Consider the following 57671-nt stretch of genomic DNA (forward strand, 5'->3'; position numbering starts at 1 on the left):
TTCGACACCCATCACTTCGCCCGGAGGTCCTCCCTCACGTCAACAACGTCCGTGGGCACTACAGCTAGTCCCGTTGCATCCTGACGGGTTCGCCTACGTGGTCCGAGCGCCCGCAGCAGTGCTCCCACTCCCGCGGCCGGAAGATGATGGGCTTCTGGCAGATGGCGCACATGCTCTTCAGCGGCCGCTTGCGGTCAATTACGACCCGTAGCAACCACGCGGAGAACTTTTTCCATTCCACTTCCTCGGCAGGCTCGCGCGGCTCCTCTGCTCGGTATTCGTGCTGCACCGCGCGCAGGACCATGGACAGACTCGGCTTGTACTCAGGCACGGCCCGCTCCACTCTCGCACTCCTGAGCCACAGCAGGCAGGCTAGGGGCTCAACGGCGGCCGCAAGTCCTCGGCGCGCAACCGATCAGTCAGCCCAATGCCGGCGCGGGATGCACTCAGGGAGGACGACCAGTCGTCAACGCCGGGGGCTGCTCGAAGTACCACGAGTGGTGACCCGCCGCCCCGTCCCCGCACGATGGGTCAGGCGTCGTCCTGTCCGTTGAACGTCACCTCGAGAAAGTCGTGAGGTGCTGTGATGATCCGCCTGAGGGAGTTCACGTAGTCGGCCTTCGCGGCGCACCTCAGCCGCACTACCTCGCCCGGCGCCACAGAGACCAGGAAAGGCGCGCTGCGCGTCCAGTCGATACGCACTTGGACCTCATGGTCGCCCGTAGCCACGGGAAAGGACCTCTCCTCGCCCGCACGAATGCTGCCTGCTCTGGCCCCATCGACGTACACGCGATAAGCGCGCATGACGCTGTTCGCCTCGTAGACGCGGAAGAGCCGGATCTCGGCAGCGGACTCCACGCGGCTCACGTCCTCGGGCTGGCTCGTCTTACGGCACGGCGCCTACCGCCCAAGAGCCTAGTGCTGGGTGAAGGACAGACATATCTGCCGGACGGAGGCATCCGGTGACGTTGTGCGGCTGCATCGACTGCTGCAGCCACGCCCCTTTCGGCGCCCCGCCTGTGGACGCACCCGTGACACAAGGTTCGTGTCCTGGCGCGCACAGGCCCGCGCGTCCCGTAGACGAACCGCCGGCGGGAACCCTGCAGGTCAGAGGCTGCGTCCAGGCGTCGTCCCGGTAGACCGGTCCGGTGACGATCCCCACAGCGGCAGGGCTCACGGCACAACCGGCGCTGGTGCACGGGGCGTGGTGTCCGCCGCGGAAGCGGCAGCTCCTCCCGCTCACCGACCCGTGAAGCGCGCACGCTGGGCCGGGAGCAGTTTCGCGGTGGCCGCGCGCAGCGCGGGACGCGGCATCCGGGCCGCGTGGGCGTCGAGGAACGCGGTGACCGCGTCGGGGTCGAGCCCGCCGGCGTGCTTGAGCAGCGTCCCGACGGCGAGGTGGACGAGCGGGTCGGGGTCGTCGGCGAGGGCGGCGGCCAGCGCGAGGACGTCGGCGAGGTCGGACCTGTCGCCGTACCGCACGAACCAGAGCGGGGCGGTGACGGCGGTGCGCCGCCGCAGCGGGTCGGCGGCGGCCGCGAGTTCGTGCAGCGGCGCGCGGGAGCGCCGGAGCAGGTGCCCGCCCACGACGCTGGGCGCCGCCCGGTCGACCATGTCCCAGGTGGTGATCCGGTCGTGGTGCCCCAGGTAGAGCCCGTACAGCCGCGCGCGCTCCGCCTCGGTCGCGCGACGAGCCCTGGCCCGGACGTCGAGGATGCAGAGCGCGCCCATGCGGACCTCGTACAGGTCGCTGGCGAACAGCCGCTCGACCTCCGCCAGCGGCATGGCCGCGTGCGACCGGGCGGTCTCGAACAGGTCGCGCATCCGGATGCCGCAGGTGTCGTCCCCGGGCCCGAGCCGCTTGCGGATCAGGGCGACCTCGGCGGGGGAGCAGCGCTCGCGCAGGGCGGCGACGAGCTCCTGCGCGGTCGGCGCCCCCGCGCCGGGCGCACGGTCCACGGTCCCCTCCTCGTCGGCCACGTCCTCAGGACCGCGCGGCCACCCGCGGGTCATCGGTCGTGCCGTCCTCACCTCCTAGGCTGGGCGCATGAGTGTCGCCGTCCGCGTGATCCCCTGCCTCGACGTCGACGCCGGCCGCGTCGTCAAGGGCGTCAACTTCCAGGACCTGCGCGACGCCGGCGACCCGGTGGAAATGGCCAAGGTGTACGACGCCGAGGGCGCCGACGAGCTGACGTTCCTCGACATCACCGCGTCCAGCGGCGACCGCGAGACGACGTACGAGGTGGTGTCCCGGACCGCGGAGCAGGTGTTCATCCCGCTGACCGTCGGCGGGGGCGTGCGCTCGGTCGCCGACGTGGACCGGCTGCTGCGCGCCGGGGCGGACAAGGTGGGCGTCAACACCGCCGCGGTCGCGCGCCCGGAGCTCGTCGCGGAGATCGCCGACCGCTTCGGCTCGCAGGTCCTCGTGCTGTCGGTCGACGCCCGCCGCTGCGCTCCCGGCACGACGACGGCCAGCGGGTACGAGGTCACGACGCACGGCGGCCGGCGCGGCACCGGCATCGACGCGGTGGAGTGGGCCGCGCGCGCCGAGGCGCTCGGCGCGGGCGAGGTCCTGCTGAACTCCATGGACGCGGACGGCACCAAGGCCGGGTACGACGTCGAGATGGTCCGGGCGGTCCGCGAGGCCGTGCGCGTCCCGGTGGTCGCCAGCGGGGGCGCGGGCGCGCTCGAGCACTTCGCGCCGGCGGTCGACGCCGGCGCCGACGCGGTCCTCGCGGCAAGCGTGTTCCACTTCGGGCAGCTGCGCATCGGCGACGTCAAGCAGGCCCTCGCCGCGCACGGCGCGCCGGTGCGCTGAGGCGGCCCGCGCCCCGGGACCGTCGACACGGGGGCCCGGGGGCGGCATGATCCGGGGCAGCCGGTCGCCCTGCCCGGCCCGGCACGCCCGTGCCGCCCCGCCCTCCGGCGGGGCGGCCCCCTTCAGCGTGGAAGGTCCGGCTGCCCATGACTGGCCCCCGCACGATGCCCCTCCGCCTCCTGGCGGTCGCCGCGACGGCGACCGCCCTCGTCGTCCCCGCCGGCGCCGCCGGCGCCGCCCCGCGCACGAACCCCGTCGTCCGCGCCGAGGTCGTCACCGAGGTCACCCCGCTCGGCTGGAAGGTGGTGGCGGTCGCCCTCGAGCACAGCCGCCGCCTCGACATCACCCGCGCCGCGACCGCGAGCGGCGCGTTCACCGTCACCGCGACGGTCGGCGGCGAGACCGCCGAGCGCACCGTCACGGACGTCTACTCCAGCGACGAGCCCGCCGTGGACCGGCAGGGAGCGCGCGGCAGCGCCGGGCGCTGGCTCGTCCTGGAGCTCGACGAGGACGACGCGAACGCCGGCGCCCTCGTCTACGACGTCACCCGCGGCCAGAACGACCCCGTGCCGCTCGAGGGCGCGTACGCGGTCCGCCAGACCGAGCGGGTGGAGGACCCGCGCACCGGCACGGTCCTGCCCGCCTCGCCGTTCGTGGTCCGCAACCAGGGCGTCGTCAGCCCCGAGGTCGAGGACTTCACCGCGCTGACGTACACCGACTCCGCCGGCACGACCCTGCCGTTCCGCCTCTACCAGCCCGAGGCGTACCGCGAGGACCCCGACGCGGACCGCGAGTACCCGCTCGTGGTGTTCCTGCACGGCGGCGGCGAGCGCGGCACGAACAACATCACCCAGATCACGGCCAACCGCGGCGCCGTCACCTTCACCGAGCCGGAGCGCCAGGCGGAGGACCCGGCGTTCGTGCTGGCGCCCCAGGTGCCGCCGGGCCGGGAGAACAGCTGGGTGAGCCCGCCGGTGCAGGCCGCGATGCTCGAGCTCGTCCAGCGCATCGCCCGTACGAGGCCCGTCGACCGCGACCGCCTCTACCTCACCGGCCTGTCCATGGGCGGGTACGGCAGCTTCGACGTGCTGCCCGAGCGCCCCGGCCTGTTCGCCGGCGCGCTCGTCATCGCCGGCGGGGGCAACGCCGAGCGGATGCGGCGCATCGTCGACGTGCCGCTGTGGATCACGCACTCCGTCGACGACCCCACGGTCGACTACACCGCCGGCTCGCTGGCCAACGTCCGGGCGCTGGAGCGGGCCGGCGCCGAGGTCGTGCGCGGCACCTGGCCGGGCGACCTCGACGAGCGGACCCGCGAGGCCGAGGCGCGGCGCCTGCTGCGCGTCGCCGACCGCCGGGGGAGCCACACCCTGTTCACGACCTTCGCCGCCGGCACGACGCCCGTGAGCCCGCACTGGTCGTGGGTGCCGACGTACGAGAACGACGTCATGGTCGACTGGCTGCTGGACCAGGACCGCTCCGAGCGCACCGCCCGGGCCGGTACGGCGCTCGTCGCGGCGCCCTGAGCGCGCGGCGGCCCGCCCCCGCTCCCGGCGAGGGGGACGGGCCGCCGCAGTGGCGCCGCGGAACAGGCTGGGCCCGCGCCGACTTGGCCACGGGCATGACGACGATCGGCTTCATCGGCAGCGGCAACATCGGCAGCACCCTCGCCCGCCTCGCGCTCGCGGCGGGCCACGAGGTGGTGCTCAGCAACAGCAGGGGCCCGGAGACCCTCACGGACCTCGTCGCGGACCTCGGCGACGCCGCGCGCGCCGGGACCGCCGAGGAGGCCGCGGCCGCCGGCGACCTCGTGGTGCTGACCGTGCCGCTGCGCGCCTACCGCGACGTCCCCGCCGCGCCGCTGGCGGGCAAGGTGGTCGTGGACACCTGCAACTACTACCCGGAGCGGGACGGCGCGTTCCCCGAGCTCGACGAGGAGTCGACGACCACCTCCGAGCTCGTGCAGGCGCACCTCGGGTCCGCGCGGGTCGTCAAGGCGTTCGGCAACATCTTCTTCCGCAACCTCGCCGAGCTCGGCCGTCCGAGCGGCAGCCCCGAGCGCAGCGCCCTGCCCGTCGCGGGCGACGACGCACCCGCCAAGGCCGACGCCGTCGCGTTCCTCGACGCCGTCGGCTACGACGCCGTCGACGTCGGCCCCCTCGCCGAGGGCTGGCGCTACCAGCGCGACACGCCCGCGTACGTGGCGCCGTACGCCGACACCGAGCGGGACATGGCCTCGCGGCAGGCGACGGCCCGGGACCTCGAGCCGCTGCTGGCGGCGGCGCAGCGCTACCGCGACATGGCCTGACGCGGGCGTCGGCGGCGCGCCCGGCTCAGCGCCGGGCGCGCCAGCGGTCGGCGAGCGCGTCACCGGCGACGCCGACGAGGAGCATCGCCACGGCGAAGAGCAGGCCGGCGACGAGGGCCGTCCCGGCGCCCTCGCCGTCGCCGAGCACCGGGGTGAGGGTCAGCAGGCCGTACGCGACCCCGGCGGCGACAGCGGAGCCGGCGTGCCGGCGCCACCGCCCGCCGGGCCTCACCGCGTCCCGCGCCAGGTCCGCTCGAACGGCAGGCGCCAGGCGTGGGGCGCGATGAGCTGGTGGATCGCGTTCGGGCCCCACGAGCCGACGCCGTACGGCTTGACGGGCGGCGGGTCGGTGAGCAGCGGGATCGAACGCTCCCACAGGCTCTCGATGCCCTCGGCCGTCGTGAAGAGCGTGTGGTCCCCGCGCATCGCGTCGAGGATGAGCCGCTCGTACGCCTCCAGCACGTCGCGCGCCCGGCTGGTGTCGTGCGTGGAGAACTGCATGGACAGCTTGTCCAGGCGCATCCCCGGCCCGGGGCGCTTGCCGTAGAACGACAGCGACACCTTGGTCTCGTCGGCGAGGTCGAAGGTCAGGTGGTCCGGGCCCTGCGTGCCGACGCCCGAGCCGGCCGGGAACATCGACTTCGGCGCCTCCTTGAAGGCGATCGAGATGATGCGCTGGCCCTCGGCCATCTTCTTCCCCGTGCGCAGGTAGAAGGGGACGCCGGCCCAGCGCCAGTTGTCGATGTGCGCCTTGAGCGCGATGAAGGTCTCGGTGTCGGACTCGCTGTCGACGCCCTTCTCCTCGCGGTAGCCGATGTACTGCCCGCGCACGACGTCCTCCGGGTCCACCGGCTGCAGCGACCGGAAGACCTTGTTCTTCTCCTCGCTGATCGCGCGCGGCTCCAGCGCCGTCGGCGGCTCCATGGCGACGAAGGCCATGATCTGGAACAGGTGGGTCACGACCATGTCCTTGTACGCGCCCGTGGCCTCGTAGAAGCCCGCGCGCGCGTCGAGCCCCAGGGTCTCGGGCACGTCGATCTGCACGTGGTCGATGAAGTTGCGGTTCCAGATCGGCTCGAAGAGGCCGTTGGCGAAGCGGACGGCGAGGATGTTCTGCGCCGACTCCTTGCCGAGGAAGTGGTCGATCCGGAAGATCTGCTGCTCGTCGAAGACCGCGTGGACCTCGTCGTTGAGCTGGATCGCGCTCTTCAGGTCGGTGCCGAACGGCTTCTCCATGACGACCCGCGAGCGCTCGACGAGCTTCGCGTCGCGCAGCATCGTGATGACCGCGAGCGCCGCCTTGGGCGGGACGCTGAGGTAGTGCAGGCGCAGCACGTCCTCGCCGAGCTCGTCCTCCGCCTCCGCGACCGCGGCCGCGAGCGCCTCGGGCCCCGCGCTCTGCGGCACGTAGCGCAGCCGGCGGGCGAACCGCTGCCACTGCTCCTCGTCCAGGGTGCGGCTGCTGAACTCGGTCACGGCCTGGTGGGCGAACTCGCGGAACTGCTCGCTCGTCATGTCCTCGAGGCTCGTGGCGACGACCTCGATGTCCGGCGTGAGCGACGACAGCGCCAGGTGGGTCAGCCCCGGCAGCAACTTGCGGCGGGACAGGTCGCCGGTGCCGCCGAAGAGGACGACCACGTGCGGGGCCAGCTGCTCGGGCTCGCGCACCGGGCGCACCTCGTACGGCGCGGGGTAGGCGATGCTCTGGGGTCGGGTAGCCACCATGGGCCGATCGTGCCACCGCCGCGACGGCCCGTGCGCGTCGGCCCGCCGTGCCGCGGTGGCGCGTCAGAGCCCGACGCGCGCCCCGGCGAGGCGCTGCACGTCCTCCTCGGCGCCGTCGACCCGCACCCGCGCGGCCCGCCCGCGCCCGGTGGCGTGCAGGAGCAGCTCCGACGGCGGGCCCTCGACGAGCACGCAGCGCCCGGCGCGCCGGGCCACCACCTCGCCGAGCGGGCGGCCGGAGCCGGGCAGCGCCGCCCGCAGGACCACGCCCACGGGGGCGCGCCGGTAGGCGAGCGGGGCCTGGCGCCGCAGGGAGCCCCAGAGCTCCTCCTCGACGCGGCGGTCGAGCCCGCGCGGCTCCCAGCCGTCGGCGCCGCGGCGCACGTCCTCGTGGTGGACGTACATCTCCACGGTGTCGACGACCCGGGCGAGGGCGGGCAGCGACAGCGGCGACCAGGCCGGCGGACCCTGGCGCACCTGCCCGACGAGCTCCGGCCAGGGCAGCGCCGCCCGGCCGGCGCGCACCCGGTCGGTCCAGGGCGCGAGGGCCGGCAGCACGGCTCCGGGCGCGGCGTCCGGGCGGCGGTCGCGCACGACGAGGTGCGCGGCGAGGTCGCGGGTCGTCCAGCCCTCGCAGAGGGTGGGTGCGTCGGGTCCGATGCGGTCGAGGAGGTCGGCGAGGGCCGCGCGCTCGTCGGCCGCGACGTCGGGGCGGGTGCGCGTCATGGGGCCGATCCTGGCGCGCGGCGCCCGCGAGCGCGAGCCGCCGGGAATGTCGGTGGCCGGTGGCACCTTGCCCGTGGTGGGCTGCGGCCCGGCGGTCGCCGGGACGGGCCGCGGACGCGTGCGACGGGAGCGGCGGGTGGCGGGGGCGACGAGGCGGCGCTGGACCGACGAGGGGCGCAGCGTGCTGCTGCGCGGCCTGGGCGTCCTGGGCAGCGGCATCCGGCGCGAGCCGCGGCTGTTCGGGGTGGCGCTCGCCGGGAGCGCGCTCTACGGCGTCATGACGGTCGGCACCTCGTGGGCGCTGGGCCGGGTGACCGACCGCGTCGTGCTGCCCGCCTTCGCCGAGGGCCGTACGACGACCGGCGCCCTCGCCGGGGCCTTCGCCCTGCTGGTCGCGGTGTCGCTCGCCAAGAGCGTCGGGATCGTCGGGCGCCGCGTCGGCGCCGCGCGGATGCAGTACGCGCTGCAGGCCGGCGACCGCCGCGCCGTCACCCGCCAGTACCTCCGCCTGCCCCTGTCCTGGCACCACCGCCACCCGACGGGCCAGCTGCTGAGCAACGCCAACGCCGACGTCGAGGCGACGTGGTACCCGGTGGCACCGATGCCCATGGCGGTCGGCGTGCTCGTCATGCTCGCGGTCGCCGCGGTGGCGATGCTCCTCGTCGACGTCGTCCTGGCGCTCGTCGGGTTCCTCGTGTTCCCGGCGATCTTCGCGCTCAACGTCGTGTACCAGCGCCGCCTCAGCCCGCGCGCGACGCGGGCCCAGCAGCTGCGCGCCGAGGTCAGCGAGGTGGCGCACGAGTCGTTCGACGGCGGCCTCGTCGTCAAGACGCTGGGGCGCGAGGAGGAGGAGACCGCGCGGTTCCGCCGCTCCGCGGAGGCGCTGCGCGACGCGCAGGTGCAGGTGGGCCGGGTCCGCGGGGTCTTCGACCCGCTGCTCGAGGCCCTGCCGAACCTCGGCGTCCTCGGGGTCCTCGTCGTCGGCTCGATGCGGATCGAGGCCGGGGCGATCGGCGCGGCCGAGCTGGTGCAGGTCGCCTACCTCTTCACGCTGCTCGCCTTCCCGGTGCGGGCGATCGGCTGGGTCCTCGGGGAGATCCCGCGCAGCGTCGTCGGCTACGACCGGGTGCGCCGGGTCCTCGAGGCGACCGGCGGGCTGCCGTACGGCGGCGTGGCCCCGGCGACCGGCGGGCCGGTGGACCTCTCGGTGCGCGGGGTGCGCTTCGCGTACGACACCGCCGACGGCCCGGTCGACGTGCTCCACGACATCGCCCTGGACGCGCGGCCCGGCCAGGTCGTCGCCGTCGTCGGCCCGACCGGCGCCGGGAAGTCCACGCTCACCAACCTGCTCGTCCGGCTCGTCGACCCCGCCGCGGGGGAGGTCCTGCTCGACGGCACCGACGCGCGCGAGCTCGTCCCGGGCGGGGTGGCCGCCCGCGCGGCCCTGGTGCCGCAGCAGTCCTTCCTCTTCGACGACGACGTGCGCGGCAACGTCACCCTCGGCGCCGACGTGCCCGACGAGCGGGTGTGGGCCGCCCTGCGCCTGGCGCAGGCCGACGGCTTCGTCGCCGCGCTCCCGCAGGGCCTGGACACCCGGGTGGGGGAGCGGGGCTCGTCGCTGTCCGGGGGGCAGCGCCAGCGGCTCGCGCTGGCCCGCGCCGTGGTGCGGCGCCCGCGCCTGCTCGTGCTCGACGACGCGACGAGCGCCGTCGACCCCTCGGTCGAGGCCGCCATCCTCGCCGGGCTGCGCGACCCGTCGGAGGCCATGGCGCCGGCGACGGTCGTCGTCGTGGCCTACCGCAAGGCGACCATCACGCTGGCCGACGAGGTGGTCTACGTCGAGCGCGGGCGCGTCGCCGCCCGCGGCACCCACCGCGCGCTGCTCGCCGGGTCCGAGGGCTACCGGCGCCTGGTGACGGCGTACGAGCAGCAGGCCGACGAGTCCACCGGCGAGCGCAGCGGGGTGGTCGCGTGAGCAGCACCGGCACGGCCGGCCCGGCCGGCGCGACGGCGCCGACCCGCCCGACCACCGGCACGAGCATCGGGTCGGGCGCCGAGCCCGGCGCCCTCGCCACGCTCCGGCGCGGCCTCGCGCTGTCCCCCGAGTTCCTCGCCGGGATCTGGGTGACCCTGTTCCTCGCGCTCGTCGCGACCGCCGGGCGCGTGGTCGTGCCGGTCGCGGTGCAGCAGGTCGTCGACCGCGGCCTGCAGGGCGGGGCGGGGCCCGACCTGGGCTTCGTGCGGACGGTCGCCCTGCTCGCCGCAGGTGCGGTGCTCCTCACGGCCGCGGCGGCGTACGCGATGAACGTGCGGCTCTTCCGCACGACCGAGACCGGACTGGCGGCCCTGCGGGTGCGCGCCTTCCGGCACGTGCACGACCTCTCCGTGCTGACGCAGAGCACCGAGCAGCGCGGCTCCCTGGTGTCGCGGGTGACGAGCGACGTCGACACCATCAGCACGTTCATGCAGTGGGGCGGGCTGCTGCTCGTCGTCAGCGTCGGGCAGCTCCTCGTCGCCACGGTGCTCATGGCGTTCTACTCGTGGCAGCTCACGCTGCTCGTCTGGCTCTCGTTCCTGCCGCTGTTCCTCCTGCTGCGGACCTTCCAGCGGCGGGTGTCCGCGGCGTACGGGCTCGTGCGCGCCCGGGTGGGCGCGCTGCTCGGCGCGGTGTCCGAGGCCGTGGTCGGCGCGAGCACCGTGCGCGCCTACGCGGTGGAGGCCCGCACGCAGCGGCGGGTCGACGAGGCCGTCGAGCGGCACCGCGTCGCCGCGGTCCGGGCCGTGTGGCCGGTCGTCCTGTCCTTCACCGCCGCCGAGGTCGTGGCCGGAGTGGCGACGGGAGCGGTGGTGGTCGTCGGCGTCCTGCTCGGCGTCGGCGGCGACCTCACCCTCGGCCAGCTGCTCGCGTTCCTCTTCCTCGTCACGCTCTTCATCAGCCCCGTCCAGGTCGGCACCGAGGTGCTCAACGAGGCGCAGAACGCGATCGCCGGCTGGCGGCGGGTGCTGGGGGTGCTCGACACCCGCCCCGACGTGGCCGACCCGGGCCCGGGCGGCGTCGAGCAGCGGCGCGGCCCGCTCGAGGTCCGCTTCGAGCACGTGTCCTACGCCTACCCGTCGGGGCCGACGGTCCTGCACGACGTCGACCTGACCATCGCCCCGCAGACCCGGGTCGCGATCGTCGGCGAGACCGGCTCGGGCAAGACCACCTTCGCCAAGCTGCTGACCCGGCTCATGGACCCCACCGAGGGCCGCGTCCTCGTCGACGGCGTCGACCTGCGCGACCTGCGCTCGTCCTCGCTGCGCGCCCGGGTCGTCATGGTCCCGCAGGACGGCTTCCTCTTCGACGCCCCGCTGCGCGACAACATCGCCTTCGGCCGCCCCGGTGCGCCCGACGAGCTCATCGAGCTCGCGCTCACCGAGCTCGGGCTCGCCGGCTGGCTCGAGGGCCTGGCGCACGGGCTCGACACGCCCGTGGGCCAGCGCGGGGAGTCGCTGTCGGCCGGCGAGCGCCAGCTCGTGGCGCTCGCCCGGGCGTACCTCGCCGACCCCGACCTGCTGGTGCTCGACGAGGCGACGTCCTCCGTGGACCCGGCCACCGAGGTCCGGCTCCAGCGCGCGCTGGAGGGGCTCACCCGCGGCCGCACCGCCATCTCGATCGCGCACCGGCTGTCCACGGCCGAGGCGGCCGACGAGGTGCTCGTCGTGGACCGCGGGCGGGTCGTCGAGCGCGGTCCGCACGCCGAGCTGGTGCGCGCCGGCGGCACGTACGCCGCGCTGCACCGCTCGTGGGCGGCGCAGCAGGCCCTCTGACACCTCCGACACCCGGGAGGGCGGCGCCCGCCGGACCGGCGGGCGCCGCGGCGCTCAGACCCGGCGCGTGACGCGCAGGCTGCGCAGGTGGTCGTACGACCGGCGCGCGGTGCGGACGGGGTCGGGCTGCTCGTCGCGCTCGATGACGTAGTGGTGCGCGGCGGGGTGGCGCAGGTACCCGAGGATGTCGGCGAAGTCGACGACGCCGTCGCCGAGGTCCGTCTCGAGCCCGGCGACCGGGTCGCCGTCCTTGAGGTGCAGCAGCGGGAACCGCCGCTCGAAGCGCCGCAGGTACGGCCGCGGGTCGGTCCGCGCCCGCAGGATCCAGTAGAGGTCCATCTCGAACCACACCAGGTCCGGGTCGGTCTCCGCGAGCCACACGTCGAACAGCACCTCGCCGGTCTGCGGGTCGGTGTGGAACTCGTTGTCGTGCAGGTGCGCGTACCAGCGCAGCCCGTGCTGCCGCGCCTTCGCGCCCCAGGAGTTCATCTCCTCGGCCATGCGGCGGTAGCCGTCGGCGGTCTGCTCGCCGTCCATGTACGACACGCCGACGTACTCCTGGCCGAGGACCGCGGCCCGCTCCAGCGTGACGTCGGCGGCCTCGCCCCGGAAGTCGTACGGGTGGTGGTGGCTCCCCACGATCTCCAGGCCGTTCGCGTCCGCGAGGCGCCGGAAGCCGGCCGGGCTGCGGCCGCCGTAGTCGTACGCCGGCTCGATCTCGGCGTAGCCCGCCTCCGCCAGCATCGCGAGCGTGCGGGCGGGGGCCGCGGCCAGCATGTCGCGGACCGAGTAGAGGCCGAAGCCGATCTTGCCCGGGGGGACCGGTCGGCCGTGGCGCCAGGACGCCGCGGACGCCGCGGCGGGCGCGGCGGTGCCGGCGCCGAGGGCCGTCGCACCGCCGAGGGCACCGAGGGCGCCGAGGCCCTGCAGCAGGGAGCGGCGGGTGGGTCCGGTGCCCGACGGGTGGGAGGGGGAGCGCATGCGACCTGCTTCCGTAGGAGGACGACGTACCCCGTATCCACCCAGACCGGGCCGGCAGCCGCAAGACCCTCCGTGCTCGTACCGTCACGGAACGGTGGGGGGCCGCCGGGTGCCCGGGACGGCGCGGCCACCCGGCAGGATGGGGAGCATGCCCGACGCGCTCCCCGGCCAGCCCGCCCCCGGCCAGCCCGCTCCCGGCCAGCCCGCCCTCGACCCCGCGGTCGCCGCGCGGCTCAAGCGCACCGCCGACGGCCTCGTCGCCGCGGTGGCGCAGCAGCACGACACCGGCGAGGTGCTCATGGTCGGCTGGATGGACGACGAGGCCCTGCGCCGCACGCTGACCTCGGGGCGGGCGACGTACTGGAGCCGCAGCCGTCGGGAGTACTGGCGCAAGGGCGACACGTCCGGGCACGTCCAGCGCGTGGTCGAGGTGCGGCTCGACTGCGACGGCGACGCGCTGCTCGTGCGCGTCGACCAGACCGGGGCCGCCTGCCACACCGGGGACCGCACCTGCTTCGACGCCGACGTGCTCCCGCTCGCGCTGCCCGCGGAGGTGGCCCCGTGACCGGCCCGACGACGCCGGACCTCGCGGCGTTCCGCGTCCTGGCCAAGGACCGCCGGGTCGTCCCCGTCGTGCGGCGCCTGCTCGCCGACGGCGAGACCCCCGTGGGCGTCTACCGCAAGCTCGCCCGGGAGCGGCCCGGCACGTTCCTGCTCGAGTCGGCCGAGCACGGCGGCGTCTGGTCGCGCTACTCCTTCGTCGGCGCCCGCTCCGCAGCGGTCCTCACCGAGCGCGACGGCGAGGCCGTCTGGCAGGGCACCCCGCCCGACGGCCTGCCGTCCGGGGGCGACCCCCTCCGGGCCCTGCGCGCGACGGTGGAGGCGCTGCGGACCCCGCGCCTGCCGGACCTGCCGCCGCTGACCGGCGGGCTCGTCGGGTTCATCGGGTACGACGCCGTGCGCCGCCTCGAGCGCCTGCCCGAGCTCGCGGCCGACGAGCTGCACCTGCCCGAGCTCGGGATGATGCTCGCGACCGACCTCGCCGTCCTCGACCACGCCGACGGCACGGTGCTGCTCATCGCCAACGCGGTGAACTGGGACGACAGCGACGAGCGGGTCGACGAGGCGTACGCGGACGCCGTCGCCCGCCTCGACCGGATGACCGCCGAGCTCGCGACGCCCGCGCCGCCGACGGTCGCGGCGTTCGACGAGTCCGCGGCCCCGCGCGTCGAGCGGCGCACCGAGCGGGACCGCTTCCTGGCCAGCGTCGAGCGTGCCAAGGAGGAGATCCGCGCCGGCGAGGCGTTCCAGGTGGTCGTGAGCCAGCGCTTCGAGGTGGCCACGAGCGCCAGCGCGCTGGACGTCTACCGGGTGCTGCGGGTGACCAACCCGAGCCCCTACATGTACCTGCTGCGCTTCGCCGGCCCCGACGGCGGCCCGGAGGGCGGCTTCGACGTCGTGGGCTCGAGCCCCGAGGCCCTCGTCAAGGTGAGCGGGGGCCGCGCCATGACCCGGCCGATCGCGGGCACCCGCTGGCGCGGGGCCACGCCCGACGAGGACACCCGCCTCGAGGAGGAGCTGCTCGCCGACGAGAAGGAGCGTGCCGAGCACCTCATGCTCGTCGACCTCGGCCGCAACGACCTCGGCCGGGTCTGCTCGCCCGGCACCGTCGAGGTCGTCGACTTCATGACGGTCCGCCGCTACAGCCACGTCATGCACATCGAGTCGACCGTCGTGGGGCAGGTGGCGCCCGGGCACCTCGCGTTCGACGTACTCACCGCCTGCTTCCCCGCCGGCACGCTGAGCGGCGCCCCGAAGCCGCGGGCCATGGAGATCATCGAGGAGCTCGAGCCGGCGCGGCGCGGCGTCTACGGGGGCGTCGTCGGCTACCTCGACTTCGCCGGCGACCTCGACGCGGCGATCGCGATCCGCACCGGGGTGCTGCGCGACGGGCGGGCGTACGTGCAGGCCGGCGGCGGCATCGTCGCCGACTCCGACCCGGCGGCCGAGGACCAGGAGTCGCGCAACAAGGCGGCGGCGGTGCTGCGCGCCGTGGCCGTCGCGGAGACGCTGACGCCCCCCGCGCCCGCCGCGCCGTGACCCGGGTCCGCCCCCTCGCCGTGGCGGCGGTCGCCGTCGGCGGGGCCCTGGCCCTGGCCACGGCCGGGCGCCCGTGGGCGCGGGCGAGCGAGGCTCCGGCGCCCGGCCTGCCCGCGCTGCCGGTCGAGCTCACCGGCGGCGACCTCGCCGGGCCCGTCGGGGCGCTCGGGCTCGCCGGGCTCGCCGCCGCCGCGGCCCTGCTCGCCGTGCGCGGCGCGGCCGCCCGGCTCGTCGGGCTCCTCGCGCTCGCGCTCGGGGCCGGGGTCGTCGCGTACGCGTGGGCCGGCGCCCGCGCCGACGGCGGCCCGGGCGCCGCCGAGGTCCTGTCCCGCACCGCGTGGCCCTGGGCGTGCCTCGCCGGCGGGGTCCTCCTCGTCGTCGGCGGCGCCCTGGCCCTCGTGCACGGGGGCCGCTGGTCGGGCCTGTCCGGCCGGTACGACGCCCCGGGCGCCCGCGCCGCCGGCCCCGGGGCCACCCGGCCGCAGGCCGGTCCGCCCCCGGCCGGGCCGGGGGGCGCAGGGGGCGCGGGGGGCGCGGGGGGCGCGGGGGGCGCGGGCGGCGCGCACGCAGCGCCCGGTGCGACCGGGGAGGGGCCGGCGGCCGGCCGCGCGGCCTGGGACGCCCTCGACGCGGGCGACGACCCCACCGCCCGCTGAGGGCCGCCGTGGCGCCGCACGGCCGGCGCGCGCCCGACCGGTGCGTACTCGTCCGGTCACGCTCCGGCAGGAGCGTCCGGCGACCGCGGCAGGGCGCCCACCCCGGGGCGTGCTTGTCGGGCCCGCGCTCTACCCTGCACTGACCGGCCCGAACCCCGGCCCGGCAGCGGCCCCCCGGGCCGCGCGGGCCGTCGACAGACAAGGGGACCACCGCGTGAGCGTGCTCGACGAGATCCTCGACGGTGTGCGCGCGGACCTCGCCGAGCGCCAGCAGCGCGTCCCGCTCGAGGAGCTCAAGGAGCGGGTGGCCCGGCGCGACCCGGCCCGCGACGTCCTCGGCCGCCTGCGGGCGCGCGGGGTCGACGTCATCGCCGAGGTCAAGCGCGCGAGCCCGAGCCGGGGCGCCCTCGCGCCCATCGACGACCCCGCCGCGCTGGCCCGGGAGTACGAGGCGGGCGGCGCCAGCATCATCAGCGTCCTCACCGAGGGCCGGCGCTTCGGCGGCAGCCTCGCCGACCTCGACGCGGTGCGCGCGGCGGTCGACGTCCCCGTGCTGCGCAAGGACTTCGTGGTGAGCAGCTACCAGCTGTGGGAGGCCCGGGCGCACGGCGCCGACCTCGTGCTGCTCATGGTGGTCTCCCTCGACCAGAACGCGCTCGTCTCCCTCGTGGAGCGGGCCGAGTCGCTGGGCCTGTGCCCGCTGGTCGAGGTGCACGACGCGCAGGAGGTCGAGCGCGCCGTCGACGCCGGCGCCCGCCTCATCGGGGTCAACAACCGCGACCTGCGCACCCTGCAGGTCGACCCGGGCACCTTCGCCCGGGTCGCGCCGCTCATCCCGGACGGCGTCGTCAAGGTCGCCGAGTCCGGGGTGCGCAGCCCGCACGACGTCATCGAGTTCGCCCGCGCCGGGGCGGACGCCGTCCTCGTCGGCGAGACGCTGGTGACCGGGCGCGACCCGCGCGCCTCGGTCGCCGACCTCGTCGCCGCCGGCGCCCACCCGGCCCTGCGCCAGGGGAGGTCCCAGTGACCGCCACCGTCCCGCCCGTCGGCACCCCCGTGGGCCACTTCGGCCCCTACGGCGGGCGCTTCGTGCCCGAGGCCCTCATGGCCGCGCTCGACGAGCTCGCCGCCGCGTGGGAGGCCGCGCGGGTCGACCCCGCCTTCCGCGAGGAGCTCGACGGGCTCCAGCGGGACTACACGGGCCGCCCGAGCCCGCTGACCGAGGTGCCGCGCTTCGCCGCGCACGCCGGCGGCGCCCGGGTGCTCCTCAAGCGCGAGGACCTCAACCACACCGGCAGCCACAAGATCAACAACGTGCTGGGCCAGGCCTTGCTGACCCGCCGCATGGGCAAGCGGCGGGTCATCGCGGAGACGGGCGCCGGCCAGCACGGCGTCGCCACGGCCACGGCCGCCGCGCTGTTCGGCCTGGACTGCACGGTCTACATGGGCGAGGTCGACACCCGCCGGCAGGCGCTCAACGTCGCCCGCATGCGCCTGCTCGGCGCGGAGGTCGTGCCCGTCGCCGCCGGCTCGGCCACGCTCAAGGACGCCATCAACGAGGCGATGCGCGACTGGGTCACCCACGTCGGGACCACGCACTACCTGCTCGGCACCGTCACCGGGCCGCACCCGTTCCCCGCCATGGTCCGCGACCTGCACCGCGTCATCGGCGACGAGGCCCGCGCCCAGGTCCTCGAGCGCGTCGGGCGGCTCCCCGACGCCGTCGCCGCGTGCGTCGGCGGCGGCTCCAACGCCATGGGCATCTTCGCGGCGTTCCTCGACGACGCGGGGGTGCGCCTGCACGGCTACGAGGCGGGCGGCGAGGGCGTCTCGACCGGGCGCCACTCGGCCTCCATCACCGGCGGGTCCCCGGGCGTGCTGCACGGCGCCCGGTCGTACGTCCTGCAGGACGAGATGGGCCAGACGGTGGAGTCGCACTCGGTGAGCGCGGGCCTGGACTACCCGAGCGTCGGGCCCGAGCACGCCCACCTGCACGACACCGGCCGCGCGACGTACGAGCCCGTCGACGACGCCGAGGCCATGGAGGCGTTCCGGCTGCTCTGCCGCACCGAGGGGATCATCCCGGCGATCGAGTCCGCGCACGCGCTGGCCGGCGCGCTGCGCCTCGGCCGCGAGCTCGGGCCCGACGGCGTGCTGCTCGTCAACCTGTCCGGCCGCGGCGACAAGGACGTCGACACCGCCGCCCGCTGGTTCGGCGTCGTCAGCGACGAGGAGATCGTCGAGGCCGCCGAGGCCACCGTGGAGGCCCCCGTCGAGGAGGGGTCGGGGGAGGGCTGGTGAGCCGGCTCTCCGAGGTCCTGGCCGGCGCTCGCGCCGAGGGGCGCGCCGCGCTGGTGGGCTACCTGCCCGCGGGCTACCCCAGCGTCGAGGGGTCCGCGGAGGCGTGCCGCGCGCTCGTGGCCGGCGGGTGCGACGTCGTCGAGGTGGGGCTGCCCTACTCCGACCCGCTCATGGACGGCCCGGTCATCCAGGCCGCGGCCGAGGCCGCCCTGCGCGCCGGCACCCGCACCGGGGACGTCGTCCGGGTCGCCGGCGCCGTCGCCGCCACCGGCGCCGCCGCGCTCGTCATGAGCTACTGGAACCCGGTCGAGCGCTACGGCGTCGACCGCTTCGCCGACGAGCTCGCCGCCGCCGGCGGCAGCGGGGTCATCACCCCGGACCTCACCCCCGACGAGGGCGGCGCCTGGCACGCGGCGACCGGGCGCACCGGCCTGGACCGGATCTACCTCGTGGCCCCGTCGTCCACCGACGAGCGCATCGCCTGGACCGTCCAGCACTGCAGCGGCTTCGTGTACGCCGCGTCGACCATGGGCGTCACCGGCGCGCGCACCTCCGTCGCCGGCACCGCGCGGTCGCTCGTCGAGCGGGTCCGCCGCGCCACCGACCTGCCGGTGTGCGTCGGGCTCGGCGTCTCGACGGCGGAGCAGGCGGCCGAGGTGGCGGGCTACGCCGACGGCGTCATCGTCGGCTCGGCGTTCGTGCGCCGGCTGCTCGACGCGGAGCGCGCCGGTCGGCCCGCGGACGGGGTCGAGGGCGTGCGCGCGCTGGCGGAGGAGCTGGCGGCGGGGGTGCGGGCGGCCCCGCGGCCCGCCCCGGCCTGACCCCGTGAGGACCGCCACGGGCGCGGCGGGGAACTCCCCGCGGTCCCCAGGGGTCTGACCGGGAGGACGGGGCCCGCGGGCGGGCACGGCGGGCTGCGGCCCGCGGAGCGAGGGGAGCGGTGCGGTGACCACGACCGGCACGCGCGGCGGGCGCCCGGGCACCGCGCGCCGGCGGCTCCCGACCGCCCTCGCCCGCGCGCTGCCCTGGGCCGGGCTGGCGGCGCGCCTCGTGCTCGGCGGCGTCCTCCTCGTCGCCGGGCTGCTCAAGGTCGGCGACACCGACGCCTCGGTGCGCGCGGTCCGGGCGTACGAGCTCCTGCCCGACGCGGTGGAGACCGTCGTCGGCCAGGTGCTGCCCCTCGCCGAGGTGGCGCTCGGCGCGCTGCTGCTCCTGGGGGCGCTCACCCGCTGGGCCGCGCTGGCCGGCGGGCTGCTCATGCTGGCCTTCAGCGTCGGCATCGCCTCGGCCTGGGCGCGCGGGCTGTCCATCGACTGCGGCTGCTTCGGCGGTGGCGGGATCGTCGAGGACGACCGGCCGGCGGCGGCCCGCTACCTGCCCGAGCTGCTGCGCGACGCGGGCCTGGCCGTGCTCGCCGCGCTGCTCGTCGCGCGCCCGCGCACCCCGTTCTCGCTGGACCCCGGGGACGGGCGCACCCCGCAGGACGCCGACGACGACCCCGACCACCCCGACCACCCCGACCACGCCGACCACGCCGACCACGCCGACCACGCCGACCACGCCGACCACGCCGACCACGCCGACCACCCCGACCACCCCGAGGAGGGCCCCCGCCCGTGACCAGCCAGCCGACGCCCTCCCGCAAGGCCGCCCGCGCGGAGCTCGCCGCCCGCCGCCGCGCCGAGGCCGAGGCCGCGCGCCGCCGCGAGCGGCTCGTGCGCGCCGGCGTCGTCGGGCTCGTGCTGGCCGCGGTCGTCGTCGCCGGGGTCGTGCTGGCCGTGCGCGACCGCAACGCCTCCGAGGAGGCCGCGCGCCAGCCGGTGCCGGCCGGTGCCACGGGCGTCGGCGGGGGCATCGCGGTCGGCCCGGCGGACGCGCCGGTGCTGGACCTCTGGGAGGACTTCCAGTGCCCGGCCTGCGCGCAGCTCGAGCGCACGACCGGGCCGACCATCGAGCAGCTCGTCGACGACGGGGAGCTGCGGGTCGTCTACCACCCGCTGTCCTTCCTCGACGACAACCTCGGCAACGACGCCAGCCGGCGCTCCGCCGCGGCCGCCGGGTGCGCGGCGGACGCGGGCGTGTTCCGCGAGTACCACGACGCCGTGTTCGCCGCGCAGCCCGCCGAGGAGGGCGTCGGCTACACCGACGAGCAGCTCCTCGAGGCCGGGCGCACCGCCGGGCTCGACGGGGCCGCGTACGACACCTTCGCCACCTGCGTCGACGAGGGCCGGTACGACGGCTGGGTGCGCCAGGTGGCGGACAGCCAGGACGAGGCCGACGTGCGCGGCACCCCGACGCTGCGCCTCGACGGGCGCACGCTGGAGGGCCCGGAGCTCACGCCCGAGGGCCTGACGGCCGCGGTCCGCGCCGCCGCCGCCTCCTGAGCAGTAGCCTCGACCCCCGTGATCCTCGCCAGCATCCCGAGCCCGTCGCAGGGGGTGTGGCACCTCGGGCCCTTCCCGCTGCGGGCCTACGCGCTGTGCATCATCGCCGGCATCGTCGCCGCCGTCGTCATCGGCGAGCGGCGGTGGGTCGCCCGCGGCGGGCGGCCCGGGACCGTCGGCGACGTCGCCGTGTGGGCGGTGCCCGCCGGCATCGTCGGCGGCCGGCTCTACCACGTGCTGTCGACCCCGCAGCCGTACTTCGGTGAGGGCGGGCGGCCCCTGGACGCGCTCAAGGTCTGGGAGGGCGGGCTCGGCATCTGGGGCGCGGTCGTCCTCGGCGGGGTGGGCGCCTGGATCGGCTGCCGGCGCCGCGGCATCCCGCTGCCGCCCTTCGCCGACGCCATCGCGCCGGGCATCGCCGTCGCGCAGGCGCTCGGCCGCTGGGGCAACTGGTTCAACCAGGAGCTCTTCGGGCGGCCGACCGACCTGCCGTGGTCCTTGGAGATCGACCCGCAGCACCGGCCCGACGAGTTCGCCGACGTGGCCACCTTCCACCCGGCCTTCCTGTACGAGTCGCTCTGGTGCCTGCTCGTGGCGGGGGCCGTCGTCCTGGCGGACCGCCGCTGGCGCCTCGGCCACGGCCGGGTCTTCGCGCTGTACGTCGCGCTGTACTGCCTGGGGCGCTCGGTCTTCGAGGCGCTGCGCGTCGACCCCGCCAACGACGTGCTCGGCCTGCGCGTGAACCAGTGGGTGGCGCTGCTCGTCATGCTCGGGGCCGTCGCCTACCTCGTCGTGTCGGCGCGGCGCCGGCCCGGGCGCGAGGCGGAGGTCGAGCCGCCGGCGCAGGACGCGCTGGCGGCCGGCGGCGAGGGCGGGCCCGGGGCCCGGCCGTGAGCGTCAGCGGGGCCGAGGTCCACCACGAGCACCGCGACGTCACCGGCGGCTGGCTGCGCCCGGCGGTCTTCGGCGCGATGGATGGGCTCGTGTCCAACGCCGCCCTCATCGCCGGCGTCGCCGGCGGGGGAGCGGCGCCGCGCACCGTGGTGCTCGCGGGCGTCGCCGGGCTGGCCTCCGGCGCGTTCTCCATGGCCGCGGGGGAGTACACCTCGGTCGCCTCCCAGCGCGAGCTCACCCGCGCGGAGCTCGACGTCGAGCGCCGGGAGCTGCTGCGCAACCCCGAGGCGGAGCGGGCCGAGCTCGCCGCGGTGTACGTCGCGCGCGGGGTCGACCCCGACCTCGCCGACCGGGTCGCGGCCCAGCTCTCGCGCGACCCCGAGCAGGCGCTCGAGGTGCACGCGCGGGAGGAGTTGGGCGTCGACCCCGGCGACCTGCCCTCGCCCGCGCTGGCCGCCGGCTCCTCCTTCGCCTCCTTCGCCCTCGGGGCGCTCGTGCCGCTGCTGCCCTACCTGCTCGGGGCCCGCGCGCTCGCGCTCGCGGTCGCCGCGGCCCTGGCCGGGCTCTTCCTCTGCGGCGCCGTCGTCGGGCGCATCACCGCCCGGCCCTGGTGGTGGACCGGCGGGCGCCAGCTCGTGCTGGGCGCGCTGGCCGCGGGCCTGAGCTGGCTGCTGGGCGGCCTGGTGGGCGCCGGGCTCGGCTGAGGCGCTGACGGCGCCGGCGGACCCGTACGATGGGCGGCGCCCCCTCGGCAGCCGCACCGACCCGGAGACCCCGGGTCGCGGTTCCCCGACGACACGGGACCGTAACCTGCCGGTCGTGTAGATTCCCCGCAAGCTCAGGCCCGGGCCGACGTCGTCCCCTTGCTGCGCACGCCCCCCTCGTGCGCGCGACCCCCCCTTGTGACGAGGAAGGACGACGCCGTGCCCGACACCCCGTCCCGCGACGCCGCCACCACCGCCGCCCGCAGCGCCCTGGCGAGCGCGACGCGCCGGCCCGGCCCGCAGGGCCTCTACGACCCCCGCGACGAGCACGACGCCTGCGGCGTCGCCATGGTCGCGACGCTCTCCGGCGAGCCCACCCACGACATCGTGGAGAAGGCGCTCACCGCGCTGCGCAACCTCGACCACCGCGGCGCCTCCGGCGCCGAGGTCGACTCCGGCGACGGCGCGGGCATCCTCACCCAGGTCCCCGACGCGTTCCTGCGTGCCGTGGCCGGCGTGGAGCTGCCGCCGGCGGGGGCGTACGCGGTGGGCACCGCCTTCCTGCCCGTCGACCCGGCCGCCGCGGCCGAGGCCGTGGCCGGCGTGGAGCGCATCGCCGCCGAGGAGGGCCTCGCCGTCCTCGGCTGGCGCGACGTGCCGACCGCGCCGGACCTGCTCGGCGCGACCGCGCGCTCGTGCATGCCGGCGTTCCGCCAGGTGTTCGTCGCCGCGGCCTCCGGCCGGGTCGTCGGCCTGGGCCTGGACCGCCTGGCCTACGCGCTGCGCAAGCGCGCCGAGCACGAGCTCGGGCTCTACTTCCCGTCGCTGTCCGCGCGGACGCTGGTCTACAAGGGCATGCTCACGACCGGGCAGCTCGAGCCGTTCTTCCCCGACCTGTCCGACCGGCGGTTCGCCTCCGAGCTCGCGCTCGTGCACTCGCGCTTCTCGACGAACACGTTCCCGTCGTGGCCGCTGTCGCACCCCTACCGCTTCATCGCCCACAACGGCGAGATCAACACGGTCAAGGGCAACCGCAACTGGATGGCCGCGCGCGAGAGCACGCTCGCCAGCGACCTCATCCCGGGCGACCTGCAGCGCCTGACCCCGATCTGCTCGCCCGACGCCAGCGACTCCGCCTCGTTCGACGAGGTGCTCGAGCTGCTGCACCTGGGCGGGCGCTCGCTGCCGCACGCGGTGCTCATGATGATCCCGGAGGCCTGGGAGAACCACGGGCAGATGGACCCGTCCCGCAAGGCCTTCTACGAGTTCCACTCCACGTTCATGGAGCCCTGGGACGGCCCGGCCTGCGTGACCTTCACCGACGGCACGCTCGTCGGCGCGGTCCTCGACCGCAACGGCCTGCGCCCCGCGCGCTACTGGGTGACCGACGACGGGCTCGTCGTCCTCGCCTCGGAGGCGGGCGTCCTCGACATCGCGCCCGAGCGGGTGGTCCGCAAGGGCCGGCTCCAGCCCGGGCGCATGTTCCTCGTCGACACCGAGCACGGGCGCATCGTCGACGACGAGGAGGTCAAGGCCGAGGTCGCCGGCGCGGCGCCGTACGGGGAGTGGCTGCACGCCGGCCTCGTCCACCTCGACGACCTGCCCGAGCGCGAGCACGTCGTGCACACGCACGCCTCGGTGACCCGCCGTCAGCGCACCTTCGGCTACACCCAGGAGGAGCTGCGCCTGCTCGTCGCGCCGATGGCGCGCTCGGGCGCCGAGCCGATCGGCTCGATGGGCACCGACACCCCCGTGGCCGTGCTCTCCGAGCGCCCGCGGCTGCTCTTCGACTACTTCAGCCAGCTCTTCGCGCAGGTCACCAACCCGCCGCTCGACGCGATCCGCGAGGAGCTCGTCACGGCGCTCGGCACGACCATCGGCCCCGAGCACAACCTGCTCACGGCCACCCCGGCGCACTGCCGCCAGATCGTGCTGCCGTTCCCCGTCATCGACAACGACGAGCTCGCCAAGATCGTCCACGTCAACCGCGACGGCGACCTGCCCGGCTTCGCCACGACCCGGGTCAAGGGCCTCTACCGCGTCTCCGAGGGCGGCGAGGGCCTGGCCGCGCGGCTGGAGGAGATCAACGCGGAGGTCTCGGCCGCGATCGCCGGCGGCGCGCGCTTCGTCGTGCTCTCCGACCGCGACTCCGACGGCGAGCTCGCGCCCATCCCCTCGCTGCTGCTCACCGCGTCGGTGCACCACCACCTCATCCGAGAGCGCACCCGCACCCAGGTCGGCCTGCTCGTGGAGGCCGGCGACGTGCGCGAGGTCCACCACGTCGCGCTGCTCATCGGCTACGGCGCGGCCGCGGTCAACCCCTACCTCGCCATGGAGAGCGTCGAGGACCTCATCGCGCAGGGCGTCGTCACCGGTGTCGAGCCGCGCGACGCCGTGGCGCGGCTCATCAAGGCGCTCGGCAAGGGCGTGCTCAAGGTGATGTCCAAGATGGGCATCTCGACGGTGGCGTCCTACCGCGGCGCGCAGGTCTTCGAGGCGCTCGGGCTGTCCCAGGAGCTGGTCGACCGCTACTTCGCGGGCACCACGTCCCGCCTCGGCGGCGTCGGCATCGACGTCATCGCCGAGGAGGTCGCGCAGCGGCACCGCCAGGCGTACCCGGCCCGCGGCTCGTCCGCGGAGCACCAGCGCCTCGAGGTGGGCGGGGAGTACCAGTGGCGCCGCGACGGCGAGCGCCACCTCTTCGACCCGGAGACGGTGTTCCGGCTCCAGCACGCCACCCGCTCGCGGCAGTACGAGATCTTCAAGGGCTACACCAAGCTCGTCGACGACCAGTCCGAGCGGCTCATGACCCTGCGCGGGCTCTTCGCCCTGCGCGAGGGCGTGCGCCCGCCGGTGCCCCTCGACGAGGTCGAGCCGGTCAGCGAGATCGTCAAGCGCTTCAACACCGGCGCGATGTCGTACGGCTCCATCTCCCAGGAGGCGCACGAGACCCTCGCCATCGCGATGAACCGCCTCGGCGGCAAGTCGAACACCGGCGAGGGCGGCGAGGACCCCGACCGCTTCACCCGCGACCCCGACGGCGACCTGCGCCGCTCGGCGGTCAAGCAGGTCGCCAGCGGCCGCTTCGGCGTGACGAGCGAGTACCTCGTCAACGCCGACGACATCCAGATCAAGATGGCGCAGGGCGCCAAGCCCGGCGAGGGCGGGCAGCTGCCCGGGCACAAGGTGTACCCGTGGATCGCCAAGACCCGGTACTCCACGCCCGGCGTCGGCCTCATCTCGCCGCCGCCGCACCACGACATCTACTCGATCGAGGACCTCGCCCAGCTCATCCACGACCTCAAGAACGCCAACACCGAGGCGCGGGTGCACGTCAAGCTCGTCGCCGAGGTGGGCGTGGGCACGGTCGCCGCGGGCGTGAGCAAGGCGCACGCCGACGTCGTCCTCATCTCGGGCCACGACGGCGGCACGGGCGCGTCCCCGCTGACCTCGCTCAAGCACGCGGGCGGGCCGTGGGAGCTCGGGCTCGCCGAGACGCAGCAGACGCTGCTGCTCAACGGCCTGCGCGACCGGATCGTCGTGCAGGCCGACGGGCAGCTCAAGACCGGGCGCGACGTGGTCATCGCCGCGCTGCTCGGCGCCGAGGAGTACGGCTTCGCCACCGCGCCCCTCGTGGTCAGCGGCTGCATCATGATGCGCGTCTGCCACCTCGACACCTGCCCGGTGGGCGTCGCGACGCAGAACCCCGAGCTGCGCAAGCGGTTCACCGGCAAGCCCGAGTTCGTCGTGAACTTCTTCGAGTTCGTGGCCCAGGAGGTGCGCGAGCACCTCGCCGCGCTCGGGTTCCGCTCGCTGGACGAGGCGGTCGGGCGCGCCGACATGCTCGACACCCGGCGGGCGGTCGAGCACTGGAAGGCCGCTGGCCTGGACCTCGCGCCGGTGCTGCACGTGCCGGACCTGCCCGAGGGGGCGAGCCGCCGGCGCACGGTCCCGCAGGACCACGGCCTGCAGAAGGCGCTGGACCACCAGCTGCTCAGCCTCGCCGCGGACGCCGTCGAGCACGGCACGCCGGTGCAGCTGCGCCTGCCGGTGCGCAACGTCAACCGCACCGTCGGCACGATGCTCGGCGCCGAGGTCACCCGGCGCCACGGCGGGCGGGGCCTGCCCGACGGCACGATCGACGTGACCCTCACCGGCTCGGCCGGGCAGTCCTTCGGCGCCTTCGTGCCGCGCGGCATCACGCTGCGGCTCGTCGGCGACGCGAACGACTACGTCGGCAAGGGCCTGTCCGGCGGGCGGGTCGTGGTCCGCCCGGACGAGGCGGCGCCGTTCGAGGCCGAGCGCAACGTCGTCGCCGGCAACGTCTGCCTCTACGGCGCGACGAGCGGCGAGGCGTACGTCCGCGGCCTCGTGGGGGAGCGCTTCGCCGTGCGCAACTCCGGGGCCAGCGCCGTCGTCGAGGGCGTGGGCGACCACGGGTGCGAGTACATGACCGGCGGCACCGTCGTGGTCCTCGGCCCGACCGGCCGCAACTTCGCCGCGGGCATGAGCGGCGGCACCGCGTACCTGCTCGACCTGCGCCCCGAGCGGGTGAACGCGGCGATGGTGCAGCTCGAGGAGCTCGACGAGGAGGACCGCACCCTCGTGCGCGGCCTCGTCGAGCGGCACGCGCAGGAGACCGGCTCGCCGGTCGCCGCCGGGCTGCTCGAGGACTGGGCGGCCGCGGCCGCCCGGTTCACCAAGGTCATGCCGACCGACTACAAGCGGGTGCTGTCCGCGCGGGCCGCCGCGCTCGAGGAGGGCCTGGCCCCCGACAGCCCCGAGACGCTGCAGCGGATCATGGAGGCCACGCATGGCTGACCCGAAGGGCTTCCTCACCACCCCGCGCGAACTGCCCGCACGCCGCCCGGTCGACGTGCGGATCCGCGACTGGCGCGAGGTGTACGAGGAGGCGGGCGCCGACCGCGACGCCTTCATGGGCCGCCAGGCCGGGCGCTGCATGGACTGCGGCATCCCGTTCTGCCACAACGGCTGCCCGCTCGGGAACCTCATCCCCGAGTGGAACGACCTGGTGCACCGGCAGGACTGGCGCGAGGCGGCCGAGCGGCTGCACGCGACCAACAACTTCCCGGAGTTCACCGGCCGGCTGTGCCCCGCGCCCTGCGAGGCCGCCTGCGTGCTCGGCATCGGCAGCGACCCGGTGACCATCAAGCAGGTCGAGGTCGAGATCGCCGACCGCGCCTTCGCCGAGGGCTGGGTCGAGCCGCACCCGCCGGAGCGGCTGTCCGGGCAGACCGTCGCCGTCGTCGGCTCCGGCCCCGCGGGGCTGGCCGCGGCGCAGCAGCTCACCCGCGCCGGGCACACCGTCGTGGTGTACGAGCGCGCCGACCAGGTCGGCGGGCTCCTGCGCTACGGCATCCCCGAGTTCAAGATGGAGAAGCGGCACCTGGACCGGCGCCTGGAGCAGATGCGCGCCGAGGGCACCCGCTTCCGCCCGGGCACCGCGGTGGGGCAGGACATCACCGGCCCGCAGCTGCGCGAGCGCTTCGACGCGGTCGTGCTCGCCGTCGGCGCGACCCAGGCGCGCGACCTGCCCGTCGAGGGTCGCGAGCTCGAGGGCGTGCACCAGGCGATGGTTTACCTGCCGCACGGCAACCGCCGGGCGCTCGACCCGGCGTACGAGGGGCCGGTCGACGCGCAGGGCAAGCACGTCGTCATCATCGGCGGCGGCGACACCGGGGCCGACTGCCTCGGCACCGCCCACCGCCAGGGCGCGGCGAGCGTGACGCAGCTGGAGATCATGCCCGCCCCGCCGCAGCAGCGCTCGGCGGCGCACCCCTGGCCGACGTACCCGATGCTGCTGCGCACCTCCTCGGCCCACGAGGAGGGCGGCCAGCGGGTGTACGCCGCGAGCACGCGGCGGTTCCTCGGCGACGGGCAGGGCCGGGTGCGCGCGCTCGAGCTGGTGGACGTCGAGCTCGTGGACGGCCGTCCGACCCCCGTGGAGGGGACCGAGCGCGAGCTGCGCGCGGACCTCGTGCTCCTGGCCATGGGCTTCACCGGCCCGGAGCCGGGCGGGCTCATCGAGCAGCTGGGGCTGGAGACCGACGCGCGCGGCAACGTCGCGCGCGACGGGTCCTACGCGACGAACGTGCCGGGCGTCTTCGTCGCCGGCGACGCCGGGCGCGGCCAGTCGCTCATCGTCTGGGCCATCGCCGAGGGGCGCTCCTGCGCCGCCGCGGTCGACGCGCACCTCTCGGGCTCGACGACGCTGCCGGCGCCGATCCCGCCCACGGCGCGCCCGCTCGTCGTCTGAGCCCGCGCGCGGACGGCGGGGCACGACCCGTCCCGTTTGCCCGCTCACGGCTCCGGGGACGCTGCGCAGGTACGCAGCAGACCCGAGCCGTGAGCGAGGAGCACCACCAGTGGCAACCCTGCAGGGCAAGACCGTCGCGTTCCTGGTCGCCGCCGAGGGCATCGAGCAGGTCGAGCTGACCGAGCCGTGGGCGGCCGTGGAGAAGGCCGGCGGCACGCCGCGCCTCGTCGCCCCCGAGGCCGGCGAGGTCCAGGCGTTCGACCACCTGGACAAGGCCGACACCTTCCCGGTCGACGTCGCCGTCGCCGACGCGCGCGTGGAGGACTTCGACGCGCTCGTCCTGCCCGGCGGCGTGGCCAACCCGGACGCGCTGCGCACCGACGCCGCGGCCGTGGCGTTCGCGAAGGGCTTCTTCGACGCGGGCAAGCCGGTCGCGGCGATCTGCCACGCGCCGTGGACGCTCGTGGAGGCGGACGTGCTGCGCGGGCGCCGGCTCACGTCCTGGCCGAGCCTGCGCACCGACATCACCAACGCCGGTGGCACGTGGGTCGACGAGCAGGTCGTGGTCGACGAGAGCGGCGCGTCCACGCTCATCACGTCGCGGAACCCGGGCGACCTCGACGCCTTCGGCCAGGCGCTCGTCGAGCGCGTCGGCGCCGCCTGAGGCGCGCAGCGCGCGCCGGGGACCGGGCGCGCTCCCACGCGGAGCGCCCGGCCCGGCCGCCAGGAGGGCCCGGGCCGCCACGGGGGACGGCCCGGGCCCTCCTGCGCGCGGCTCCGGCGGCGCCCGAGGACCGGAGCGCGCGGGGGAGGGCCGGGGCGGGCGGTGCAGGGCGAGCCACTAGGCTCGGGCCCATGCGTCGCGCCAAGATCGTGTGCACCCTGGGCCCCGCCACCGACTCGTACGAGCAGATCCTCCGGCTCGTCGAGGCCGGCATGGACGTCGCCCGCCTGAACCTGAGCCACGGCTCGTACGCGGAGCACGAGGCCCGCTACGAGCGCGTCCGGCGCGCCTCCCGCGAGACGGGCCGCGCGGTCGGCGTCCTCGTCGACCTGCAGGGCCCGAAGATCCGCCTCGGCCGCTTCGCCGAGGGCCCGGTGCTGCTGGAGAACGGCGCGGAGTTCACCATCACCACCGAGGACGTGCCGGGCGACCAGCACCTCGTCGGCACGACGTACGCCGGGCTCGTCGGCGACGTGCAGCCCGGCGACCGCATCCTCATCGACGACGGCAAGGTCGCCCTCGAGGCGGTCAGCGTCGAGGGCACCCGCGTGGTGACCACCGTCGTCGAGGGCGGCATGGTCAGCGACCACAAGGGCCTGAACCTGCCGGGCGTCGCGGTGAGCGTGCCCGCGCTGTCCGAGAAGGACATCGAGGACCTGCGCTGGGGCCTGCGCCTGCGCGCCGACATGATCGCGCTGTCCTTCGTGCGCAACGCCAAGGACGCCGAGGACGTGCACGCGATCATGGAGGAGGAGGGCGTCCGGCTGCCCGTCCTGGCCAAGGTCGAGAAGCCGCAGGCCGTGCAGAACCTCGGCGAGATCGTCGACGCGTTCGACGGCATCATGGTCGCGCGCGGCGACCTCGGCGTGGAGCTGCCGCTGGAGGACGTGCCGCTGGTGCAGAAGCGGGCGGTCGAGCTGGCCCGGCGCTACGCCAAGCCGGTCATCGTGGCCACGCAGATGCTCGAGTCGATGATCAGCGCCTCGCGCCCGACGCGCGCGGAGGCCTCCGACGTCGCCAACGCGGTGCTCGACGGCGCCGACGCGGTCATGCTCTCGGGCGAGACCAGCGTCGGTCAGTACGCCATCGAGACGGTGCGCACCATGGCCCGCATCGTCTCCGCGACCGAGGACCACGGCCTCGAGCGCATCCCGCAGCTCAAGACCCGCCCCCACACCAAGGGCGGCGCCATCACCTGGGCCGCCCGCGAGGTCGGGGAGCTGCTGGGGGCGAAGTACCTCGTCACCTTCACCACGAGCGGCGACTCCGGGCGGCGCATGGCCCGGCTGCGCACGTCGATCCCGCTGCTGGCGTTCACCCCGCGCGAGGAGACCCGCTCCCAGCTCGCGCTCTCCTGGGGCATGGAGTCGTTCCTCGTGCCGATGGTCGAGCACACCGACGACATGGTCCGCCAGGTCGACAAGGCGCTGCTCGACCTCGGCCGCTGCTCGGTCGGCGACCTCGTCGTCATCGTCGCCGGGAGCCCGCCCGGCATCCCCGGCTCGACCAACGCCCTGCGGGTGCACCGCATGGGCGACGCCGTCGCGGCCGTGGCCCCGGCCTACGACGCCTGAGGCGGCGGGCGCCGGCGCGCTCCGCGCCGGCGCCGCGGTGCCCCGGGTGGGATTCGAACCCACACTGGATGGTGTTTGAGACCACTGGCTCTGCCGGTTGGCCTACCGGGGCGCGCAGGAGAGCCTAGACGCAGCGCTCCGGGGGCCCCTCGGGCCCCGCACGACCAGCAGGACCCGCAGGACCACGCACGACCCGCACGACGCCACCACCGGGCCGAGCGCGGAGCACGACAGGACGTACGACGCCCCCGCGGCGCCCGGACCCCACGAGGAGCAGCCGTGACCACGCAGCCCCCCGGCGAGCAGCCCGCGCAGCAGGACGCGCGCCCGGCCGCCCCGAAGCCGACCGCCCCGCGCCCCGCGCCCGCGCCCGCCGCGGCCGGCGCCCCGGCCACGGCGTCCCGGCGCGTCCTCGTCGCCGAGGACGAGGCGCTCATCCGCCTCGACCTCGTCGAGATGCTCGGCGAGGAGGGGTACGAGGTCGTCGGCCAGGCCGGCGACGGCGAGGCGGCCGTGGAGCTGGCCCGCGAGCTGCGTCCGGACCTCGTCGTGCTGGACGTGAAGATGCCCAAGATGGACGGCATCTCCGCCGCGGAGACCATCGCCGGCGAGCGCATCGCCCCGGTCCTCATGCTCACGGCGTTCAGCCAGCGCGACCTCGTCGAGCGGGCGCGCGACGCCGGCGCGATGGCGTACCTCGTGAAGCCGTTCACGCGCGCCGACCTCGTCCCGGCCATCGAGATGGCCGTCTCGCGCGCGGCCGAGCTGCGCGCGCTCGAGGCCGAGGTGGCCGACCTGGGGGAGCGCCTGGAGACCCGCAAGCTCGTGGACCGGGCCAAGGGGATCCTGCAGACGAAGTTCGGGATGAGCGAGCCCGAGGCGTTCCGCTGGATCCAGAAGACCTCCATGGACCGGCGCCTGTCGATGCGCGACGTGGCCCAGACGGTCGTCGCGACGGAGAAGGACGGCGCGGCCGGCGCCTGACGCTGCGCGCCCGCGCACGACGGATCCCGTCGTCGCGCACCGGGACAGGTAACGCTTTCGCTACGACGTCGGGCACGAACCGGTGAAGACCTCCTGCAGCGGCACCCCCCTCGGCTAGGTTCCCGGACATCACGCAGGAGCCGGGACGCGGCCGAACGGACGCGCACGCCGGCCCGATGGAGGAGACGCTTGATGATCCGTCCCAACGCCATGTGGCGCACGGTCGCCGTCCTCGGCGTCGCCGGTGTCGTGCTCGCCGGGTGCGGCGACGACAGCAGTGACGAGGGTGCGTCGGCGACCCCGACCACCGAGGAGACGGCCCAGGCCGGCGGCGGTGGTGAGACCTCCGCGGTGCAGCCGGGCGACGGCACCTTCACCGTCGGCACCCTGCTGCCCCAGACCGGCAGCCTCGCGTTCCTCGGCCCGCCGGAGTTCGCCGGCGTGCAGCTGGCGATCAACGACATCAACGCCGCCGGCGGCGTCCTCGGCAAGGAGGCCGTGAAGTTCGACTCCGACTCGGGTGACACGTCCACGGACATCGCCTCGCAGTCGGTGGGCCGCCTGCTCGGCAACGACGTCGACGTCATCGTCGGCGCGGCGTCCTCCGGCGTCTCGTTCACGGTCATCGACCAGATCACGCAGGCCGGCGTCGTGCACTTCTCCCCGGCGAACACCTCGCCGGACTTCACGACCTACGCGGACAAGGGCCTCTACTTCCGCACCGCCCCGTCCGACGTGCTCCAGGGCCGCGTGCTCGGCGACGTCATGCTCGGCGACGGCAACGCCGCCATCGGCATCCTCGCGCTGCAGGACCCGTACGGCACGGGCCTCGCGGACAACATCGAGCAGTCGGTCACCGACGGCGGCGGCGAGGTCGTCGCGAAGAAGGTCTACGACCCGAAGGCCGCGGACTTCTCCGCCGACGTCAGCTCGGTGCTCGCCGAGGACCCCGACGCCATCGCGCTGGTGTCCTTCGACGAGGCGAAGAAGATCGTCCCCGAGCTGCAGAGCCAGGGGTACGACATGTCGAAGGTCTACTTCGTCGACGGCAACCTCGCCGACTACTCGGCGGACTTCCAGCCCGGCACGCTCGAGGGCGCCAAGGGCACCCTGCCGGGCGCGCAGGCGCCGGACGACTTCCGGGCGAGCCTGCTCGAGGTCGACCCGCAGCTGAAGGACTACTCCTACGCCGCGGAGTCGTACGACGCGACGGTCCTCAGCGCCCTGGCCGCGATCGCCGCGGAGAACGACAGCGGCACCGCGATCGCGAGCGAGCTCGTCAACGTCTCGCGCGAGGGCGAGAAGTGCGAGACCTTCGCGGACTGCAAGGAGCTCCTCGAGGCCGGCACCGACATCGACTACGACGGCATCTCCGGCCCGATCGAGTTCTCCGACGCCGGCGACCCGACGCAGGCCACGATCGGCGTCTACCAGTACGGCCCGGACAACAAGTACACCTTCCTGGAGGCCCAGGAGGGCACCCTCTGACCTGAGCGTCGGAGCGTCCCCGGCTCGTCCCGCAGGCCCCGTCCCCTCCCGTGGGGGCGGGGCCTGCGGCGTGCGTGCGCGGGTCCGGCGGTGGTGGGGCAGCCCGCCCCGGCCGCAGCCGGTCAGCTGTCCGTGCGCGGTCCGTATGCGGTCCGTGCGCGGTCCGTCCCGCGCTCCGCACGGCGTCCCCGGGGGCCCGCAGGGCGCCCGGGACGCCGCGAGGGCCCGCACCCCCTGCCGGGGTGCGGGCCCTCGTCGACGGAGCCGCTGCGGCGGGCCTCAGGCCTTGGCGAGCGTGCCCAGGTAGAGCTCGATGACCTTCGGGTCGTTCATGAGGTCGCGCCCGCTCGCCGTGTACGCGTTGCGCCCCTGGTCCAGCACGTAGCCGCGGTCGCAGATCTGCAGGCAGCGCCGGGCGTTCTGCTCGACCATGATGACCGAGACGCCGGCCCGGTTGATCTGCCGGGTGCGGATGAAGACCTCGTCCTGCATGGCGGGGGACAGGCCCGCCGAGGGCTCGTCCAGCAGCAGCACCGACGGCTCCATCATGAGCGCGCGGCCCATGGCCACCATCTGCCGCTCGCCGCCGGACAGCGAGCCGGCCCGCTGCTTGCGCCGGTCGCCCAGGGCGGGGAACAGGCCGGTGACGAAGTCGAAGCGCTCGGCGAACCGCTTGGGGGCCTGGTACAGCCCCATCTGCAGGTTCTCCTCGATGGTGAGCGAGGGGAAGACGTTGTTCGTCTGCGGCACGAAGCCGACGCCCTTGCCGACGAGCTTGTTGGCCCGGAGCCCGGTGATGTCGTCCCCGCGCAGCGTGACGCTCCCGTCGCGGATCTTCACGAGCCCGAAGAGCGCCTTGAGCAGCGTCGACTTGCCGGCGCCGTTGGGGCCGATGATGCCGACGAGCTCGCCCTCCCGGCAGTACAGGTCGCAGCCGTTGAGGATGTTCACCCCGGGCAGGTAGCCCGCCACGAGGGCGTCGGCGCGCAGCAGCGCGCCCTCCGAGGCGCGCAGGTGCTCGGTGCGGTCGCCGACCTCGGAGCTGCCGGTGCCGCCGGTGGCTCCGGTGCTGCCGGTGCTGCCGGTCGTGCTCGCGCCGCCCGGTGCGGGGTCCGCACCGGGCGCGCCCATGCTGTGGCTCACTTGCCCTCCTCGGCCTGGATCTCCCGCTCGACCTGCGCCTCGGCGTCGGCGAGCTGGCGGTCCTCCTCCTCGATGCTCAGCGGGGCGTCGTGGTGCCCGCCGAGGTAGGCGTCGATGACGGCGGGGTCGGCCATGACCGAGTCCGGCGGGCCCTCCGCGACGACCCGGCCCTGGGCCATGACGATCACCCAGTCGGAGATGTCGCGGACCATGTCCATGTCGTGCTCGACGAAGAGGACGGTCATCCCCTGCTCGCGCAGGTCCTTGACGTGCCCGAGCAGCGACTGGGTGAGCGCCGGGTTCACGCCGGCCATCGGCTCGTCGAGCATGACCATCTGCGGGCCGACCATGAGCGCGCGCGCCATCTCGAGGAGCTTGCGCTGGCCGCCGGACAGGCTGCCGGCGAAGTCCTCGCGCTTGGCGTCGAGCTTGAAGCGCCGGAGCAGGTCGTCGGCGCGCTCGGTGATCGCCCGCTCCTGGTCGCCCCACAGCGGGCGCAGCATGGCCCGCAGCAGGCTCTCGCCGCGCTGGCCGGTGGCCCCGAGCCGCATGTTCTCGATCACCGTCAGGCGCGAGAGCGCCTTCGTGAGCTGGAAGGTGCGGACCATGCCGCGGCGGGCGACCTTGTACGCCGGCACCCCGGCGAGCGACTGCCCGTCGAACTCCCAGCGGCCCTCGTCGGGCTTGTCGAACCCGGTGAGCAGGTTGAAGAACGTCGTCTTGCCGGCGCCGTTGGGCCCGATGAGCGCGGTGATCGCACCGCGCTGGACCTCGATGTGCTCGACGTCGACCGCCGTGAGGCCGCCGAAGCGCCGCTGGACGCCGTCGACCACGAGGATCGGGTCGGGCTTGGGCGCGCCGGGGCGGTGCGGCACGTCGCGCAGGGCCGCCACGGCGGCCGCCTTGCGGGGGCCGGTCCCGGCGGTCGTGGCGGTCGCCCCGCCGGTGCTGTCAGCGGCCATCGAGGGCCAGCTCCCTCCGGTCGCCGAAGATCCCTTGCGGGCGGAAGATCATGAGCAGCATGAGCGCGAGCCCCACCAGCATGAAGCGGACCTGCCCGATCTGCGACGTGGACAGCAGGGACTGGGAGATGTAGCCCGCGTCGATCGCCTGGTTGAGGATGTTGTCGGTCAGGGAGAGCACGACCCAGAAGATGACGGCGCCGACCACCGGGCCGAGCACGCGGGCCGCGCCGCCGAGCAGGAGCACGGTGTACGCGAAGAACGTCAGCTCGGTGCCGTAGATGTCCGGCTGCACCGCCGCGCGACCCAGGGCGAAGACGAAGCCGCCCAGCGAGCCGAGCACGCCGCCGATGACGAGGGCCTGCATCTTGTAGGCGTACACGTTCTTGCCGAGGGAGCGCACGGCGTCCTCGTCCTCGCGGATGCTCTTGATGACACGGCCCCACGGGCTGCGCATGAGCAGGTAGACGACGAGGCAGGCGAGGACGACGAGGGCCCAGCCGACGAGCAGGATCCACAGCGTGCGCCCGCTGTAGCGGAACGGGCCGAAGCCGTACTCGCCGCCGGTGAAGGGGCTCAGGTCGTAGAAGCCCTCGGAGAAGCCGGTGAGGCCGTTCGAGCCGCCGGTCTCGTCGGCCAGGCTCGTCGAGCGCACGACGAGCCGGAAGATCTCCGCCGAGGCGATGGTGACGATGGCGAGGTAGTCCGCCCGCAGCCGCAGGGTCGGGATGCCCAGCAGCAGCGCGAGCACGACGGCGCCGAGCAGGCCGAAGACGATGCCGAGCCAGAAGCTGAGCCCGGCGGTGGCGACGGTGATGGAGATGCCGTACGCGGCGACGGCGAGGAACGCCGCCTGGCCGAAGTTGAGCAGGCCGGTGTAGCCGAAGTGCACGTTGAGCCCGATCGCGGCCAGCGCGTAGACGATCGTCTCCAGCCCGACCGCCGAGCGCAGCGCGTTCTCGAGGATGGCGCCCCAGTCCATGTGCCCTGCTCCCTGTCAGCCGACCCGCTCGCGCCGGCCCAGGATCCCCTGGGGCCGCACGAGCAGGATCACGATGAGGACGGCCAGGGCCGCCACGTTCTTGAGCTCCGCCGGGATCACCAGCGTGGAGACCTGGACGAAGATCCCGACGACGAGGCTGCCGACGAGGGCGCCGAAGGCGGTGCCCAGGCCGCCGAGCGTGACCGCGGCGAAGATGAGCAGCAGGATCTGGAAGCCCATCTGCCAGTTCACCTGCTGGGCGATGCCGAGCAGCACGCCGGCGAGGCCGGCGAGCGCGGCGCCCACGATCCAGACGGTGCGGATGACTCCCTCGACGTCGATGCCCGACGCGGACGCCAGCGCCGGGTTGTCGGCGACCGCGCGGGTGGCCTTGCCGATGCGGGTGCGCAGCAGCGCGAAGCCCACGGCGACGAGCACGACGACCGCGATGAGCATGCTCAGGTAGTCCAGCGGGCTCAGCGTGATCGGGCCGAGGTCCACCGCCTCCTGGCCCTGCGCGTCGGGGTACGAGCGCGTGGTGCCGCCGAAGAGGTAGAGGTAGAGGTAGCGGACGAAGAGCGACAGGCCGATCGAGACGATCATCATCGCGATGAGGCCGGTGCCCCGCGAGCGCAGCGGCGCCCAGAGGCCGCGGTCCACGACGCCGCCGAGGAGCCCGCAGACCACGATCGTGAGCAGGGTCGCGAGCCACAGCGGCACCCCGAGGGTGCCGTGGAAGAGGAAGGCGACGAGCGCCCCGAGCGTCACCAGCTCGCCGTGCGCGAAGTTCGTCAGCCCCGTGGTGCCGAAGATGAGGGAGAGCCCGACCGCGGCGAGCGCGATGAGCAGGCCGAAGCGCAGGCCCTCCGCGGCGAGCTGCAGCGCGCGGTCGGCGTCGCTGGCGACCTGGCGGCTGCCCTCGCCCAGCGCGAAGAGGACCGTCTTGTTCTGCCCGCCGTTGACCTGCGTGGTGATCGGGTTGCGATCGGGGTTGCGCAGCGACACGCCCTCGGCGAGCGACTCCTCGTCGAGGGTCACCGTGTACGACCCCGGGCCCGGCACGTCGACGACCCAGGCTCCCTCGGCGTCGGTCGTGGCCTCGCCGCTGAAGCCGCCGCCCTCGACGGTGACGACGACGCCCTCCTGCGGGGCGTCCTCGAACTCCAGCCGGCCCTGCACCGTCTCGCCCTCGGGCTCGGCCGGCGCGCCGGTGCCCGGCGCCGCGGGGTCGCCCGCGCCGGGGGTGGCGCCGGGGGCGACCTCGGCGGTCGCGGCCGGCGTCGGCGCGGGGGTGGACAGGGCGGCTGCGGTGCCGGCCGTGGCCGCGCCCAGCCCCAGCAGCGCGAGGAGCGCCAGGAGCACGGCGGCCAGCGGCGGGCTCACGCCCGGGACGGACGGGCGTGGCTCTCTCCTGCGCACTCGGGGGTGTCCCTCCGGTCGACCTGGGTGTGCGGCGCCGCCGGCGGGTGACCGGCAGGGCGCGGCGGCCCGTCCGGGGGGCCGGACGGGCTTGCGGACTATAACCACAGGTGACCCGCGGCACAGCCGTGTCGCGGCCGTTCGTAACACGACGGTTGCCTGCGCCCCCGGCGGTCCCGTCACCGCAGGGCGGCGACCACCGCGGTGAGCAACGGCGCGACCACGAGGGCGGGCAGGAGGTCCCCCACCGGCACGGGGCGCACCCGGAGCAGGCGCAGCGCGACGCCGACGAGCAGCAGGCCGCCGACCGCGGTCAGGGCCGCGACCGAGGACTCGGGGACGACGCCGCCGACGAGCGCGCCCACGGCGGTGAGCCCGCCCTGCACGACGAGCACGACGAGGGCGGAGGCGGCCACGCCCCACCCGAGGCTGGCCGCGAAGGCCACGGACGCGAAGCCGTCGAGGGTGGCCTTGAGGGCGAGCTGGTCGATCCCGCGCCCCAGCCCGTCGGACAGCGACCCGAGGACCGTCAGCGGGCCCACGCAGAAGACGAGCGAGGCGGTGACGAAGCCCTCGACGAAGCGGGCCCGCGCAGCCTCGCCCGCGGCCCCCTCGCCCGCGGCCCCCTCGCCGGCCCCTGCGCCGGCCCCGCCCCCGGCGAGCCGGCGCTGCACGAGGGCGCCGAGCCCGTCGAGGCGGTCCTCGACGCGCAGCAGCGAGCCGGCGACGCCGCCGACCACGAGCGAGCCGAGGACGACGAGCACCGGGGCGCTGGCGCCGACGGCCGCGCGCAGCGCCGGGTCGAGCACGGCCACGGCGCTGAGCGCCGCGACGAGGAGGGTCACGAGCCCCAGCGCGTCGGTCACGACCGAGCGGGTGCGCTCGGGGAGCCGGTGGCCCAGGGCCACCCCCAGCGCCGAGCCGGCGAGCACCGTCGCCACGTTGAGGGCCGTCCCCGTGCCGACCGGCACCGGCCACCTCCTCCTGCCGCCCGTGGCAGCGCTGCGTCGTCGCGCGGCGACCCACCGGGAACGCTCCCGGCCGGACGGGGCCCGCGCGGCGCCCGGCCTTCCCCCGCGGGGCCCGTGGTCGTAGTCTTCGGCCCCTGGACGTCGGGGGGCACGTCGGGGGACATGATGCCGGACCCGCGCCCGCTGCCCGGCCGCACCCGTGCTGCCGGGCGGTGCGCCGCCGTGCTGCGGCGTGCGCAGAACCGACCGCGAGGAGGACCGGTGCCCCGACCGCCCGTCACCGTGCGCGAGGCCGTCCCCGACGACCTGCCCGACCTCGTCGCGCTGTGGCACGAGGTGCGCGCGGCCGCCGGCAGCGCCCGGGCGGGCCTGCCGCTGCCCTCGGACGAGGCGGTGCTCGCCCTGCTGGCCCGCGCCCGCGCCGACGAGGCGGTGCACGTCGACGTGGCGGTGCTCGGCGGCGCGGTCGCCGGCGTGCTCGTGACCGGACGGGCGCCCGCCTCGCTGGGCGCCGAGCTGCTGGGGCGCCCGCCGGTGCTCGAGGTGGCCTGCCTGCACGTGCGCGAGGCGTGCCGGCGCCAGGGGGCGGGGCGCGCGCTGCTCGCCCGCGCCGCCGAGCTCGCCGAGCGCTGCGGGACGGGCGGGCTCGTGGCCGACGTCCCCGCGCAGCACCGCGACGCGCAGCGCTTCTACGCGCGGCTGGGCTTCGCGCCCGGCCTGGTGCGCCGGGCGGCCGCCCTGCCCGCGCTGCGCCGTGCGCTGGCGCCGGCCGAGCGCTCGGCCGCGGTCGGGGACCTGCTCGCCCGCCGCCGCGGCGGCCGGGCCCGCCGCGCAGCCCGCCCCGCCGGCCCCGCCGGCCTGGACTGAGCACAGCGCGGCCCTCGACCGTCGGTGGCGGCGCCTACGATCCCTGTCGTGACGCCCCCCGCCGCCAGCGCCCCCAGCACGTCCCGACCCCGCTCCCGCGCGCGCAGCGGCGCGTCCGCGCGGGCGGCGGCCGCCCCGGCTCCGCGGCCGGACGACGGGCGCTCGCGCCTGCTGCTGCTCGACGGGCACTCGCTGGCCTACCGCGCCTTCTACGCGCTGCCGGTGGAGAACTTCTCGACGACGACGGGCCAGCCGACCAACGCGGTCTACGGGTTCACCTCCATGCTCATCAACGTGCTGCGCGACGAGGCGCCGACGCACGTGGCGGTGGCCTTCGACGTCTCGCGCACCACGTTCCGCAACGAGGCCTTCGCGGACTACAAGGCCAACCGCACGGCGAGCCCCGACGCGTTCCGCGGGCAGGTGGCGCTCGTCAAGGAGGTCCTGGAGGCGCTGCGCATCCCCGTCGTCGAGGCGGAGGGCTACGAGGCCGACGACGTCATCGCCACGCTCACGACCCGGGCCGAGGCCGAGGGCTACGACGTCCTCGTCTGCACCGGCGACCGCGACGCCTTCCAGCTCGTCTCCGAGCGCACCACCGTGCTCTACCCGGTGCGCGGGGTGTCCGAGCTGTCCCGCATGACGCCCGCGGCGGTGCAGGACAAGTACGGCCTCAGCCCGACGCAGTACCCCGACTTCGCGGCGCTGCGCGGCGACCCCAGCGACAACCTGCCCAAGATCCCCGGCGTGGGGGAGAAGACCGCGGCCAAGTGGGTCGTGGAGTTCGGCTCCCTCGAGGCGCTCGTCGACCGGGTCGACGAGGTCAAGGGCAAGGCGGGCGAGGCGCTGCGCGCCCACCTCGCGCAGGCGGTCACCAACCGCCGGCTCACCGAGCTCGTGCGCGAGGTGCCCATCGACGAGCAGCCCGGCGACCTCGCGGTGCGCCAGTGGGACCGCGAGGCGGTGCACGAGGTCTTCGACGCGCTCGAGTTCCGGGTCCTGCGCGACCGGCTCTACGAGACCCTCACCGCGGCCGAGCCGGAGGCCGACGAGGGCTTCGAGGTCACCGGCGGCGCGCTCGCGCCCGGCGAGGTCGCGGCGTGGCTCGCGCAGCACGCGCCGGCGGGGGCGCGCACCGGCGTGCACGTCGTGGGCCACTGGGCGCGGGGCACGGGCGACGTCCACGGGCTCGCGCTGGCCTCGGCGGACGGGCACGGGGCGTACCTCGACCCCGCCGCGCTCACCCCCGAGGACGACGCCGCGCTCGCGGCCTGGCTCGACGACCCCTCGCGGCCCAAGTGCCTGCACGACGCGAAGGGCCCGCTGCACGCGCTCGCCGCGCGCGGCTGGCCGGTGCGGGGCGTCACGAGCGACACCGCGCTGTCCGCCTACCTCGTGCGGCCGGACCAGCGCTCGTACGACCTGGCGGACCTCACGCTGCGCCAGCTGCGCCGGGAGCTGCGCAGCGAGGCCGACGGCGGTGGGCAGCTCTCCCTCGACGGCGGCGACGAGGACGACCAGGTCGAGGCCGCCGTGGTGCGGGCGCGCGCCGTGATCGACCTCGCCGAGGCGCTGGACGCCGAGCTCGAGCGCACCGGCGGGAGCCGGCTCCTCGCGGAGGTCGAGCTGCCGCTCGTCGACGTCCTGGCGCGGATGGAGCGCACGGGCATCGCGGTCGACGACGCGCACCTGCGCTCCCTCGAGGACCACTTCGCCGACCAGGTCAAGGCGGCCGCCGACGCGGCGTACGAGGTCATCGGCAAGGAGATCAACCTCGGCTCGCCCAAGCAGCTGCAGGTGGTGCTCTTCGACGAGCTCGGCATGCCCAAGACCAAGCGCACCAAGACGGGCTACACGACCGACGCCGACGCGCTGCAGGCGCTCCACGCGCAGACCGGGCACCCGTTCCTCGCGCACCTGCTGCGGCACCGCGACGCCTCGCGCCTGAAGCAGACGGTCACCGGCCTGCTCGAGACCGTGGCCGACGACGGGCGCATCCACACGACCTTCAACCAGACGATCGCCGCCACCGGCCGGCTCTCCTCCACCGACCCCAACCTGCAGAACATCCCGATCCGCACCGAGGAGGGCCGGCGCATCCGCGAGGGGTTCGTCGTGGGCCCCGGCGGCGGGGTGGCGCTCATGACGGCCGACTACAGCCAGATCGAGATGCGGATCATGGCGCACCTGTCGGAGGACGCGGGGCTCATCGAGGCGTTCCAGTCGGGGGAGGACCTGCACGCCTTCGTCGCGTCGCGGGTCTTCGGGGTCCCGCCGGCCGACGTCGACCCGGAGCAGCGCGCCAAGATCAAGGCGATGTCGTACGGCCTGGCGTACGGGCTGAGCGCGTACGGCCTCTCCGGCCAGCTCGGCATCGGGCGCGACGAGGCCTCGGCGCTCATGGCGGAGTACTTCGAGCGCTTCGGCGGCGTCCGCGACTACCTCCGGGCGGTCGTCGACCGGGCCCGCACGTCGGGCTACACCGAGACCATCCTCGGGCGCCGGCGCTACCTGCCCGACCTCACGAGCGACAACCGCCAGCGGCGCGAGATGGCCGAGCGGATGGCGCTCAACGCCCCGATCCAGGGCTCGGCCGCCGACATCATCAAGGTCGCCATGCTGCGGGTCGACCGCGCGCTGCACGAGGGCGGCCTCCGCTCGCGCCTCCTCCTGCAGGTCCACGACGAGCTCGTGCTCGAGGTGGCCGACGGCGAGCAGGCCGGCGTCGAGGAGCTCGTGCGCCGCGAGATGGGCGCCGCCGCCGAGCTGTCGGTGCCCCTCGACGTCTCGGTCGGCTGGGGGCGCACCTGGCACGAGGCCGGGCACTAGCCCGGCGGCGGGCGGGAGCGGGAGGGCCGGCGCCTAGCGCGCCGGCCGGCGCTCCTGCAGGTCCGCGGCGATCTTGGCGAGCACGGCCCGGTCCACCGGGTCGCGCTCGCCGAGGCCGAAGAGCCCGTCGAGCGCCGCGTCGTCGAACGCGCCGTTCGTGATGGTCGGCAGCTGCGCGCGGCGGTAGTAGTGGTAGTCGCAGAGCACCTGGTCGACGTGGCGCACGGCGAACGGGTGCCGCAGCACGATGCGCACGACGAGGTCCCAGTCGACGAGCCGGTGCAGCTCCTCGTCGAAGCCGCCGACCTCGTCGACCACCCAGCGCCGGTGGACCATGACGTTGGTGTCGATGGTGTTGTGCCGCAGCAGCGCCGCGGGGTTGTACGGCGGCGAGGACGTGCGCCGGGCGACGACCCGGGCGTCCCCGGGCGGGCCGTCGAGGAGGAACAGGTGCCGCCCGCAGTAGGCGAGCACGTCCTCCTCGCGCAGCTCGGACACCATGACCTCGAGGAACTCCGGGGACCACGTGTTGTCGGTGTCGAGGTAGGCGACGAGCTCGCCGCGCGCGGCCGCGAGCGCGGCGTTGCGGGCCGCGGAGACGCCGCGCGCCGGCTGCGCCAGCACGCGCAGCCGCGGGTCGGCGACGCTCGCGAGCAGGTCGGCGGTCCCGTCGGTCGAGCCGTCGTCGACGACGACGAGCTCGAGGTCGGGCATGCTCTGCCCGAGCACCGAGTGCACGGCGCGGGGGAGCAGCGCCGCCCGGTCGCGGGTGGGCATCACGACGGTGACGAGGGGCGCGCGCTCCTCGCTCACGCGGTCGCCCCCGCGGTCCCCGTCGGGGCGGGGTCGAGCCCGAGCAGCCGCGCGAACGCTTCGTCGAAGCGCGGCCAGAAGGAGCCGTGCTGCTCCGGCACGCCCATCCGCTCCGCCGTGTCGAGGAAGTGCCAGCGCCCCCGCGCCCCGAGCTGCGCGTCGACCCGCTCGCCGACGACCGCCGTCGGGTAGACGTTCACGTCCGTGACGAACGGGCGCCCGTCGCCGGCCCGCCGCACGTGGTCCACGCAGAACCAGTCGAGCCCGAGCACCTCTCCCACCCTGCGCACCTGCTCCTCTTCCTCGTCGGTCATCACGTACGTCGGCTCGTGCCCCTCGAGGGTGCCGAGCCCCACCTCCCACGCGCTGCTGCTCACCACGTCGCCCGGGTGGACCGTGCCGAGCAGGTGGAAGGTGCGGTAGCGCCGGTGCAGCCCGTCCGGCCCGCGCGCGTCGACGTAGGCGAACGCGCGGTGCCCGGGGGCCAGCGGCGGACGGTACGGCACGAGCTCCTTCGCGCTCGTCTGGCCCGGGCCCTTGACGACCACGAGGTCGCCCGCGCGCGGCTCCGGGTCGGGCACGCTGACGCCCGCGTCGCGGAGCCGGGCGAAGGTCCCCGCCCGGTGGTAGGCGTCGTACGCGCCCAGCGGGTTGAGCACCGGCGCGCCGGGCCGCGCCCGGGCGAGCATCCGCTCCAGCGCCGGGCGGACCTCCGGGGCCACGGGGTCCTGGGTGTGCACCCACAGCACGTCGGCGCCCTCCGGCTCGTCCACGACGGCGTGCACCAGCCGGCTGCGCTCGTTGACCCAGAAGGCCGTGACCGGGCTGAAGCGCGTCCCGCGCACCGGGCCCTCGAGCAGGCAGAGCCGCACCGGCTTGCCCGCCGCCGCCCGCGCGTGGCGCCGCCGGCGGGCCGCGGTGAGCGGGCCGGGGCCGTACCCGATGCGCGACGGCGGCACCCCCGCGGCGAGCCAGCCGAGCGGCTGCAGGGGGGAGGCGTAGCGGCGCAGCCGCCAGCCGAGCCGGGAGTCGAGGCGGTCGCCGAGCCCCCACGGCAGGCGCGTGTCCCGCACCTGCTCCGACCACACCCACCGCACCCGCCCGGACCTCCCGCCGCACCGACCCCGCACCTGCACCTCCGCCGCCCCTCCGCTGCCCCGCCGGGGCCCTCCTACGCCGCCGGCAGCTCGCAGCGGAAGACCGCGGTGCCGGGGACCAGCCGCCCGCGCAGCGGGCTCCAGCCGCCCCACGTCGTGGTGCGCCCCGCCGGCCACTCCGGCTCGACGAGGTCGACGAGGCGGAACCCGGCGGCGACGACGTCGCGCACGTGGTCCCCGACCGTCCGGTGGTGCTCGGAGTACGTCGCGCGCCCCGCCGCGTCGAGCTCGACGTACGGCGTCCGGTCGAAGTAGGACGACGTCACCCGCAGGCCCCCGGGCCCGGGGTCGTCGGGCAGGCACCACCGGACGGGGTGGGTCACCGAGAACACCCAGAGCCCGCCGGGGCGCAGCACCCGGGCCACCTCCCGGTGCACGGTGCGCGGGTCCGCGACGAAGGGCAGGGCGCCGTACGCCGAGCAGGCCAGGTCGACGCTCGACGTCGCGAGGGGGAGGGCGCGGGCGTCGGCCTGCACGAGCGGCACGGGGACGCCGGTCTCGGCGTCGAGCCGGCGCGCCGCGGCGAGCATCCCGGCCGACACGTCGACCCCGACGGCGTCGCAGCCGCGGCTGCGCAGCCAGCGCGCGCCCTGGGCGGCGCCGCACCCCACCTCGACGGCGCGGCGCCCGGCCACCGGCCCGAGCAGCCCGGCGTCCTGCTCGGCGAGCCCCTCGGGGCCCCACACCAGGGCGACGTCGCCGAGGTCGGCGCGGTGCTCCGCGAGGTACGCGCCCGCCTCGGCGTCCCACCAGCCCCGCGCCGCGGCCGCGGCCTCGGCGGGGTCCACGTCGGTGCGCGCGACGCCGGCCGGCGGGCCGGGCGGCGGGGGAGCCTCCACCGGGGCGAGGTTAGTGGCAGGATCCGGAGCGGCCGACGGCGCCGCGGCAGCCGGGGCGGGCCCGCGGGGACCGGTGCGGACCCCGCGTTGACCCGGCCTGCGCGCGCGCCGTACGCTGGTCGACGCGCCACGGGTCTGCGCGTCCTCGGACGGAGCGGGCCGCGCTCGTAGGTGTCGATCGTCGTCCCCGCCCTCGCGGACCCACGGCCCCGGCAGGTTACGGAAGGGCCCGTCGCGCGCGCCCGACGACACCTGTCCGCAACGGAGTCCCCCAGCACATGACGGCCAGCACCGACGCCCCCTCGATCGCCACGACGCCCACCGTCGCGGTGAACGACATCGGGTCCGAGGAAGACTTCCTCGCAGCGATCGACCAGACGATCAAGTACTTCAACGACGGCGACATCGTCGAGGGGGTCATCGTCAAGGTCGACCGCGACGAGGTCCTGCTCGACATCGGCTACAAGACCGAGGGCGTCATCCCCTCGCGCGAGCTGTCGATCAAGCACGACGTCGACCCCAACGAGGTCGTCGCCGTCGGCGACGAGGTCGAGGCCCTGGTCCTCCAGAAGGAGGACAAGGAGGGCCGGCTCATCCTGTCCAAGAAGCGCGCCCAGTACGAGCGCGCCTGGGGCACGATCGAGAAGATCAAGGACGAGGACGGCATCGTCGAGGGCACCGTCATCGAGGTCGTCAAGGGCGGTCTCATCCTCGACATCGGGCTGCGCGGCTTCCTCCCGGCCTCGCTCGTGGAGATGCGCCGCGTGCGCGACCTGCAGCCCTACGTGGGCCAGAAGCTCGAGGCCAAGATCATCGAGCTCGACAAGAACCGCAACAACGTGGTCCTGTCGCGCCGCGCCTGGCTCGAGCAGACCCAGTCCGCGGTCCGCCAGAACTTCCTGACGACCCTGCAGAAGGGCCAGGTCCGCTCGGGCGTCGTCTCGTCGATCGTCAACTTCGGCGCCTTCGTCGACCTCGGCGGCGTCGACGGCCTCGTGCACGTCTCCGAGCTGTCCTGGAAGCACATCGACCACCCCTCCGAGGTCGTCGAGGTCGGCCAGGAGGTCACGGTCGAGGTCCTCGACGTCGACATGGACCGCGAGCGGGTCTCGCTGTCGCTCAAGGCGACGCAGGAGGACCCGTGGCAGCAGTTCGCCCGGACCCACCAGATCGGCCAGGTCGTCCCCGGCAAGGTCACCAAGCTCGTGCCGTTCGGCGCGTTCGTGCGCGTCGACGAGGGCATCGAGGGCCTCGTCCACATCTCCGAGCTGGCCGAGCGCCACGTCGAGATCCCCGAGCAGGTCGTCCAGGTCGGCGACGAGATCTTCGTCAAGGTCATCGACATCGACCTCGACCGCCGGCGCATCTCGCTCTCGCTCAAGCAGGCCAACGAGGGTGTGACCGGCGACGCCGAGTTCGACCCGACCCTCTACGGCATGGCCGCGTCCTACGACGCGCAGGGCAACTACATCTGGCCGGAGGGCTTCGACCCCGAGACCAACGACTGGCTGCCCGGCTACGAGCAGCAGCGCGAGGAGTGGGAGCGGTCCTACGCCGAGGCGCAGGCCCGCTACGAGGCGCACCGCAAGCAGGTCGAGGACTCCCGCGCGGCCGAGGCCGAGGCGGCGAGCACCGGCACCCCGGCGGCGTCCTCGGGCCCGGCCCCGTCGACGTACTCCTCGGAGTCGCCCGAGGCGAGCGGCACGCTGGCCTCGGACGAGGCCCTCGCCGCGCTGCGCGAGAAGCTCACCGGCGGCTGAGCAGCAGCACCCGCACGACCCGCGGCCCCTCCGCGGCGCACGTCGAGCCCCCGTCCGGTCCGCCGGGCGGGGGCTCGCCGCGTCCCGGGGACGCGCTCGCGGGCTCCGCCCGCCCCGTGCTCGCCCCTCCCCGGGCACGCCCGCGGGCCCGGCTAGGGTGCGGGGCGTGAGGAGCCGAGCGACGCCCGCCGCCCGCCTGCTGCCCGCGCTGGTCCTGCCCGCGCTCCTGCCGGCGCTCCTGCTCAGCGGCTGCTCCGGGTCGGGCGACGGCGACGGGGACGCCGGGGGCGCCGCGACGCCGGGGGGCGCGCCCGCGGCGACCGGCACGGCCACGCCGCCGGCCGGGCCCGCCGCGGCGCCGGCGCCCGTCGCCCTGCCGCGCGACTGCCCGGGGCTCGTGCCGTCGACCCGCCTCGTCGAGGCCCTGGCCCGCCCCCTGCCCGGCCCCGGCGCGGTGGTGCGCCAGGGCCCCGAGGCCGCGTCCGGGCGCGAGGGCCGCACCACCTGCACGTGGGGGCGCACGCGCCGTGCCGGCGAGCCCGCCCTCGAGGTCGCGCTCAGCGCCTACGGCACCGCGGAGGTGGCCGCCGGCCGGGTCGACGCGACCGTGGAGCGGGCCAGCGGCCGCGGCGACGCCGTCGCGCCGCAGCCGGTCGGCGCGGTCGACGGCTTCCTCATCACCGGCCGGACGGCGAGCAGCGTGGTCCTCGCGTCCGGGCGGGCGACCCTCGTCGTGACCCTGGCCCGCGGCGTGGTGCCGCCGGCGGCGGTGCGCCCGGCGCTCGTCGAGGCCGCGCAGGCGGTGCTCGACGCCCGCCCGGAGCCCCTGGACGGGGCACCGCCCGCGACCCCGGGCACGCGGTGACCGGGCCGGGCCCCGCGGGGCGGCGCGTCCGGCGGGTCGGCCTCACGGGCGGCATCGGCGCCGGCAAGAGCGCCGCGTCCGCGGCGCTGGCCCGCCGCGGGGCCGTCGTCGTCGACGCCGACCTGCTGGCGCGCGAGGTCGTCGCGCCCGGCACCCCCGGCCTGGCCGCGGTCGCCGGGGCGTTCGGTCCCGGGGTCCTGCGCCCGGACGGCGCGCTGGACCGCCCCGCGCTGGCCGCGGTCGTCTTCGCGGACCCGCGGCGCCGCGCCGAGCTCGACGCCCTGGTGCACCCGCGCGTACGGGCCCTCGCGGCCGAGCGCGAGGCCGCGGCGCCGGACGGCGCGGTGGTCGTGCACGACGTGCCGCTGCTCGTGGAGACGGGCCAGGAGGGGTCGTACGACCTGGTCGTCGTCGTGGACGCCCCCGTGGAGCTGCAGGTGCGCCGGCTCGTCGAGGGCCGCGGGATGGACGAGGAGCAGGCGCGCGCACGCGTCGCCGCGCAGGCCGGCCGCGAGCGCCGGCTCGCCGCGGCCGACGTGGTCCTCGACGGCTCCGGGGACCTCGCGGCGCTCGAGGAGCAGGTGGAGCGGCTGTGGGCGCGGCTCGTGTCCGCCGAGGGCTGACGCCGGGGACCCGAACCTGTCGGGGCGCGGACGTACGCTCGGACGCGTGAGACCGACGACCGACATCGTCCGCAGCGTCGCCCCCTTCGAGGTGGTCAGCGAGTTCTCCCCGTCCGGCGACCAGCCGGCGGCGATCGACGAGCTCGCGCGCCGGGTGCGGGCGGGCGAGCGCGACGTCGTGCTGCTCGGCGCGACGGGCACGGGCAAGAGCGCGACGACGGCGTGGCTCATCGAGCGCCTGCAGCGCCCCACCCTCGTGCTGGCGCCCAACAAGACCCTCGCCGCCCAGCTGGCGAACGAGTTCCGCGAGCTGCTGCCCAACAACGCGGTGGAGTACTTCGTCTCGTACTACGACTACTACCAGCCCGAGGCGTACGTCCCGCAGACCGACACCTACATCGAGAAGGACTCGTCGGTGAACGACGAGGTCGAGCGGCTGCGCCACTCGACGACGTCCTCGCTGCTCACCCGTCGCGACGTCGTCGTGGTGGCCACGGTGTCGTGCATCTACGGCCTGGGCACCCCGCAGGAGTACGTCGACCGCATGACCCGCCTGCGGGTCGGGGACACCGTCGACCGCGACCAGCTGCTCCGGCAGTTCGTGACGATGCAGTACACCCGCAACGACCTCTCGTTCACCCGCGGCACCTTCCGGGTGCGCGGCGACACGGTCGAGATCATCCCGGTGTACGAGGAGCTCGCGGTCCGCATCGAGTTCTTCGGCGACGAGATCGAGCAGATCTTCACGCTCCACCCGCTCACCGGCGAGGTGGTGCGCGAGGAGCAGGAGATGTACGTCTTCCCCGCCTCGCACTACGTCGCCGGCCCGGAGCGCATGGAGCGGGCGATCGCCGACATCGAGCTCGAGCTGGCCGAGCGCCTGCAGGTCATGGAGCGCGAGGGCAAGCTCCTCGAGGCGCAGCGCCTGCGCATGCGCACGAGCTACGACATCGAGATGATGCGCCAGGTCGGGTTCTGCTCCGGCATCGAGAACTACTCGCGGCACATGGACGGGCGCGAGGCCGGCTCCGCGCCGAACTGCCTGCTGGACTACTTCCCCGAGGACTACCTCCTCGTCGTCGACGAGTCGCACGTGACCGTGCCGCAGATCGGCTCGATGTACGAGGGCGACATGTCCCGCAAGCGCACCCTCGTCGACCACGGCTTCCGCCTGCCCAGCGCGATGGACAACCGCCCGCTGAAGTGGGAGGAGTTCCTCGAGCGCGTCGGGCAGACGGTCTACCTCTCCGCGACCCCGGGGCCGTACGAGCTGGGCCGCAGCAAGGGCGTCGTGGAGCAGATCATCCGCCCCACCGGCCTCGTCGACCCCGAGGTCGTCGTCAAGCCGACGAAGGGCCAGATCGACGACCTGGTCCACGAGATCCGCCAGCGCACCGAGCGCGACGAGCGGGTGCTCGTCACCACCCTGACCAAGAAGATGTCCGAGGACCTCACGGACTACCTGCTCGAGCTCGGCGTGCGGGTGCGCTACCTGCACAGCGAGGTCGACACGCTGCGGCGGGTCGAGCTGCTGCGCGAGCTGCGCCAGGGCGAGTACGACGTGCTCGTCGGCATCAACCTGCTGCGCGAGGGCCTCGACCTGCCCGAGGTGTCGCTCGTGGCGATCCTCGACGCGGACAAGGAGGGCTTCCTGCGCTCCTCGACCTCGCTCATCCAGACCATCGGCCGCGCCGCGCGCAACGTGTCCGGCCAGGTGCACATGTACGCGGACACCATCACCCCCTCGATGGCGCACGCGATCGAGGAGACCAACCGGCGCCGGGCCAAGCAGGTGGCGTACAACGAGGCGCGGGGGGTCGACCCGCAGCCGCTGCGCAAGCGCATCGCCGACATCACCGACCTGCTCGCCCGCGAGGACGCGGACACCGAGAAGCTGCTCGGCGGGTCCGGGCGCCAGCAGTCGCGCGGCAAGGCGCCGGTGCCGGGGCTGTCGTCCAAGGGCGCGGGGCAGCACGCGCGCGAGGTCGCGGGCTCGATGCCCTCGACCGAGCTCGCCGACCTCATCCAGCAGCTGTCGGACCAGATGCGCGCGGCGGCCGCCGACCTGCAGTTCGAGGTCGCCGCCCGGCTGCGCGACGAGATCGCCGAGCTGAAGAAGGAGCTGCGCGGGATGCACGCCGCCGGCATGGCCTGAGCGCCGCGGGCAGGACCGCCGGGCACGATTAGGCGGGGGCCGCCCTCGTCAGCCACACTGACCCGGTCGTGGAGGGGAGTACTCCCGCCAGCGGCGGCGTCGTCAGCACGGTGCTCCCCACCACGGGGATCCCCGGCGCCGTCGGTCCCGGACCCCGGTCCGGGGCGGAGGAGACCTCCGGCCGTCGCTCGTCCTTCGCCGGAGGTCTGCCCGTGGAGCCCGCCTGGGTCTGGTTCGCCACCGTGGGGGGCGTGCTCGCCCTCATCCTCTTCGACCTCGTGCGGGCGGTGCACCGCCCGCACGAGCCGTCGCTGAAGGAGGCGGGGGCCTGGACCGCCGTCTACGTGGGCATCGCCGTCGTCTTCGGCATCGGGATGCTCATCACGACGGGCACCGGGCACGGCGGGGAGTTCTTCGCGGGCTGGCTCACCGAGTACAGCCTGTCGGTGGACAACCTGTTCGTCTTCGTCATCATCATGGCGCGGTTCTCGGTGCCGCGGCAGTACCAGCAGATCGTGCTCATCGTCGGCATCCTGCTCGCCCTCGTGTTCCGCGGGATCTTCATCGCCCTGGGCGCGGCGGCGATCGAGAGCTTCTCCTGGGTCTTCTACCTCTTCGGCGCCTTCCTCATCTACACCGCCGTGAACCTGGCGCGCGGGCACGAGGAGGACGAGGAGTTCAAGGAGAACGCCGTCCTGCGCCTGGTGCGGCGGGTGCTGCCGACCACCGACGAGTACCACGGGGCCAGCCTGACCACGCGGGTCGACGGCCGGCGCTTCGTCACCCCGATGCTCGTCGTCATGGTCGCCATCGGCACCACGGACCTGCTCTTCGCGCTCGACTCGATCCCGGCGATCTACGGGCTCACCGAGGACCCGTACATCGTGTTCACGGCCAACGCCTTCGCGCTCATGGGGCTGCGCCAGCTGTACTTCCTGCTGGGCGGGCTCCTGGACCGGCTGGTCTACCTCAGCTACGGCCTGTCCTTCATCCTCGCCTTCATCGGCGTGAAGCTCGTCCTCGAGGCGCTGCACACCAACGAGCTGCCCTTCATCAACGGCGGCGAGCACGTCGGCTGGGCGCCGGAGATCCCGATCTGGCTCTCGCTGATCGTCATCCTCGGCACGCTCGTGCTCACGACGGTGCTCAGCCTGGCCAAGTCCCGCCGCGACGACCGCCGCGAGCTCGAGCGCGCGGCGGCCGGCCGCGCCGGGCACACCGACTGGACCGCCTGAGCCGCGCGGCGCGCCCGCGGGCTACCAGCCCCGGGCGCGCCACGCGCCGAGCGACGGCCGCTCGGCGCCCAGGGTGGTGTCCGCCCCGTGCCCCGGGTAGACCCACGTCGCGTCCGGCAGCGGGCCGAACACCTCGCGCTCGAGGTCGTCCATGAGCGAGGTGAAGTCGGCCGGCGAGGTGGTGCGCCCCGGGCCGCCCGGGAACAGCGCGTCGCCGGTGAACAGGTGCACCGAGCCGTCCGCGGCCTCGTGCAGCAGCGCGACCGAGCCCGGGGTGTGGCCGCGGAGCGCGACGACGCGCAGCCCCATGTCGCCGACCCAGACCTCGTCACCGTGCGCGAGCGGGTCGTCGGTGGCGACCGGGATGCCCTCGACGTCGTCGGCGCCGGCCGCCGTGCGGGCCCCGGTGGCGGCGACGACGTCGCCGAGCGCCTGCCAGTGGTCCGCGTGCCGGTGCGTCGTCACCACGCGCTGCAGGGGCTCGTCGCCGAGCAGGCGCAGCAGCGCCGGCGCGTCGTCGGCGGCGTCGACGAGGAGCCGCTGCCCGGTGGTGCGGCTCTCGAGCAGGTACGCGTTGTTCGCCATCGCCCCGACGGCGAGCTTGGTGACGCGCAGCTCGCCCGCCTCGCGGACGTCGGCGGGGCCGCCGACGGTGACGTCGCCGGTGTAGGTCACGGGGGTCCCTCCGGGTGGGTGCGGGTGCGCCGCGGGGTCGGTACGGGTGCTCGGGCGGGCTCAGGCCCAGCGCGGCGCGGGCGGCACCGGGCCGTCGGGGTCGGGGCGCAGGCCGTCGCCGGACGAGCGGCCGGTGAGCCAGGCGAGCAGCGCGCTCGGCGGGCCGTGCAGGTCGGGCCCGCGCGCGCCCACCTCCCAGGACGGCCCCGCGGGCGCGCTGCGCAGCGCGCGCACCGGCGTCTCGCGGGCGTGGCGGAACAGCGGCGCCAGGTCGTCGAGCGTGCGCAGGACGAAGTCCTCGGGCCAGTGGGCCGGCGTCGTGCCGACGTCGAGGTCGACGAGGTGCACCTCGAGCTCGCGCCGCCGGCCCCAGGGCAGGTCGCGCCCGGGCAGCTCCGTGCCCGAGGAGGTCCGCACCACGGCGTCGAGCGCCGGCCCGCGCAGGTCCTGCAGCGCCGCGTCGAGCCGGGCCGCCGAGGCCTCGAGGTCGGCGAGGTGCTCGGCGAGGGGCCGCCCCGCGCCGCGCTCGATGTCGGCGTCGCGGGTGGCGCGGTCGGCGTACATGGGCGTCTCCTCGCCGGTGGCCGCCCACCGCACGAGGTTGACCATGCCGTCGGCGTTGCGCGCCACGTGCGCGAGCACGTGCCCGCGGGTCCAGCCGGGCAGCAGGCTGGGCGCGCGGACCGCGGCCCCGTCGAGCCCGCGCGCGGCGTCGAGGAAGCGCCGGGTGCTGGCCGCCAGCGGCTCCCGCCAGGGCGGCGCGGACCCCGGCGCGGCGGCGTCCGCGCCGCCGGGGCCGGGCTGCGGCGGGACCGGGACGGGGGCCGTGGGCGTGCTCACGCGCGCGACGCTAGCCGCCCCCGCTCCGGCGCGAAACCGTCGGAGGGCCCGCATAGCATGGCTGTCGCCCCTCGGACCCCTCGCCGGCCCCGCCCCCCCCCCGCGCCCGGCGCGCCGCCCGCGGAGCGCCCCGTACCCCGACCGGAAGAGACCCGTGGCCGACCGCCTCATCGTCCGTGGTGCCCGCGAGCACAACCTCAAGGACGTCTCCCTCGACCTGCCGCGGGACAGCCTCATCGTCTTCACGGGGCTGTCCGGGTCCGGCAAGTCGAGCCTCGCCTTCGACACGATCTTCGCGGAGGGCCAGCGCCGCTACGTCGAGTCCCTCTCGGCCTACGCCCGCCAGTTCCTCGGGCAGATGGACAAGCCCGACGTCGACTTCATCGAGGGCCTGTCGCCGGCGGTGTCGATCGACCAGAAGTCGACCTCGCGCAACCCGCGGTCGACGGTCGGCACGATCACCGAGGTCTACGACTACCTGCGCCTGCTCTTCGCCCGCGCCGGGCGCGCCCACTGCCCGGTCTGCGGCGCGCCCATCGCGCGCCAGACCCCGCAGCAGATCGTCGACCGGGTGCTCGAGCTCGCCGAGGGCACCCGCTTCCAGGTGCTGGCCCCCGTGGTGCGGGGGCGCAAGGGGGAGTACGCCGACCTCTTCCGCGAGCTGCAGACCAAGGGCTACAGCCGCGCCCGGGTCGACGGCACGGTGCTGCCGCTCGCCGAGTCGCCCAAGCTCAAGAAGCAGGAGAAGCACACGATCGAGGTGGTCGTCGACCGCCTCGCGGTGAAGGCGAGCGCCAAGCAGCGCCTCACGGACTCCGTCGAGACCGCGCTCGGCCTCGCCGACGGCATCGTCGTGCTCGACTTCGTCGACCTGCCCGAGGACGACCCCGACCGGGAGCGGCGGTTCTCCGAGAAGCTCGCGTGCCCGAACGACCACCCGCTGTCGGTCGAGGACCTCGAGCCGCGCTCGTTCTCCTTCAACGCCCCCTACGGCGCGTGCCCGGACTGCACCGGCCTCGGCACGAAGATGGAGATCGACCCCGAGCTGCTCGTCCCCGACGAGGACCTCTCGCTGCGCGACGGCGCGGTGGCGCCGTGGGCGGTCGGGCAGTCCGCGGACTACTTCGTGCGCCTGCTCGAGGCGCTGGCCGAGACGCTCGGCTTCGACGTCGACACCCCGTGGCGCAAGCTGCCCAAGCGGGCCAAGGACGCGGTGCTGCACGGCCTCGACTACGAGGTCCACGTGAAGTACCGCAACCGCTACGGGCGCGAGCGCTCGTACTACACGGGCTTCGAGGGCGCGATCCCCTTCGTGCGCCGCCGGCACTCCGAGACCGACTCGGACTGGAGCCGGGAGCGCTACGAGGGCTACATGCGCGAGGTGCCCTGCCCCACCTGCGGCGGGGCGCGGCTCAAGCCGGAGGTGCTCGCGGTCACCGTCGGCGGGCGCAGCATCGCCGAGGTCACCGCCCTGCCGATCCGCGGCTGCGACGCGTTCCTGCGCGAGGTCGAGCTGGCCCCGCGGGAGCGGCAGATCGCCGAGCAGGTGCTCAAGGAGATCCACGCCCGGCTCGGGTTCCTCCTCGACGTCGGCCTGGACTACTTGAGCCTGGACCGGCCGGCGGGGACGCTGTCCGGCGGCGAGGCGCAGCGCATCCGGCTGGCCACCCAGATCGGCGCCGGCCTCGTCGGCGTCCTCTACGTGCTCGACGAGCCGTCGATCGGGCTGCACCAGCGCGACAACCGCCGGCTCATCGACACGCTCACCCGCCTGCGCGACCTCGGCAACACCCTCATCGTCGTCGAGCACGACGAGGACACCATCAAGGTCGCGGACTGGGCGGTGGACATCGGCCCGGGCGCGGGGGAGCACGGCGGGCAGGTCGTCGTCAGCGGCCCGGTGCAGGAGCTGCTCGACAGCCCCGACTCGCTCACGGGCGCCTACCTCGCCGGCCGCCGGTCGATCCCGGTCCCCGCCGAGCGGCGCCCGCGCGACCCGGCGCGCCAGCTCGTCGTCAAGGGCGCGCGCGAGCACAACCTGCGCGGCGTCGACGTGGCCTTCCCGCTGGGCTGCCTCGTCGCCGTCACCGGGGTGTCCGGGTCCGGCAAGTCCACGCTGGTCAACGACATCCTCTACACGGTGCTGGCGAACAAGCTCAACGGCGCCCGCCGGGTGCCCGGGCGGCACAAGACCGTGACCGGCCTGGAGCACCTCGACAAGGTCGTGCACGTCGACCAGAGCCCGATCGGGCGCACGCCGCGGTCCAACCCGGCGACGTACACCGGGGTCTTCGACCACATGCGCAAGCTGTTCGCCGAGACGCAGGAGGCCAAGGTCCGCGGCTACCTGCCGGGCCGGTTCTCCTTCAACGTCAAGGGCGGGCGCTGCGAGGCGTGCTCCGGCGACGGCACGCTGAAGATCGAGATGAACTTCCTCCCGGACGTCTACGTCCCGTGCGAGGTGTGCCACGGTGCGCGCTACAACCGCGAGACGCTCGAGGTGCACTTCAAGGGCAGGACGATCGCCGAGGTCCTCGACATGCCGATCGAGGAGGCGGCCGACTTCTTCGAGGCGGTCCCGGCGATCGCGCGGCACCTGCGGACCCTCGTCGACGTCGGGCTCGGGTACGTCCGCCTGGGCCAGCCCGCGCCGACCCTGTCCGGCGGCGAGGCGCAGCGCGTCAAGCTCGCCGCGGAGCTGCAGAAGCGCTCGTCCGGGCGCACCGTCTACGTGCTCGACGAGCCGACGACGGGCCTGCACTTCGAGGACATCAGCAAGCTGCTCGGCGTGCTGACGAGCCTGGTGGACAAGGGCAACACGGTCGTCGTCATCGAGCACAACCTCGACGTCATCAAGACCGCGGACTGGATCGTCGACATGGGCCCGGAGGGCGGCTCGGGCGGTGGCACGGTCGTCGCCCAGGGCACGCCCGAGCAGGTCGCGGCGACCGAGGGGAGCTACACCGGCCAGTTCCTGCGCGAGGTGCTCACCGTCCCCGCGGCGGCGGCCCGCTCCGGCCCGGCGGGCACGGGGCGCGCCCGCAGCTCCGCCGGCCCCGCCGCGAAGGGTGCGGCCCGGGGGCGCGCGCGCGCCGCGGTGGGGGCGGGGACCGCCGGGTCCTGACCCCGCGGCGGGCCCGGTGCGCGGGCCGGCACCGGGGTGGCACGCCCGCGCGCCGACCGGCGCGCGGGGGTGCCGGCCGGCTGGCATGCTGGAACTCTCAAGCACCCGGCGGGCGTGCACGAGCACGCGCGCGGCGGCACCGCACCAACCCAGGAGGACGCGTGGACCAGCACGACGAGCGGCACCCCCTGCAGCCCGCGCTGCTGCCGGACCGGCGCGTGGTGCTGCGCGGCGCCCTCGGGGCCACGGTCCTGGCCGGCACCCTGAGCGCCTGCAGCGGGGCGGCCGACGAGGCAGCGCCCGGCGCGGGCGACGACGCCGCCGGGGCGACGCCGGGGACGGTCGTCGCCGCCGCGGCCGACGTGCCGGAGGGCAGCGGCGTCATCGTCGGCGGGCTCGTCGTCACCCAGCCGACGGCGGGGGAGTTCCGCGCCTTCGGCGTGACGTGCACGCACGCCCAGTGCGCGGTCCGCGACGTCGAGGGCGCCGAGATCGTCTGCCCCTGCCACGGCAGCCGGTTCTCGGTGCAGGACGGCGCGGCCCTCACCGGCCCCGCGAGCAGCCCGCTGGAGGAGGTCGCCGTCCGGCTGCAGGGCGCGGACGTGGTCCGCGCCTGACCCCTCCGCCCCGCCCGCCGCCGGGCGGGGACGGTCGGTGGCGCGACGTAGGGTTGAGGACGTGGCTGACCCGGCGACGTACCGACCTGCTCCCGGGTCGATCCCCGACTCCCCGGGGGTCTACAAGTTCCGCGACGCGACCGGACGGGTCGTCTACGTCGGCAAGGCCAAGAGCCTGCGCTCGCGCCTGTCGTCGTACTTCCAGGACCTGGCGGGCCTGCACCCGCGCACCCAGACGATGGTCACCACCGCGGCCAGCGTCGAGTGGACCGTCGTCGGCACCGAGGTCGAGGCCCTCCAGCTGGAGTACGCCTGGATCAAGGAGTTCGACCCGCGGTTCAACGTCCGCTACCGCGACGACAAGAGCTACCCGAGCCTGGCGGTGACGCTGCACGAGGAGTACCCGCGCCTCATGGTCATGCGCGGGCCCAAGAAGAAGGGCGTGCGCTACTTCGGGCCGTACGCCCACGCGTGGGCCATCCGAGAGACCCTCGACCTGCTGCTGCGGGTGTTCCCGGCGCGCACGTGCAGCGCCGGCGTGTTCAAGCGCCAGCGCATGGCCGGGCGCCCCTGCCTGCTGGGCTACATCGAGAAGTGCTCGGCGCCCTGCGTGGAGCGGGTGGGGGCCGAGGAGCACCGGCGCATCGTCGACGACTTCTGCGACTTCATGGCGGGGCAGACGTCGACGTACGTCCGCCGCCTCGAGAAGGAGATGCAGGTCGCCGCCGCGAACCTCGAGTTCGAGCGGGCGGCGCGCCTGCGCGACGACATCGGCGCGCTCGAGCGGGCGATGGAGAAGCAGGCCGTGGTCTTCGGCGACGGCACCGACGCCGACCTCATCGCGGTCGCCGAGGACGAGCTCGAGGCGGCGGTGCAGGTCTTCCACGTGCGCGGCGGGCGGGTCCGCGGCCAGCGCGGCCTGGTCGTGGACAAGGTCGAGGACGTCGACACCGGCGGGCTCGTCGAGCGCTTCCTCGAGCAGTTCTACCTCGCCGACGGCGGCCAGGAGGTGCCCCGCGAGGTGCTCGTGCCGGCGCTGCCGGAGGACCCCGACGTGGTCACCGAGATCCTGCGGCTGCACCGCGGGGGGCGGGTCGACCTGCGGGTGCCGCAGCGCGGCGACAAGCGCGCGCTGCTCGAGACGGTCACCCGCAACGCGCAGCAGGCGCTGGCCCTGCACAAGACGAAGCGGGCGAGCGACCTGACGACGCGCAGCCGCGCGCTGCAGGAGGTGCAGGACGCGCTGGAGCTCGACGAGGCGCCGCTGCGCATCGAGTGCATCGACGTGTCGAACCTGCAGGGCGACCACGTGGTGGCCTCCATGGTGGTCTTCGAGGACGG

General features: G+C 75.3%; 48 protein-coding genes and 1 tRNA gene (1 of these 49 running past the window's edge). 31 read left to right on the forward strand and 18 right to left on the reverse strand.

Translation table 11 applies throughout. The features are described from left to right. Positions 1-64: 64 nt before the first annotated feature. The 3 genes from D5H78_RS15270 to D5H78_RS15280 form a co-directional block, all read right to left on the reverse strand. Entirely contained in the window at positions 65-331 is a 267-nt protein-coding gene (locus tag D5H78_RS15270) for a hypothetical protein (RefSeq protein WP_133412078.1), read from the reverse strand. A gap of 200 nt (positions 332-531) precedes the next feature. After that, positions 532-867 carry a hypothetical protein gene (locus D5H78_RS15275; RefSeq protein ID WP_133412079.1) on the reverse strand — a complete coding sequence of 112 codons (336 nt, stop codon included), beginning with the start codon at positions 865-867 and terminating at the stop codon, positions 532-534. A gap of 372 nt (positions 868-1239) precedes the next feature. Next, positions 1240-1959, reverse strand: a complete 720-nt coding sequence (locus D5H78_RS15280; protein WP_218566671.1) for a DNA alkylation repair protein — start codon at positions 1957-1959, stop codon at positions 1240-1242. An 88-nt stretch (positions 1960-2047) separates the two neighbouring features. Here D5H78_RS15280 and hisF point away from each other — a divergent pair, with 88 nt between their 5' ends. The 3 genes from hisF to D5H78_RS15295 all read left to right on the forward strand — a co-directional run bounded on the left by hisF (position 2048) and on the right by D5H78_RS15295 (position 5126). Continuing rightward, the gene (hisF, locus tag D5H78_RS15285) at positions 2048-2818 is read left to right on the forward strand and encodes an imidazole glycerol phosphate synthase subunit HisF (RefSeq protein ID WP_119951379.1); all 771 of its coding nucleotides are present in this window, start codon (positions 2048-2050) and stop codon (positions 2816-2818) included. 164 nt (positions 2819-2982) lie between these two features. Continuing rightward, positions 2983-4344: an alpha/beta hydrolase-fold protein gene (locus D5H78_RS15290; RefSeq protein WP_119951380.1), complete on the forward strand. Its 1362-nt coding sequence runs from the start codon at positions 2983-2985 to the stop codon at positions 4342-4344. A gap of 95 nt (positions 4345-4439) precedes the next feature. Continuing rightward, on the forward strand, positions 4440-5126 hold the full coding sequence (locus tag D5H78_RS15295; protein WP_119951381.1) for an NADPH-dependent F420 reductase: 687 nt from the start codon (positions 4440-4442) through the stop codon (positions 5124-5126). Positions 5127-5151: 25 nt separating this feature from the next. Here D5H78_RS15295 and D5H78_RS15300 read toward each other — a convergent pair whose 3' ends face one another. The 3 genes from D5H78_RS15300 to D5H78_RS15310 all read right to left on the reverse strand — a co-directional run bounded on the left by D5H78_RS15300 (position 5152) and on the right by D5H78_RS15310 (position 7577). Then, entirely contained in the window at positions 5152-5358 is a 207-nt protein-coding gene (locus D5H78_RS15300; RefSeq protein ID WP_119951382.1) for a hypothetical protein, read from the reverse strand. Beyond that, positions 5355-6851 (reverse strand): glucose-6-phosphate dehydrogenase, encoded by a 1497-nt coding sequence (gene zwf / locus D5H78_RS15305; protein ID WP_119951383.1) that lies wholly within the window; start codon positions 6849-6851, stop codon positions 5355-5357. The genes D5H78_RS15300 and zwf overlap by 4 nt, the downstream gene beginning before the upstream one ends. Positions 6852-6914: 63 nt before the next feature. Next, a complete protein-coding gene (locus D5H78_RS15310; RefSeq protein ID WP_119951384.1) occupies positions 6915-7577 on the reverse strand; it encodes a TIGR03085 family metal-binding protein in 663 nt (220 codons plus the stop codon). Here D5H78_RS15310 and D5H78_RS15315 point away from each other — a divergent pair. Beyond that, a complete protein-coding gene (locus tag D5H78_RS15315; protein WP_218566672.1) occupies positions 7576-9552 on the forward strand; it encodes an ABC transporter ATP-binding protein in 1977 nt (658 codons plus the stop codon). The two genes, D5H78_RS15310 and D5H78_RS15315, sit on opposite strands and share 2 nt — an antisense overlap. Continuing rightward, complete coding sequence (locus D5H78_RS15320) at positions 9549-11387, forward strand: ABC transporter ATP-binding protein (RefSeq protein ID WP_119951385.1); 1839 nt, start codon at positions 9549-9551, stop codon at positions 11385-11387. The genes D5H78_RS15315 and D5H78_RS15320 overlap by 4 nt, the downstream gene beginning before the upstream one ends. Positions 11388-11441: 54 nt before the next feature. On the opposite strand, the gene D5H78_RS15325 is transcribed toward D5H78_RS15320, so the two are convergent. Then, positions 11442-12368 (reverse strand): sugar phosphate isomerase/epimerase family protein, encoded by a 927-nt coding sequence (locus tag D5H78_RS15325; protein ID WP_119951386.1) that lies wholly within the window; start codon positions 12366-12368, stop codon positions 11442-11444. 148 nt (positions 12369-12516) lie between these two features. Here D5H78_RS15325 and hisI point away from each other — a divergent pair, with 148 nt between their 5' ends. The 14 genes from hisI to pyk all read left to right on the forward strand — a co-directional run bounded on the left by hisI (position 12517) and on the right by pyk (position 29982). Beyond that, positions 12517-12933, forward strand: a complete 417-nt coding sequence (hisI, locus tag D5H78_RS15330; protein WP_177891258.1) for a phosphoribosyl-AMP cyclohydrolase — start codon at positions 12517-12519, stop codon at positions 12931-12933. Further along, on the forward strand, positions 12930-14468 hold the full coding sequence (locus tag D5H78_RS15335; RefSeq protein ID WP_177891260.1) for an anthranilate synthase component I: 1539 nt from the start codon (positions 12930-12932) through the stop codon (positions 14466-14468). Before hisI ends, D5H78_RS15335 begins: the two co-directional genes overlap by 4 nt. Next, complete coding sequence (locus tag D5H78_RS15340) at positions 14465-15124, forward strand: Trp biosynthesis-associated membrane protein (protein ID WP_119951387.1); 660 nt, start codon at positions 14465-14467, stop codon at positions 15122-15124. Before D5H78_RS15335 ends, D5H78_RS15340 begins: the two co-directional genes overlap by 4 nt. A 214-nt stretch (positions 15125-15338) precedes the next feature. Beyond that, positions 15339-16151: an indole-3-glycerol phosphate synthase TrpC gene (gene trpC / locus D5H78_RS15345; RefSeq protein WP_119951388.1), complete on the forward strand. Its 813-nt coding sequence runs from the start codon at positions 15339-15341 to the stop codon at positions 16149-16151. After that, positions 16148-17425: a tryptophan synthase subunit beta gene (trpB, locus tag D5H78_RS15350; protein WP_119951389.1), complete on the forward strand. Its 1278-nt coding sequence runs from the start codon at positions 16148-16150 to the stop codon at positions 17423-17425. The genes trpC and trpB overlap by 4 nt, the downstream gene beginning before the upstream one ends. After that, the gene (gene trpA, locus D5H78_RS15355) at positions 17422-18246 is read left to right on the forward strand and encodes a tryptophan synthase subunit alpha (RefSeq protein WP_119951390.1); all 825 of its coding nucleotides are present in this window, start codon (positions 17422-17424) and stop codon (positions 18244-18246) included. Before trpB ends, trpA begins: the two co-directional genes overlap by 4 nt. A 124-nt stretch (positions 18247-18370) precedes the next feature. Continuing rightward, entirely contained in the window at positions 18371-19045 is a 675-nt protein-coding gene (locus D5H78_RS20565) for a MauE/DoxX family redox-associated membrane protein (protein WP_218566673.1), read from the forward strand. Beyond that, on the forward strand, positions 19042-19809 hold the full coding sequence (locus D5H78_RS15365; protein ID WP_119951391.1) for a DsbA family protein: 768 nt from the start codon (positions 19042-19044) through the stop codon (positions 19807-19809). The genes D5H78_RS20565 and D5H78_RS15365 overlap by 4 nt, the downstream gene beginning before the upstream one ends. A gap of 18 nt (positions 19810-19827) precedes the next feature. Then, positions 19828-20703 (forward strand): prolipoprotein diacylglyceryl transferase, encoded by an 876-nt coding sequence (lgt, locus tag D5H78_RS15370; protein WP_119951392.1) that lies wholly within the window; start codon positions 19828-19830, stop codon positions 20701-20703. Beyond that, the gene (locus tag D5H78_RS15375; protein ID WP_218566674.1) at positions 20700-21407 is read left to right on the forward strand and encodes a VIT1/CCC1 transporter family protein; all 708 of its coding nucleotides are present in this window, start codon (positions 20700-20702) and stop codon (positions 21405-21407) included. Before lgt ends, D5H78_RS15375 begins: the two co-directional genes overlap by 4 nt. A 348-nt stretch (positions 21408-21755) precedes the next feature. Then, positions 21756-26228 carry a glutamate synthase large subunit gene (gltB, locus tag D5H78_RS15380; RefSeq protein ID WP_342782481.1) on the forward strand — a complete coding sequence of 1491 codons (4473 nt, stop codon included), beginning with the start codon at positions 21756-21758 and terminating at the stop codon, positions 26226-26228. Beyond that, entirely contained in the window at positions 26221-27684 is a 1464-nt protein-coding gene (locus D5H78_RS15385; protein ID WP_119951393.1) for a glutamate synthase subunit beta, read from the forward strand. The genes gltB and D5H78_RS15385 overlap by 8 nt, the downstream gene beginning before the upstream one ends. Positions 27685-27793: 109 nt before the next feature. Next, complete coding sequence (locus tag D5H78_RS15390; protein WP_218566676.1) at positions 27794-28348, forward strand: type 1 glutamine amidotransferase domain-containing protein; 555 nt, start codon at positions 27794-27796, stop codon at positions 28346-28348. Between the two features lie 191 nt (positions 28349-28539). After that, positions 28540-29982: a pyruvate kinase gene (gene pyk, locus D5H78_RS15400; RefSeq protein ID WP_119951396.1), complete on the forward strand. Its 1443-nt coding sequence runs from the start codon at positions 28540-28542 to the stop codon at positions 29980-29982. 38 nt (positions 29983-30020) lie between these two features. Here pyk and D5H78_RS15405 read toward each other — a convergent pair. Then, positions 30021-30094: transfer RNA gene (locus tag D5H78_RS15405), tRNA-Leu, on the reverse strand. A gap of 167 nt (positions 30095-30261) precedes the next feature. On the opposite strand from D5H78_RS15405, the gene D5H78_RS15415 reads away from it, so the two are divergent. Both D5H78_RS15415 and D5H78_RS15420 read left to right on the forward strand, forming a co-directional pair. Further along, a complete protein-coding gene (locus tag D5H78_RS15415; RefSeq protein ID WP_119951398.1) occupies positions 30262-30966 on the forward strand; it encodes an ANTAR domain-containing response regulator in 705 nt (234 codons plus the stop codon). Between the two features lie 192 nt (positions 30967-31158). Beyond that, positions 31159-32454: an ABC transporter substrate-binding protein gene (locus tag D5H78_RS15420; protein ID WP_119951399.1), complete on the forward strand. Its 1296-nt coding sequence runs from the start codon at positions 31159-31161 to the stop codon at positions 32452-32454. 279 nt (positions 32455-32733) lie between these two features. On the opposite strand, the gene D5H78_RS15425 is transcribed toward D5H78_RS15420, so the two are convergent. The 5 genes from D5H78_RS15425 to D5H78_RS15445 all read right to left on the reverse strand — a co-directional run bounded on the left by D5H78_RS15425 (position 32734) and on the right by D5H78_RS15445 (position 37931). Then, on the reverse strand, positions 32734-33597 hold the full coding sequence (locus D5H78_RS15425) for an ABC transporter ATP-binding protein (RefSeq protein WP_218566677.1): 864 nt from the start codon (positions 33595-33597) through the stop codon (positions 32734-32736). Beyond that, positions 33594-34559 (reverse strand): ABC transporter ATP-binding protein, encoded by a 966-nt coding sequence (locus tag D5H78_RS15430; protein ID WP_119951400.1) that lies wholly within the window; start codon positions 34557-34559, stop codon positions 33594-33596. Before D5H78_RS15430 ends, D5H78_RS15425 begins: the two co-directional genes overlap by 4 nt. After that, a complete protein-coding gene (locus tag D5H78_RS15435; RefSeq protein WP_119951401.1) occupies positions 34549-35541 on the reverse strand; it encodes a branched-chain amino acid ABC transporter permease in 993 nt (330 codons plus the stop codon). Before D5H78_RS15435 ends, D5H78_RS15430 begins: the two co-directional genes overlap by 11 nt. Positions 35542-35556: 15 nt before the next feature. Further along, the gene (locus tag D5H78_RS15440) at positions 35557-36924 is read right to left on the reverse strand and encodes a branched-chain amino acid ABC transporter permease (RefSeq protein WP_218566678.1); all 1368 of its coding nucleotides are present in this window, start codon (positions 36922-36924) and stop codon (positions 35557-35559) included. A 215-nt stretch (positions 36925-37139) separates the two neighbouring features. Next, a complete protein-coding gene (locus D5H78_RS15445; protein WP_119951402.1) occupies positions 37140-37931 on the reverse strand; it encodes a DUF554 domain-containing protein in 792 nt (263 codons plus the stop codon). Between the two features lie 261 nt (positions 37932-38192). Here D5H78_RS15445 and D5H78_RS15450 point away from each other — a divergent pair, with 261 nt between their 5' ends. Then, complete coding sequence (locus tag D5H78_RS15450) at positions 38193-38798, forward strand: GNAT family N-acetyltransferase (protein ID WP_165865765.1); 606 nt, start codon at positions 38193-38195, stop codon at positions 38796-38798. A 48-nt stretch (positions 38799-38846) separates the two neighbouring features. Then, positions 38847-41627, forward strand: a complete 2781-nt coding sequence (polA, locus tag D5H78_RS15455) for a DNA polymerase I (RefSeq protein ID WP_119951404.1) — start codon at positions 38847-38849, stop codon at positions 41625-41627. Between the two features lie 33 nt (positions 41628-41660). On the opposite strand, the gene D5H78_RS15460 is transcribed toward polA, so the two are convergent. The 3 genes from D5H78_RS15460 to D5H78_RS15470 form a co-directional block, all read right to left on the reverse strand. After that, positions 41661-42440 (reverse strand): glycosyltransferase family 2 protein, encoded by a 780-nt coding sequence (locus tag D5H78_RS15460; RefSeq protein WP_119951405.1) that lies wholly within the window; start codon positions 42438-42440, stop codon positions 41661-41663. Then, on the reverse strand, positions 42437-43513 hold the full coding sequence (locus tag D5H78_RS15465) for a hypothetical protein (RefSeq protein WP_133412081.1): 1077 nt from the start codon (positions 43511-43513) through the stop codon (positions 42437-42439). The genes D5H78_RS15460 and D5H78_RS15465 overlap by 4 nt, the downstream gene beginning before the upstream one ends. A 98-nt stretch (positions 43514-43611) precedes the next feature. Further along, the gene (locus D5H78_RS15470; RefSeq protein WP_119951407.1) at positions 43612-44436 is read right to left on the reverse strand and encodes a class I SAM-dependent methyltransferase; all 825 of its coding nucleotides are present in this window, start codon (positions 44434-44436) and stop codon (positions 43612-43614) included. 278 nt (positions 44437-44714) lie between these two features. Here D5H78_RS15470 and rpsA point away from each other — a divergent pair, with 278 nt between their 5' ends. The 5 genes from rpsA (at position 44715) to D5H78_RS15495 (ending at position 51074) form a co-directional block, all read left to right on the forward strand. Then, on the forward strand, positions 44715-46196 hold the full coding sequence (rpsA, locus tag D5H78_RS15475) for a 30S ribosomal protein S1 (RefSeq protein ID WP_119951408.1): 1482 nt from the start codon (positions 44715-44717) through the stop codon (positions 46194-46196). A gap of 166 nt (positions 46197-46362) precedes the next feature. Beyond that, a complete protein-coding gene (locus tag D5H78_RS15480; protein ID WP_119951409.1) occupies positions 46363-47061 on the forward strand; it encodes a hypothetical protein in 699 nt (232 codons plus the stop codon). After that, the gene (gene coaE, locus D5H78_RS15485) at positions 47058-47684 is read left to right on the forward strand and encodes a dephospho-CoA kinase (protein WP_119951410.1); all 627 of its coding nucleotides are present in this window, start codon (positions 47058-47060) and stop codon (positions 47682-47684) included. The genes D5H78_RS15480 and coaE overlap by 4 nt, the downstream gene beginning before the upstream one ends. A 46-nt stretch (positions 47685-47730) precedes the next feature. Next, a complete protein-coding gene (gene uvrB / locus D5H78_RS15490) occupies positions 47731-49839 on the forward strand; it encodes an excinuclease ABC subunit UvrB (RefSeq protein ID WP_119951411.1) in 2109 nt (702 codons plus the stop codon). A gap of 212 nt (positions 49840-50051) precedes the next feature. Next, a complete protein-coding gene (locus D5H78_RS15495) occupies positions 50052-51074 on the forward strand; it encodes a TerC family protein (RefSeq protein WP_119951412.1) in 1023 nt (340 codons plus the stop codon). Between the two features lie 21 nt (positions 51075-51095). On the opposite strand, the gene D5H78_RS15500 is transcribed toward D5H78_RS15495, so the two are convergent. Both D5H78_RS15500 and D5H78_RS15505 read right to left on the reverse strand, forming a co-directional pair. Continuing rightward, positions 51096-51749, reverse strand: a complete 654-nt coding sequence (locus tag D5H78_RS15500) for an MBL fold metallo-hydrolase (RefSeq protein WP_177891263.1) — start codon at positions 51747-51749, stop codon at positions 51096-51098. 60 nt (positions 51750-51809) lie between these two features. Next, positions 51810-52589: a maleylpyruvate isomerase family mycothiol-dependent enzyme gene (locus tag D5H78_RS15505; protein ID WP_165865766.1), complete on the reverse strand. Its 780-nt coding sequence runs from the start codon at positions 52587-52589 to the stop codon at positions 51810-51812. A gap of 154 nt (positions 52590-52743) precedes the next feature. Here D5H78_RS15505 and uvrA point away from each other — a divergent pair, with 154 nt between their 5' ends. The 3 genes from uvrA to uvrC all read left to right on the forward strand — a co-directional run. After that, positions 52744-55713, forward strand: a complete 2970-nt coding sequence (gene uvrA, locus D5H78_RS15510) for an excinuclease ABC subunit UvrA (RefSeq protein WP_119951537.1) — start codon at positions 52744-52746, stop codon at positions 55711-55713. A gap of 161 nt (positions 55714-55874) precedes the next feature. Further along, positions 55875-56330 (forward strand): Rieske (2Fe-2S) protein, encoded by a 456-nt coding sequence (locus D5H78_RS15515; protein WP_119951414.1) that lies wholly within the window; start codon positions 55875-55877, stop codon positions 56328-56330. Positions 56331-56391: 61 nt separating this feature from the next. Next, positions 56392-57671: the 5' portion of an excinuclease ABC subunit UvrC gene (gene uvrC / locus D5H78_RS15520; protein WP_119951415.1), read on the forward strand. 721 nt of this gene lie beyond the right edge of the window; only the first 1280 of its 2001 coding nucleotides appear in the window; it begins with the start codon at positions 56392-56394; its stop codon lies beyond the right edge, outside the window.

This window comes from Vallicoccus soli (assembly GCF_003594885.1).
In the GTDB taxonomy this organism is placed as follows: domain Bacteria; phylum Actinomycetota; class Actinomycetes; order Motilibacterales; family Motilibacteraceae; genus Vallicoccus; species Vallicoccus soli.

Excerpts from the sequence above, each read along its gene's own strand:
- D5H78_RS15435 (WP_119951401.1), bottom strand. The coding sequence starts at position 35,541 with ATGGACTGGGGCGCCATCCTCGAGAACGCGCTGCGCTCGGCGGTCGGG.
- D5H78_RS15295 (WP_119951381.1), top strand. The coding sequence starts at position 4,440 with ATGACGACGATCGGCTTCATCGGCAGCGGCAACATCGGCAGCACCCTC.
- hisI (WP_177891258.1), top strand. The coding sequence starts at position 12,517 with ATGCCCGACGCGCTCCCCGGCCAGCCCGCCCCCGGCCAGCCCGCTCCC.
- zwf (WP_119951383.1), bottom strand. The coding sequence starts at position 6,851 with ATGGTGGCTACCCGACCCCAGAGCATCGCCTACCCCGCGCCGTACGAG.
- hisF (WP_119951379.1), top strand. The coding sequence starts at position 2,048 with ATGAGTGTCGCCGTCCGCGTGATCCCCTGCCTCGACGTCGACGCCGGC.
- D5H78_RS15385 (WP_119951393.1), top strand. The coding sequence starts at position 26,221 with ATGGCTGACCCGAAGGGCTTCCTCACCACCCCGCGCGAACTGCCCGCA.
- rpsA (WP_119951408.1), top strand. The coding sequence starts at position 44,715 with ATGACGGCCAGCACCGACGCCCCCTCGATCGCCACGACGCCCACCGTC.
- gltB (WP_342782481.1), top strand. The coding sequence starts at position 21,756 with ATGGTCGCGACGCTCTCCGGCGAGCCCACCCACGACATCGTGGAGAAG.
- pyk (WP_119951396.1), top strand. The coding sequence starts at position 28,540 with ATGCGTCGCGCCAAGATCGTGTGCACCCTGGGCCCCGCCACCGACTCG.
- D5H78_RS15430 (WP_119951400.1), bottom strand. The coding sequence starts at position 34,559 with ATGGCCGCTGACAGCACCGGCGGGGCGACCGCCACGACCGCCGGGACC.
- D5H78_RS15310 (WP_119951384.1), bottom strand. The coding sequence starts at position 7,577 with ATGACGCGCACCCGCCCCGACGTCGCGGCCGACGAGCGCGCGGCCCTC.
- D5H78_RS15325 (WP_119951386.1), bottom strand. The coding sequence starts at position 12,368 with ATGCGCTCCCCCTCCCACCCGTCGGGCACCGGACCCACCCGCCGCTCC.
- D5H78_RS15315 (WP_218566672.1), top strand. The coding sequence starts at position 7,576 with ATGGGGCCGATCCTGGCGCGCGGCGCCCGCGAGCGCGAGCCGCCGGGA.
- D5H78_RS15290 (WP_119951380.1), top strand. The coding sequence starts at position 2,983 with ATGCCCCTCCGCCTCCTGGCGGTCGCCGCGACGGCGACCGCCCTCGTC.
- D5H78_RS15420 (WP_119951399.1), top strand. The coding sequence starts at position 31,159 with ATGATCCGTCCCAACGCCATGTGGCGCACGGTCGCCGTCCTCGGCGTC.